At 40.0% G+C, this 46,923-nt stretch carries 40 protein-coding genes and 1 pseudogene; 22 read left to right on the forward strand and 19 right to left on the reverse strand.

Going from position 1 to position 46,923, the window contains the following annotated elements; genetic code table 11:
- Positions 1-1,650: pseudogene (locus tag CDG77_RS15835) on the forward strand (bifunctional DNA primase/helicase); the annotation flags it as partial.
- A gap of 3 nt (positions 1,651-1,653) precedes the next feature.
- On the opposite strand, the gene CDG77_RS38550 reads toward CDG77_RS15835, so the two are convergent.
- Together CDG77_RS38550 and CDG77_RS15840 are read right to left on the reverse strand one after the other, a co-directional pair.
- Positions 1,654-1,785 (reverse strand): hypothetical protein, encoded by a 132-nt coding sequence (locus CDG77_RS38550; protein WP_262985160.1) that lies wholly within the window; start codon positions 1,783-1,785, stop codon positions 1,654-1,656.
- Between the two features lie 37 nt (positions 1,786-1,822).
- Positions 1,823-2,473 (reverse strand): tyrosine-type recombinase/integrase, encoded by a 651-nt coding sequence (locus CDG77_RS15840; protein WP_094330310.1) that lies wholly within the window; start codon positions 2,471-2,473, stop codon positions 1,823-1,825.
- A gap of 632 nt (positions 2,474-3,105) precedes the next feature.
- Here CDG77_RS15840 and CDG77_RS35505 point away from each other — a divergent pair.
- Positions 3,106-3,342, forward strand: coding sequence for a hypothetical protein (locus tag CDG77_RS35505; RefSeq protein ID WP_143855489.1), 237 nt, complete (start codon positions 3,106-3,108; stop codon positions 3,340-3,342).
- A gap of 785 nt (positions 3,343-4,127) precedes the next feature.
- The gene (locus CDG77_RS36545) at positions 4,128-4,304 is read left to right on the forward strand and encodes a hypothetical protein (RefSeq protein WP_189525012.1); all 177 of its coding nucleotides are present in this window, start codon (positions 4,128-4,130) and stop codon (positions 4,302-4,304) included.
- A 29-nt stretch (positions 4,305-4,333) separates the two neighbouring features.
- Here CDG77_RS36545 and CDG77_RS15850 read toward each other — a convergent pair whose 3' ends face one another.
- Positions 4,334-5,011, reverse strand: a complete 678-nt coding sequence (locus tag CDG77_RS15850; protein WP_094330312.1) for a hypothetical protein — start codon at positions 5,009-5,011, stop codon at positions 4,334-4,336.
- Between the two features lie 741 nt (positions 5,012-5,752).
- Between CDG77_RS15850 and CDG77_RS15855 the strand changes: the two genes are divergently transcribed.
- The 13 genes from CDG77_RS15855 (at position 5,753) to CDG77_RS15915 (ending at position 22,204) form a co-directional block, all read left to right on the forward strand.
- Entirely contained in the window at positions 5,753-6,343 is a 591-nt protein-coding gene (locus tag CDG77_RS15855) for a hypothetical protein (RefSeq protein ID WP_094330313.1), read from the forward strand.
- A gap of 83 nt (positions 6,344-6,426) precedes the next feature.
- The gene (locus CDG77_RS15860; RefSeq protein WP_094330314.1) at positions 6,427-6,756 is read left to right on the forward strand and encodes a hypothetical protein; all 330 of its coding nucleotides are present in this window, start codon (positions 6,427-6,429) and stop codon (positions 6,754-6,756) included.
- 25 nt (positions 6,757-6,781) lie between these two features.
- On the forward strand, positions 6,782-9,601 hold the full coding sequence (locus CDG77_RS15865) for a hypothetical protein (RefSeq protein WP_094330315.1): 2,820 nt from the start codon (positions 6,782-6,784) through the stop codon (positions 9,599-9,601).
- Positions 9,602-10,312, forward strand: coding sequence for a hypothetical protein (locus CDG77_RS15870; protein WP_094330316.1), 711 nt, complete (start codon positions 9,602-9,604; stop codon positions 10,310-10,312).
- A 6-nt stretch (positions 10,313-10,318) separates the two neighbouring features.
- Positions 10,319-11,539: a hypothetical protein gene (locus CDG77_RS15875; RefSeq protein ID WP_223269825.1), complete on the forward strand. Its 1,221-nt coding sequence runs from the start codon at positions 10,319-10,321 to the stop codon at positions 11,537-11,539.
- A gap of 147 nt (positions 11,540-11,686) precedes the next feature.
- Positions 11,687-12,478, forward strand: a complete 792-nt coding sequence (locus CDG77_RS15880; RefSeq protein WP_094330317.1) for a hypothetical protein — start codon at positions 11,687-11,689, stop codon at positions 12,476-12,478.
- Positions 12,475-14,034: a TrbI/VirB10 family protein gene (locus tag CDG77_RS15885; RefSeq protein WP_094330318.1), complete on the forward strand. Its 1,560-nt coding sequence runs from the start codon at positions 12,475-12,477 to the stop codon at positions 14,032-14,034. Before CDG77_RS15880 ends, CDG77_RS15885 begins: the two co-directional genes overlap by 4 nt.
- A complete protein-coding gene (locus CDG77_RS15890) occupies positions 14,031-14,786 on the forward strand; it encodes a hypothetical protein (protein WP_094330319.1) in 756 nt (251 codons plus the stop codon). Before CDG77_RS15885 ends, CDG77_RS15890 begins: the two co-directional genes overlap by 4 nt.
- Positions 14,783-15,973 carry a hypothetical protein gene (locus CDG77_RS15895; RefSeq protein WP_094330320.1) on the forward strand — a complete coding sequence of 397 codons (1,191 nt, stop codon included), beginning with the start codon at positions 14,783-14,785 and terminating at the stop codon, positions 15,971-15,973. Before CDG77_RS15890 ends, CDG77_RS15895 begins: the two co-directional genes overlap by 4 nt.
- A 148-nt stretch (positions 15,974-16,121) precedes the next feature.
- Positions 16,122-17,159 carry a type IV secretory system conjugative DNA transfer family protein gene (locus CDG77_RS15900; protein ID WP_094330321.1) on the forward strand — a complete coding sequence of 346 codons (1,038 nt, stop codon included), beginning with the start codon at positions 16,122-16,124 and terminating at the stop codon, positions 17,157-17,159.
- A gap of 4 nt (positions 17,160-17,163) precedes the next feature.
- Positions 17,164-17,652: a relaxase/mobilization nuclease domain-containing protein gene (locus tag CDG77_RS15905; RefSeq protein ID WP_094330322.1), complete on the forward strand. Its 489-nt coding sequence runs from the start codon at positions 17,164-17,166 to the stop codon at positions 17,650-17,652.
- Between the two features lie 46 nt (positions 17,653-17,698).
- Positions 17,699-21,184: a DUF3854 domain-containing protein gene (locus tag CDG77_RS15910; RefSeq protein ID WP_094330323.1), complete on the forward strand. Its 3,486-nt coding sequence runs from the start codon at positions 17,699-17,701 to the stop codon at positions 21,182-21,184.
- Positions 21,185-21,427: 243 nt separating this feature from the next.
- Positions 21,428-22,204, forward strand: a complete 777-nt coding sequence (locus CDG77_RS15915; protein WP_094330324.1) for a hypothetical protein — start codon at positions 21,428-21,430, stop codon at positions 22,202-22,204.
- Here CDG77_RS15915 and CDG77_RS15920 read toward each other — a convergent pair.
- Both CDG77_RS15920 and CDG77_RS15925 read right to left on the reverse strand, forming a co-directional pair.
- On the reverse strand, positions 22,201-22,443 hold the full coding sequence (locus CDG77_RS15920) for a hypothetical protein (protein ID WP_094330325.1): 243 nt from the start codon (positions 22,441-22,443) through the stop codon (positions 22,201-22,203). The genes CDG77_RS15915 and CDG77_RS15920 overlap by 4 nt on opposite strands.
- A gap of 143 nt (positions 22,444-22,586) precedes the next feature.
- The gene (locus CDG77_RS15925; protein ID WP_094330326.1) at positions 22,587-23,372 is read right to left on the reverse strand and encodes a sensor histidine kinase; all 786 of its coding nucleotides are present in this window, start codon (positions 23,370-23,372) and stop codon (positions 22,587-22,589) included.
- 256 nt (positions 23,373-23,628) lie between these two features.
- On the opposite strand from CDG77_RS15925, the gene CDG77_RS15930 reads away from it, so the two are divergent.
- The gene (locus CDG77_RS15930; protein WP_094330327.1) at positions 23,629-24,282 is read left to right on the forward strand and encodes a response regulator transcription factor; all 654 of its coding nucleotides are present in this window, start codon (positions 23,629-23,631) and stop codon (positions 24,280-24,282) included.
- On the opposite strand, the gene CDG77_RS15935 is transcribed toward CDG77_RS15930, so the two are convergent.
- The 7 genes from CDG77_RS15935 to mobV form a co-directional block, all read right to left on the reverse strand.
- Positions 24,283-24,876, reverse strand: a complete 594-nt coding sequence (locus CDG77_RS15935) for a DUF6753 family protein (protein ID WP_094330328.1) — start codon at positions 24,874-24,876, stop codon at positions 24,283-24,285.
- The gene (locus CDG77_RS15940; RefSeq protein ID WP_223269826.1) at positions 24,876-25,583 is read right to left on the reverse strand and encodes an ATP-binding protein; all 708 of its coding nucleotides are present in this window, start codon (positions 25,581-25,583) and stop codon (positions 24,876-24,878) included. The genes CDG77_RS15935 and CDG77_RS15940 overlap by 1 nt, the downstream gene beginning before the upstream one ends.
- On the reverse strand, positions 25,567-26,553 hold the full coding sequence (locus CDG77_RS15945; RefSeq protein WP_094330329.1) for a nucleotide-binding protein: 987 nt from the start codon (positions 26,551-26,553) through the stop codon (positions 25,567-25,569). The genes CDG77_RS15940 and CDG77_RS15945 overlap by 17 nt, the downstream gene beginning before the upstream one ends.
- 38 nt (positions 26,554-26,591) lie before the next feature.
- Positions 26,592-26,918, reverse strand: coding sequence for a hypothetical protein (locus CDG77_RS15950; RefSeq protein WP_094330330.1), 327 nt, complete (start codon positions 26,916-26,918; stop codon positions 26,592-26,594).
- A 100-nt stretch (positions 26,919-27,018) separates the two neighbouring features.
- Entirely contained in the window at positions 27,019-27,588 is a 570-nt protein-coding gene (locus tag CDG77_RS15955) for a DUF192 domain-containing protein (RefSeq protein WP_094330331.1), read from the reverse strand.
- Positions 27,585-29,213 carry an ATP-binding protein gene (locus CDG77_RS15960; RefSeq protein ID WP_094330332.1) on the reverse strand — a complete coding sequence of 543 codons (1,629 nt, stop codon included), beginning with the start codon at positions 29,211-29,213 and terminating at the stop codon, positions 27,585-27,587. Before CDG77_RS15960 ends, CDG77_RS15955 begins: the two co-directional genes overlap by 4 nt.
- A gap of 107 nt (positions 29,214-29,320) precedes the next feature.
- A complete protein-coding gene (gene mobV, locus CDG77_RS15965) occupies positions 29,321-31,069 on the reverse strand; it encodes a MobV family relaxase (RefSeq protein ID WP_223269827.1) in 1,749 nt (582 codons plus the stop codon).
- 402 nt (positions 31,070-31,471) lie between these two features.
- Between mobV and CDG77_RS15970 the strand changes: the two genes are divergently transcribed.
- The 4 genes from CDG77_RS15970 to CDG77_RS15985 all read left to right on the forward strand — a co-directional run bounded on the left by CDG77_RS15970 (position 31,472) and on the right by CDG77_RS15985 (position 34,434).
- Positions 31,472-32,014, forward strand: coding sequence for a hypothetical protein (locus CDG77_RS15970; protein ID WP_094330334.1), 543 nt, complete (start codon positions 31,472-31,474; stop codon positions 32,012-32,014).
- The gene (locus CDG77_RS15975) at positions 32,011-33,207 is read left to right on the forward strand and encodes a ParM/StbA family protein (protein WP_094330335.1); all 1,197 of its coding nucleotides are present in this window, start codon (positions 32,011-32,013) and stop codon (positions 33,205-33,207) included. Before CDG77_RS15970 ends, CDG77_RS15975 begins: the two co-directional genes overlap by 4 nt.
- Positions 33,208-33,450: 243 nt before the next feature.
- Positions 33,451-33,861, forward strand: a complete 411-nt coding sequence (locus tag CDG77_RS15980) for a hypothetical protein (protein ID WP_094330336.1) — start codon at positions 33,451-33,453, stop codon at positions 33,859-33,861.
- Between the two features lie 198 nt (positions 33,862-34,059).
- The gene (locus CDG77_RS15985) at positions 34,060-34,434 is read left to right on the forward strand and encodes a hypothetical protein (RefSeq protein WP_094330337.1); all 375 of its coding nucleotides are present in this window, start codon (positions 34,060-34,062) and stop codon (positions 34,432-34,434) included.
- A 164-nt stretch (positions 34,435-34,598) separates the two neighbouring features.
- Here the strand turns inward: CDG77_RS15985 and CDG77_RS15990 are convergent, their stop codons facing one another.
- Positions 34,599-35,129, reverse strand: coding sequence for a hypothetical protein (locus CDG77_RS15990; protein ID WP_189525013.1), 531 nt, complete (start codon positions 35,127-35,129; stop codon positions 34,599-34,601).
- Between the two features lie 47 nt (positions 35,130-35,176).
- Between CDG77_RS15990 and CDG77_RS15995 the strand changes: the two genes are divergently transcribed.
- On the forward strand, positions 35,177-40,375 hold the full coding sequence (locus CDG77_RS15995) for a hypothetical protein (protein WP_094330339.1): 5,199 nt from the start codon (positions 35,177-35,179) through the stop codon (positions 40,373-40,375).
- A gap of 438 nt (positions 40,376-40,813) precedes the next feature.
- On the opposite strand, the gene CDG77_RS37635 is transcribed toward CDG77_RS15995, so the two are convergent.
- From CDG77_RS37635 to CDG77_RS16035, 6 genes are all read right to left on the reverse strand, one after another.
- A complete protein-coding gene (locus CDG77_RS37635; RefSeq protein WP_223269828.1) occupies positions 40,814-41,416 on the reverse strand; it encodes a hypothetical protein in 603 nt (200 codons plus the stop codon).
- A gap of 71 nt (positions 41,417-41,487) precedes the next feature.
- Positions 41,488-42,537 (reverse strand): J domain-containing protein, encoded by a 1,050-nt coding sequence (locus tag CDG77_RS16015; protein WP_094330340.1) that lies wholly within the window; start codon positions 42,535-42,537, stop codon positions 41,488-41,490.
- Between the two features lie 170 nt (positions 42,538-42,707).
- Positions 42,708-43,022 (reverse strand): hypothetical protein, encoded by a 315-nt coding sequence (locus CDG77_RS16020; protein WP_094330341.1) that lies wholly within the window; start codon positions 43,020-43,022, stop codon positions 42,708-42,710.
- Positions 43,023-43,304: 282 nt separating this feature from the next.
- Positions 43,305-46,004, reverse strand: a complete 2,700-nt coding sequence (locus CDG77_RS16025; protein ID WP_094330342.1) for a hypothetical protein — start codon at positions 46,002-46,004, stop codon at positions 43,305-43,307.
- Between the two features lie 14 nt (positions 46,005-46,018).
- A complete protein-coding gene (locus CDG77_RS16030; RefSeq protein WP_094330343.1) occupies positions 46,019-46,381 on the reverse strand; it encodes a hypothetical protein in 363 nt (120 codons plus the stop codon).
- A gap of 266 nt (positions 46,382-46,647) precedes the next feature.
- On the reverse strand, positions 46,648-46,923 hold a 276-nt coding region (locus CDG77_RS16035; protein ID WP_223269829.1), incomplete at its 5' end, for a hypothetical protein.

Here is a 46,923-nt window from a genome sequence, read left to right on the forward strand (position 1 = left end):
TCTAACTCTGACAAATCCCATACATCCCAAAAATGGCGCATCTGGTCGGTTCATTCCGATAATTCTGGCAGTGATGAAAATGTCGCTTTCATCAAAGATATCACCAACGCCGTCAAAAACTTTGATGCCTTGTTCACCTCTCCCAGTCTCGGTACTGGTCTAGATATTTCGGAATATCATTTTGATGTTGTATTTGGTGTGTTTCACGGCGTTTCCCAAACCGCTACTGAGTGCGCTCAACAACTGTACCGCTATCGTCCAAAAGTCCCGTTTCATATTTGGGTGGCCCCGCGTCCTCCCTTCGGCTACCAAGATACAAACGCATCCAAGATTAAAGAGCGCTTGCTCCAAACCAATGAAATGACCGCTTTTCTGTTGCGGATTGACCGTCAAACAGGCAAGCGGGGCGCAGAGAAAGATTGGGCGCTTGAGGCTTACTGCCAAATTATGGCTAACCGCCACTATTCTCTCAATAATCTGCGTGATGATTTGCGATCGCTCCTCACCGAAATGGGCAATACATTTATATATGTGGGCAGTGATTCAGATCCTCAATCCCTTGAAAGTCTTAAAGCAGCAGCACAAGCTTTGGATCGTGCCCACAATTCGGCTGTTGCCAAGGCTAACAATATTACTTTGAGCGAGTACCGTGCCCGTCAGAGCAAAGATTACCTTGACCCTAATGAAATTTTTGAATGCGAAAAGTTCCGCATTTCTGATTCTTACGGCATCGAAGTAACCGAATCACTCGTAGAAATGGATAAAGGTGGTCGATTAATTAGAGCGATCGCTGGACTTGAGGCCATTTTAGCCCCACCCGAAGAATCGTTTACTGACCCCAAAACTGGGCAAACTTATCCTACCCCACCAACAATTGTCACCCAAAAAGACCGCACCGAGCGCGACAATCTACCTTTGTGCATCGACTGGGGCAATTATTCCGCACGGTGGCTGGCTAGATTTAACCTGGGACTGCATCAAATTCTCACTTCTTTAATGAAGGGTGATGAAGTTACCGCCGATGACCCCACTTTGCTCAAGATGACGGAGATCGCTATACATTGTGCTGCTCACGTCAAAGCAATTCTTGGGTTTACTATTCCCAGTGACTGTAAACCTATTTGGTTGCTGGCGACTTTACTAGAGCAGCTGGGGCTAAAGTTGACTTTCCGCAAGCAGGGCAAGCGCGGTCAACAGGTGAAACTTTTTTCTTTATCTAAAGAGGAATTAGAATTTGCTCAAGAGGTAATTGCTCATCGCGTGAAAAAGCGTAATCAAAAAGAAAATCGAACCTATTCTGCTGCTCAAACCCCTGCTGCGTATAGTGTAAACCCCAATCAGCAGGCCGTATCCACACCCCCCCCTGATGCTATAGGGAACTCCCATTGCCAGGGGGAGGATACTACCGAATTTGAGTTGCCTCCGACCGATCGCACTACCTTACTCCATTGTGTGGAAATGCTACGCTCTGGTATCAAGCAGGGGGTGGAGGCGATTAAGGGCATCCTTAAGCGATGGGTTGAGGATTTGCGCTGGGATACCGTGCTGGAACTTGAGGCGATCGCTCCTGATGAACTGCGACTTGTCGAGGCAGCAGTACCGGAATTTTACGCCTTGTTGAATGAAGAAGTGTTGCCAATGGAGGGATAAAGCCTACGCCGGGACTGAGCTACGTAAACCTAGAGCAATCTGTGCCTCATTTTTATCAGTGGCTATCGCTTGAAGTGTTACCGATGGAATTGTAAATGGCTTTTTGGGAAAATCCTTATAGTCTTTATCTGGCATAACTCCTGTCTAGATCGTCTTTGGTACATTTTCCGATCTAGAACTCTGTGAATAACTCTGTATGATTCTCATCTACCAAGTCATTTTTATTGCTGCTAACTGATGGCGGTGTCAGCATTGACAATGCCGCGATCGCACCCCGAACTTGCGACGCTTCCACGTCAAGATACTCTTGCAGTTGCTCCAAGCTTCGATGTCCGCTGATTTGCTGAATTACTCTCAGTGGAATTCGCGCATTGCTCATCAGCGTCAGTGCAGTTCTCCGGCAGCTGTGAGTACTTGCGCCTTCAATGTCTACTAGTTTGCACCCTCTCCGAAAAATCAGTGCCGCATAATCCTCATGCAAATGACCACGGCCCCAGCGTCCAGGAAAGAGATAACTATCACGAGAAACTTTGGGTTTATACAATTCCAGGTGATGCCGCAGTTCATCCAGCACAGGAATTGTACGAGTGGACAGCTTTCCCTTCGTGCTGCCTTTGCGAATATTCAGCTCTGGTCTGACTTTGTTTCTGCTGTCATAAACATCCTGAATTTTGAGGGTGACGCATTCGGAGACACGACAGGCAGTGTACAGCATCACTGCACCAAGTGTTCTATCCCGGACTGTGGTTAACCCCGAAGTAAACAAACGCCCGATTTCTTCCGGCGTTAGGACTTTTGCCTTCCCGTGACGGTCAATTTTCACCTTAGATGCACACTCCGCGATAGTTAATCATTATCGCCGATGCTCCCGTCTCAGGATTTATTTCGGTAAAAAAAAGTGTGGAACTAACTGTACTGCAATTGCAACAAGCCATCGACACGCCACTTGCGATCTGCTTTGCTGTTGCGCTCCGTGCAATCGCCGCAGCTTTCACCTGAAAGAGTAGTACGATCCAGATCCACGCCACACAACGAGCAATTAAGAACAAGGCTGGTATCTTTTTTTGTGGTTCCCCCTAAAAATCGGTGAAAAAATAAACTGAAAATTACTTTATAGTTAATAAGTAATACAACAGGTTAAAGAGCATACTCCTAAAAGTTAACTACACAAATATTACAGGTGTAGGTTTGGGTTAAAGAAAACGGGCAAAGGTGCTTATTTTAAGAAACTTGTACAAAATTTCCCCCTGCTTCAGTGCCAAATGAAGCCTTATCCGAATAGCCCGCTATTTAATCGCTATCACGCCATAAAACTATAGAGTCATTTTTAGTTTATTTTTTGAGAGTGTGTGACTTTAAGAAGATTTTGGACAGCTTTCGGAAGGAGAAGTTGGACAAGTTGTAAGCTGAAATACTTAAAACTCCGTTAAGGCATTAATCAAGCGATCGCTTTTTTTGGATAAAGAAAATGGACATAATAACAAAAATGGAAGAAGGAATTGGACACAAATCCACTTTAATACTACTCACAGGCCAACTTATCCCCCTAACTCGTGGGATTTCTTGCAAGCTTTGCGATCGCTTGCTGCCATCGGCATCACTATTACCAAAACCTTTATTTTACATACAGGCATAGAGTTTGAGCAGTTTAGTTTTTCTGTATGCTATTTTTTAGATGTTTTTGGAACGTAAACTTGGACATCCACTTTTGGAACGTAAACTTGGACAACCTGTCCAAAATCTTCTTCAAGTCACAGAGTGGTTTGATTCCTCTATAAAAAATTCTTCAAGAAATGGGTAAAACTTGCGTGCCAAAAACTCAAACTGTTCTGCAATTGATTCCGAACTTGTCCTGAATCAATTTTCAGGGTGAACGCCAAGATGCTCCCTGATGGCCGAAGGGACTTTAGCTGATTGCGAGTTAGTTTTTAATGTAATAAATTATACAATTAAAATAAAACTTTAACATCGAACGAAATCCCCATGCTGTATCATGATAATTGTCTAGGTAAATAAATATGTTATTGGCATCGCAAATTTTGCCTATTTACCTAGATGAGTATAATGCAGAAAGCTTTACTGCATAGCGATGCCTACAGTAATTATAATTGCGTAACACAAAGTGTTTTAGATTACAAAAAATACAGTAATACAGAGGGCATAAGGGAAGGCACAGACATCGTATGGCATGGTGTTCTGCAAATTCCCGCTCCTTTTAACACCCTCGATCTTGGCTCATATAAAGGATTAGTTTTTCAGAATCATAATTAAGTTTTTGCCGACCAATGGTCGGCAAATTGCGATTTTCATAGAGCGATCAGCTACGCTCTTGCGGTTACGCCATCCCTTAGTATAAGCATGAAGTAATCAATGACTGCAAAACTTAAGTATAAAAAACTACAAAATTTTGCTAAATAACTGATGTGCGTGAGCAAAACTATTTACTGGCTGAATTAACTTAGAAACGGCGATCGCTATTGACTGCGCTGCTCACATCAAAAATTTTGGGTTTCACTGTTCCCTCTGACCCCAAACCGATTTGGCTGGTGGTGCTGCAATGGGAAGCGATCGCTGCGCTGGACTATGCTGGACTATTTAGATATCTGTGGCTGGTGGTGCTGGAATGGGAAGTAATTGCGGAGGTTGAATTGTGATCTCTCTAACAACTAGTGCCTGATTTTTACTACGATTGCGTTTTCTTCCATTCGTCTACTGTTAAGCAAGTTTTCCCAGTGGGTATTAATCCTGTGGTTGCTGAGACACCGAAATTTTTCAGCGCATAATTTTCTACTTCTGCATCCTTAAAAGCCTGTTCCACTACCTTTTGCTTCTCTTCTTTTGACAAAACTTCAACTTTTACATTCTCTGGCGTAGGAGTAGTGCCTGTTTTCTTGAGCATGAAATTTTTCACATTGTACAAGCCTTCTTCTCGCGGCTTCCCTAAATTTAAGCACCCTCTTGATTTGACGAATAATCCTGTAGTCCAAAAATTTCTTACAAAGTCCTGTTTGTTAACAAATTGGACTCCATTCGCTCCCCACACATAGACAGGCTGGAAATACCCCTTAGTTCGAGGGATTTTGGTTTCGTTGCACCTTGTTCCGTTTTTGTACGGAGCGTTCCCGTCTCCGCATACCTTCCAAGTTATTCTATATAAGTTAGGTGTCTCTTCTACATATTGCCTTATTTGCTCCTGTACTTCCTTATCTTTTTGGCTTTGCTCATCATCACTTGCCGCCGCATAAGCCGGTTTTAAGTCATTCTCTGCCTGAGCAACCTTGTCCGCATTAGACTGGCAAGCTCCTAAGTATAGTCCTACACCTATTGAAACAAGTGCTGCAAATATTTTTCTTTTATTCATAAATACTCCAACAAATGATTATGAAAATTGTAAGAATTCAGCACCCAGAAGTCAGAAGCCAGAATTTAAAAGCAATGAGCGTATAACTATTCTATTGATTGAAAAGAATTCACTCTTCTGCAACATTCTGGCTCCTGACTCCTGAATTCTGACTCCTGACTGAAAATTAATTCCCAATTTCCTTGCTTGACCAAATATCTACTTCTAACAAATGCTGAAGTACAAGCTGCAAGTATTATACATATTTGTTCTATACATGCAATCAAGTTTTAACAGTTTTTAGTGATGATGCAAAACATGGTGAGGTATCGAAGGGAAAGTTCAATTTATGGAGAGCAGGGATACTTAAACAAGTCGGAAGTCGGAAGTCTGAAGTCGGAAGTACAGTTTTGTAACGAGGATTTTAATTAGGCTCTTAACTTAAACCCCCAAAGTTTGTTAAAGCTAATTTTGACGTTTTACATCATAAAAATAGTCAATAGTCAATCCCCCATATTTAGCACTTACTGAAGATGTTGCACAAAGATTTATACTAATTAATGATTAAGGATGTGAGTAGATCAAGCACAAAGACTGATAATACAAGAAAGAGATTTTTATCTACGTAGATTATTGCTGTTAGAAATGTTTATACAGTACTACAGTTCTGTTTTTTTCCGTACCAGGGTACGTGGATTTTGGGGTTGACTTATTTAAGAATGTGCCTATCCCTCAAGACATCGTTCAGGAGAACGAAAGCAGATGCGTACTGACTACGGATACCCAGATTTTGCTGCTTCAGCAACAGGAACACTTTTACCTGATTCTAAGAATGACAGGGCGAAAAAAGGCACACTCACACTGATGGGTGTGACTGGTGTGTTGATGATAGCAGAGATGTCCGTCCACAATATATTGATGGGTGGATTTATGATTGCGTCTGCCGTCGTAATTGCCTTGCCGAAACAGTCACAAGCATTATTTACTAACTTCGATAAACTACAAAGGAAGTATGGAATTAATCTCTATGCAGTGTTATTTGCGCTGTTAGCAGTAATTTGCCTAATTGATTTTGCGGCGGCTCCAGCTAATGCTCAGTTCTTCAATAATGCTCAAACTTGGATGACCACCACTTTTGGTAATGCCGGCAATGGACAAACAGCAGCAGTTATCGCGCTTTTTTTCAATGTATTAAGAGCTTTATTCCTATTATATGTTGGGATCAGTCTAGTTCGGATTATTCAATCTGCCCGGAATGATGAAGACTGGCAGACGCTAGCAAGAACTCCATTAATCATAGTTATGGCAGTTTTTGTTGGAGATTTAATTACTGGTTTGATTGTTCAGGTTTAGTAAGAAAGCTTTTTAAGTTATCAGTTATTGATAAATACGTATTTGAATTAATAGCTGATAACTCTTGATTAAATTCAGTAAATATGTCAAATAAACATGATTTTCGGACAGTAAATCGGATTTTAGGAGAAAGACCAAGACTAGGGCCATTCCCTGCCGATCAAATATTTGCCTGGACATTAATAGCAGTAGTCAATGTATTTATCTTTAATTATCTACTGAAAACAAGTTGGTTAGGTACTAGCTTAAGTATTGCTTGGGGATGGGCAACATGGTGGACAATTTCTACAAATAAAGACTTTTTCGGTAAATTCGTCAGCGTCCCTCGAATTAGTAGGGGATATATGAGATTTCAATCAATACAACAAAAACAGAAGTCGGAAGTCGTCAGAAAAATAAGTTCTAAGTTCTAGTTAAATTTCAGTTATTGGTAAAGTTATGCCAAATTCTTCTAAGAAAGTTAAAGATAAATTAGGTAAAGTCGCATTAGAAAAGGAGCAGATTAGTGTTGTGAAAATGCTCACTCCCTTTGAAGATATTATCCATTTAGCGGGGATTTGCGACCTCAACTTAGGAGGTAGGCAGGGCGTAGGCGCATTAATTCTTAAAAAAGGTGAAAATATTCAAATTAAATTCTGCTTTGATTGTTTAGGGATTCATCCGAATTTAGAATCATCGCAAATGCTGCCGATCTTTGAGGGGATAGAAGCGGGGCTAAAAGAAATTCCCGAAGGGGAAAACTTAACAATACATTTAGGTTCTTTTACGTCTGATTATCACCGACAAGAAGAACTGTCCAAGCTAGAGAGTAATTGTCAGATTGACCAATTAAAATTGTTAATACGTAGTGAAAGATTAAGGACTAAAAAACTAACCCAAAGTGGAGCTAGGAAGAATAAGTTTTTGAGACTATGGTGTACTTACACTGTTATTGATGACGATGAACGGTCTAAGGATTTTATAGAATCTCTGATTAGAAAATTAGAAAAGGGCTGGTTTCGCTTTACAGGTGAAATTCACGCCCATAACAATACTAGAATTGAAAATATTCTGCAAAATTCATTTAACGATGGATTTTTACAGTGGTCAGCTATCCTGGGCAACAAGATGAAGTTGGGGATTAGTGTTTTAAGTGCTGAAGAAATTTGGTCAACAATTTGGCAACAGCTTAATTACTCTACTCCTCCGGCAATCCCTAATCCATTAAAAATTGACCCAATAGATGGAATAGTAGAAACTCAGACGAGCGATTTTCACATCCGCCACCAGATGTTAGAGAATGAGGAGTCTGTGCCATTTTTCGATAGAAAATGGGTAAAACTACAAAATAAATATATTGGGGCGCTCAACTTCAGCCAAAAGCCAGGGGGGTGGTATGACGAGCAAGCTCAATTGCGATATCTGTGGGAGTTAATTTCTAGAGATAGTATTTCTGATACCGAGGTTATTTGTCAGGTAACAAAGGCAAATCAAACTATCTCTAAAACTAACTTACAAAGGATCACCAAGCAATCAATTACCAGCACTTCTTTATCTACAGAGAAAGGAAATATTGATGTCAAGTCAGGCATGAATATTGAAGAAGCGGTAGAGGCGCAGAAGACAATATATAAAGGTAGTGTAGTAGTGCATACCGCAGTTGCTTTTCTCGTCCACCGCCCAACCCCACGGGAATTAGACGAAGCTTGCCGATATCTTGCCAGCTATTTCTTGCGTCCGGCGGTAGTTGACCGGGAGATTGAATACGCCTGGAAGACATGGTTGCAGTGTTGCCCATTTGTTTGGGAGCCGTTGTTAACCAAGCCTTTTAACCGCCGACTGCCATATTTTAGTTCGGAAGCACCAGGGCTGATGCCATTGATTAGGACTGCCACAGGCGATCGCACTGGCTTTGAGCTAATCGCAGAAGAAGGCGGCACACCAGTACATCTAGACTTGTACCAGAATCATAAGAATTTGGCAGTCTTCGGCGCAACTCGTTCAGGTAAATCAGTGCTGGTGGCAGGTATTCTTACGCCGGCGCTTGCACAAGATATTCCGGTAGTGGCACTAGACTATCCCAAACCAGATGGTACATCCACTTTCACCGACTACACCAATCTGCTGGGTGAAAATGGGGCATACTTTGACATCTCCAAAGAATCAAACAATCTTTTTGAACTTCCTGATTTGCGCTCTCTGGATGCAGAACTGAGAAATGAGCGATTGAACGATTTTAAGGAATTTCTCAAATCAGTGCTGATGACAATGGTGATGGGGACGAGCATGATTGGTGTCAGTCCAACGATTACCACCAATATTGAGTCAATCATTGCTTTAGCTTTAAAAACATTTTTTAATGATGATGAAATTAAATCACGCTACAAGTCAGCAATACAAAATGGATTTGGGACTCAATATTGGAACGAGACTCCGACACTCAAAGATTTTTATAATTTTTGTTCTCCAGCTTTCATACAATTAGATTCTATTGCTAGTAAGAGTCAAGAGATTTCCGAAGCCTTAGAGCAAATCAGGCTGAGAATAAATTATTGGTTGAGTACCAGGGTAGGACAATCAATCTCACGCCCATCCAGTTTTAGAACTAATGCCAAATTGTTAGTATTCGCTTTACGTAATTTATCGAGTGAAGCTGATGCTGCCATACTCGCTCTTAGTGCATACTCTGCGGCATTACGTCGTGCATTATCATCAAAAGCTTCGATCTTCTTCCTTGATGAAGCGCCAATCTTATTCCAATTTGATGCGATAGCTTCGTTAATTGGGCGATTGTGTGCCAATGGTGCGAAGTCTGGTATCCGCGTCATCATCTCTGCCCAAGAACCAGAGACTATATATCAGAGCGCATCTGCACAAAAGATATTTGCCAATATCACCACACGTTTAGTAGGCAGGATTCAATCATCAGCTGTTGACCCGTTTATTGTTCGCTTTAAATATCCTATTGAAATCATCAGGGTCAATAGTACAGAAGCTTTTTATCCAAAAAAGTCGGGGATTTACTCTCAGTGGTTGCTTGATGATAACGGCAAGCTAACTTTCTGTCGCTATTATCCTGCCTACTGTTTATTAGCCTCAGTTGCTAATAATCCAAACGAGCAAGAATTACGCACTTTATTTCTCAAATACTATCAAGATAATCCTCTGCTTGGGTTAGTCAAATTTAGTGAGGATTATATCAGAATGATTCGGGGGGAAGAGTTATCAGAGTTAGCGAAGAATTTACTTTCAAAATCACATACAAGACAGGTAGCTTAAATGAAAAAGCGGACAATTGGGGTAATACTTTCTGCTACAGTTGGCAGTTTATTGATAGCAGCACCTAGCTATGGCATCAGCATCAACGATTTTTTTAGTTCTATCGGATCGGATCTTCAAGGAGAAGTTTCGGAAATTCAAGCATGGGCCAAGGGTGAGATTAACAGTGCTTGGGGTGACATCAAAGAAAATGCTAATGCGGCAATTGATAGTTCTATTGGACAATTGGGTGCGCCTGACCCAATTGCTTCGGCTGAACAATTGAAAAATACGCTCAAGGATGATTATTCTTATCCTGTCGCCCAAGAAAAAGCACAGAAGCTAGAGCGTGAATTGACGCTTGGCTCGATTGCCAGCGTGATTGGAAAAAAAGGACAGCAGCAAACTCAAGAAAAAATTGATACTACTGCACAAATCGCTAAACTTGCAAAAGGTATTGCTGATGAGGCGCAGAATATGGACGCTTCTCAGAATGTTCTCAAAGCGATGGCTGCTCAGAACGGCTTAATTGTGTCAATGTTGGCACAGCAGCGTACTGATTCTTTATTAGCCCGACAGGACAATGCTTATTCTAACTTGATGCTAACGCAAGTAGCGGAGCATCTTGATTCCCAAAGGCAAAAGGAGAACTCCCAAGAAGATGGCAGATTGTCTCTAGTACATGAAGTCGTACTTAATGCACGGTTAAATGCGACATCTGCTGACGACTAAAGGTTTATGAAGAAGAATTCAGAACTCAGGAGCGGAGCAGGAGTTGCTCCGCCTCCGATCAGAATTGCTGCATTAATTCTGTACGAGTGGTTGATAAATATTGGTCAAAAAAGGATATTAACTATGTACTATTTATTAGCCAAACTAGATGGTGGCGATTTAGCTGATTTAGCAAAAGAAAATTCAGCTTCAGTAGCGAAAGGATTTGACGAATTGTGGGTTAATACTCTTGATGGAGGCGTATACTGGGCAGTTTGTGACGTTGGTGCTTTATTCGCTATAGCAACACTAACTTTCTTTGTCGTTGAATGGACAAAAAAAATGATGGCGGGGGAAGAACAAAGAGCTTATACAGATTTTATTTGGCCGTTAATAGTAATTCTTTTGCTATCTAATAACGGAAAAATTTTAGGTAATTCAACATTAGGAATTAGGAACTATATTAATAATGTAAACAATATAGTTCTTAGTAAGGCGGCGGCAGGAATTGATCTCAAGAAAGCATACGAAAGTGCATTAGGGACTGAAGCTGCACGTAGCGCTATCGGACTAGCTGTTAGTAAGTGCAAAAATTCATCCTTAAGTCAACAAGAGCAGATAAACTGTTTAACAAAAGCGAAGGAAGATTTAACGAAGACATATCCCGATAAATTTAATAAAAATAATGGGGTATTTTCTTGGTTTATCGATGCGATTGATGGCGCTATCGATTCTTACAAGGACGTAGCTCAAGGAAAAGCTACAGTTACAGATGTAATTATGTCTCCGATTAATGCCTTTGTCGGGTCGGCGATAACAGACGTAATTACTATCATTCTAGTCGGGATGAATGGGGCTTATCAATGGGGAATTGAACTGACTATGCTCGTAACAGCACTGCTGGGGCCTGTAGCTGTTGGTGGTTCTCTGCTCCCTTACGGAGCTAAATCAATCTACAGTTGGTTAGTAGGATATTTCAGTATAGGTTTTGGCAAGCTCTGCTTCAATATCATTGTTGGCTTCGCTGGGCAATTAGTCGCTGATTCTAAATCTTATCAGCCAATGTTCTTCCTATTTACAATTGGTATAATTGCGCCATTCTTAGCTACAGGTTTAGCGGCTGGTGGTGGCATTTCTGTTTTAGTTCAAATTAATAAAGCTGCTGAAACTTATAGTTCAATTGCCATTGAGGTTGCTAAAGGTGTTGCTACTAAAGGTGGTAGTTTAGTCGGAAAATTAGCTAAATAAAACGTAAGAATTCAGCACTCAGGATTCAGAAGCCAGAATTTAAAAGTAATGAGTGCATAAATCTTCTATTGATTGAAAAGAATTCACTCTTCTTCTCTAATATTCTGACTCCTGGATTCTGACTCCTGAATTCTGACAATAAAACCTATGCTGAATCAAAAAAGTAAAACTCAACCCAGAGAACCATTACAACTACTTAGTTACAACAAATACGTGACAACACGAGTAGGAATAATCTCTTTAGTTGGGTTTTCAATGGCGGGATTTTCCCTCTTATTACAATTTCTCAATTATGGGGCAATCAGCATACTAAATCAAAAGCAATTAGCCCTGGTACAATTATCATCAGGTGAGACGATTTCCGCTAGGGCAGTAGACCCAGGGCAACGCTCTGATGAAGTGATTAGAAAGTTTATTTCTGATACCTTCATTAAGATGTTTAATTGGGATGGGATAGTACAAGTTTTCAATGAAAAAGGCGAACCTATTACTAAACAAGATACTGGGGTAGAAGTAGGCAAGATTAATAATAAATCTAATAGCCGAGTCACAAGTAAAGCTTATGATGCTGCCTTTGCTTTGAGTGAAAATGGAGGATTTAGAGCCGCATTTCTGAAAAAATTAGCCTCAATTACTCCCACGGGCATATTCAATGGTGATACGCAAGTATCTTTAATCCCTAGATTTATTTCACAGCCACGGCAACTCAGAGATGGAAAATGGGAAATAGATTTTATTGGAACGCTGGTAACTTTTGAACGTAGTGATAATTCCGGCAAAGGGATTACTTTTAATAAAACCATTACACTTTCATCAATTTCTAATCCAGAGTATATCCCAGCTAATACTAGCGAATTAGCTAAGAAAATCTATGCCACCCGGAGAGCCGGATTAGAAATTACCGAAATTGTCGATTTAAATTTGGGCAAAAGAAAATGAGTAAAGAGAATAATAAAAATGGGTCTGTATCGACTTTAGAGGATTTGCTGAATCTAGATGATGCTAATAAAACTAATGGTAAAAAAGCACCAGAACCGGAAAGTTTATTAGTAGCGACTAAGCACACAATTGTCACTTCTCCTTGGTCAAGACTAGCAATAATTGCTGTCCCTTTTGGAGTTGGATTTTTAGCAATATTTTTGATGCTCAATGGTGTTTTCAATCCCGCACCAGCACCAAAGATTGGTCTGAAAACGCAGGAAATACCGACCACTGAACAAGCCCAAGAAAGTGATGAGGGAGACGGTGATGCGCGTGCAAAACTCGCTCTATCGGATCAAGAAGATGAGTTAGGTCGCATTAACAAAAATAAATTTGACCAACCAGCGCCAGTACCAGTTTCAGTAAACCAAAAGGTCGTGCCATCTAGCCCACTATCTCCACAACCAGCGCCACGGACTGTTCAAAATACACAACCACGTCGCGTAACTCAGACTGCACCACAACCGATTAGAACCTACACTCCGCCACCAACACGCACGAGTTTTTCTCCAAGACCATCTATATCTGCACGGACACTCACGCCCCAAGATCCCCTTGAGCAATTGAACAAACTTCGTAGCATTGGTTCTTATGGCAAAATCGCCTACACCGAAACTAGCACCAGTAAACAATCTTCATTAGATCCATATCTTGCTCAAGCTCAAGCAATTCAAAATCAACCGAATGAACAAACAGATACAAACAATTTTGACCAAACCACGCCGCAAAACTCAAGCGAGTCGATTGAAAAGATCCGCCCCAGGTGGCAAGCAACTTCTAAAGTTAACAAGATTACTTTAGCTAACAATTATTTACCTCAAGAAAGCCAAATTCTCCAAGGTAAACAAACTCGCTACCTTACCGTTGGCACTTTTGCTAGTGGTGTCCTTGTTACATCTTTAGTTCAAGCCACAGTTAATAATTCAGGGCAGACACAGACAGAAACACTAACCTCTAAGAACACTAGGTCTGTTGCTAGACTGCAAGAGGATTTACGCGATAACTATGGGCAAGTGGCAATCCCAAAAGGAACAATGTTTGCAGTCGAGTTAGGTTCGGTTGATGGCGGCAGTTACGCTGTCGCTTATGTCAGAGCGATCATCAAAGATAATACAGAATATCCTATTTCTGCGGGTGCGATTTCCGTGACAGGAGTTGGTGGTAGACCCCTAATAGCTCGAAGATTTCAGGACAGGGGTGGCGATATTGCACGAAATGACTTGTTTGGCGGTGCTGTGTCTGCATTAGGGAAGGTTGGGGAGATTATGAACCAACCGGATAGTGAAGAAGAAATTTCTGATGAATTCACAGGCAGGATTCGCAAACGTAGTAGTGGCAATCAGCGCAATCTCACAGGTGCGTTAATGTCAGGGTTTTTTGGTCAAGTTAGCCAAAACATCAGCCAACGTAATCAACGTAATACTCAAGAAATTACTTCTCGCCCTAATACTTGGTTTATTCCACAGGGAACCAAAGTCACTTTTAATGTAAATCGTTCTTTGGAGTTGCCATGAAAAGCGTAATTAACACAGTTATAAGCGGCACTCTAGCGTTGGCGATTGCGCTGACTCCAATATCCACAATTGCCGCCCCAGTCGTGCGTACCATCTTTCAATCAATGGCTAGTGGGAGGCAGGCCAAACTACAAACTATCAACGTCTGGAATGGTCACGGTGTAGCAATTTCTTTCTATGAAATTGGCGAGACAATTAAAAAAGTCTGGTTAGATGATCCGTCGCAAATTCTGCTTGACACAGATGGTTGTTTAGAGGGACTGGATCAGAATTGCTCTAGCCCCGGTGCTGGGCTGATTCATCTGCGACGGATCTTGAGAGTAAACATTCCCGGAATACCGCAAACATCTACCACTTTGTTAACAGTAATTACGCAGTCATCCTCTGGTGAACGCAAGACTTACAGTTTTCGACTAGCAACAAGTAATGGCACTCCTAAATATAGTCAGGTGGCGATCAAGGCTGATGTGGCACGAGAACAAACAACCCCAAAACCTCAATTGCAATCATTAGTTAAAACACAGCAAACAATTAACCAAATTCGAGGCGGTATTGTTGTCGCTATTAAAAGTGGATGGATTCTTCAGCAAGATGAACTACACCAGCGCTTGCAAAAGTTAATCGGTTATTTACAAGCAGGTGATGACATTTCTACTGCTGCTAATAAGGCTTCTATCTCTCAAGAGTTAGTTAACAAATTAATTGCTTTGAGTAAGAGTTCTGATAATTTAACGCAAGGTAATGGCTTATGAAATCATCTTTACGACCCAATAAAAACGCCTTACGTTACTTCATTTTTTTTGGTTTAGTAGGTAGCTTATTGATTCATAGTTTCATAAGATATGGGCTATTGAATCAAGTTGTAGGCTTTTTGCTGCCCAAGGCTTCAGCACAAGTACCCGTTATCAATTCTCCTAATGGGTTTACTCCTGATTGGTCGCGTTTCAAATTCAGTGACATGATTATTTCTCTTAGCGGCAGTGTTACCTACCCAGGCACAAGAGGTACAGAAACTAGAACCTGGACGGCAGGACAAAGCATTAGCGAGTTTATGGAACTGGGAGATTTTCAAACACCTCAATTAGCAATAGAAAATTTAAATCTTTCAACCATAGCTTCAGTACAAGGAATCAATTTAAGTAGGTTAACATTAGATGATTTTCAATTAACAAGATGGCAGACTTTACCATCTTTAACCGAAGCGATCCCTGGCTTAGGTAATAGAAATGTCACAAGTGTTAAACCTGTCAACGATTTTTTGAGAAGATTTGGAATTACTGGGGGCACAATAGGTAACGCCAGCCAAAATTCTCGTTTACGTGACGTTCCATTAGGAAGAGTAATAAATTTAAAAAATTACTCACTAACATCTATTTCCGACATTCAAAACACATCTATTAATAGATTTGAGAATTGGCAAGACTCCAAAATTAATGGAGTACCTGGACTATCAACTTTGACATGGGATAACCTACCAGGACTGGGAACACTTGACCTTTCATTTGTTGCCAAAGTTGATCTGCCATTGGGAGATATTGAGGCTAACCGTACCCGCTCTATATCTGGTAGCTATCAAGATGGCTTTAACGTTCCCTGTCTACAAAACAATTGCGCTCATACAGAAATGTCCGGCATTGGTGAGACTACTGGAACACAGTGGATATCCGGGAAATTCCAAAAGGTTAATGGTGGATTTGGCATTTTAAAAGCTCTTAATGATGGTAAAGAGCCTACTGGTCGAAACCCCTTTGGCTCCAGCTTTAAGCAAGTTGTTTGGAATATTTATGAAGGCAGTGGAAAGGTGGAGACTACTATGTTTTTCCGCATCTGTAAAACTATACCCTTCATTGGTCGCACTTGCAGCCCCTACTTCATTGGGCCTGTACCTTTTATTGAGTACCAAGAGAAAGACCCTATCGTTCTTGGTCAACCAGAATAGGGTGTTGGGGGTAGGGTGTTGGGTGTAGGGAAGACGGTATTGGTGGGGGCAAGTGACCCACTGGTTATTGAGGCTAATTCTTCCCCTATACCCCACACCCTACACCCTGCCCCTTCGGGGCTTGGTCAACCCAATTCTCTACCTTAAAATGAGCAAATCTTTCAAAATAAATAACGCTAATCCTCAAGGATTTCGATTTGAGCAATTACAAAATCATAATGACGCAATTGGCAAGTATACTCACTCTCTTTTCACCCCCAATGGACTAACAGTTTTGTCTTTACTTGGTGCTTATATTTTGATGAGGGTATTTTTTGGCGATGGTAACAAGAAGAAAATTGCTACCTCTTATTGGGGTGGAGCTAAAGAAACTGCTACTGCTCAGAAAAAAGCCATCTTGCAAATTGCCAATCCCCAATGTGAGAGTGCGGCACTTTACATTGGTAAGCATCAAAGAAAAGGTGGTGGCACTACTTTTTATATTCCTGATGTGCAACGGGGTACGGCAGTCATCGGCGCTCCCGGTAGTGGTAAAACATTCAGCGCGATCAACCCGATGATTTACTCGGCTATCGATCAGGAATTTCCATGTATAGTTTATGACTTTAAATACCCTTCTCAAGCGAAAGTTGCTGCCTACGCCAAATACAAGGGCTATGATGTTCACATTTTTGCACCGGGATTCCCTGAATCTGAAGTCTGCAATCCTTTAGATTTTCTCCGGGATAGTAGTGATGAAGAGATTAAGTACAAGCAAAAAAGCCGTTCTACTGGTAGTAAAAATAATAGCACGAGCATCAGCGACCAAGAGAAAACGAGAAAGCTTTTTGAACCGGCTCAATTTCTGAAGTTAATTGCTGGTAAATGCGTTTTCATTAACCCTACTTATGCTAATAAAAAGGAAGGTTCAGTTCCACTGTTGAAAACTATTAAAATTTCTCAGACTCTCAAAAATATTGAGAAATACAATCAACTAAAATGGGCGAGAATTGTTAGTTTACTAGCTAGGAGAAGTACGCAGAAATTTCCCTCTGAGCAAGATTTAGCTTTGCGAGTTAAGCAAGTTGAGTTACGCTTTCCCATTCCCCAAAATCCTCAAGCTGTTTCTAATAATCCCGGTCTGACATCAAAAAACGTTGGCAGCATGGTTAATCAAGACCAAGTTCCTTCTGATATCGGGTTTTAATATTATGAAAATGACTATTGAAGAATTGAAGATTGATAATTTTGACTTAATTAAAACTTTATCTCAACAGTATATTCTCGCTAATGGTAGTTTCATTGACATTAATATTCCTCCAACTCAAATCATTGAGAATTTTAATACCTTGTCTGGGACTAGACCAAGACTTAAGAGTTTGGGAATCTATATTGTCATCAGTTTGAAAAATATTTATATTCACCTAAGTCAACAATTATGTATTCAAATTGTTAATCAATATATTCATGGTATTGGCTGGTATGATTTGCAATACATTTGTTTTTTTGATATTAATCCAAGTAACGTTTACATTCATATTATTTTTAATCGGGTTACTCCCCAAGGTAAGCTCATTGATATCAAATACTTGGGGGCTAACTGGCAACAATATGAGGTTTTACGTCAATCTTGTTCTCGGATCTTAGAAAACCCTGCTAATAATAAATATTTACATAAACGCTGCAACTGTTGTCCATAAGTAAGAGTACATCACAATGCACAGTATATAAATAACTAACAAAAATATGTTTGATGAACGACATTTGCAACTTACTTCTGCCTACGCTAGAGCTAGTCAGCATTTTATTAGAGCTTTTATTTATCCTTTAGGAGAGTTTATTTACAAATCAATAGAATCAGCTATTGATTTAAAATGTCGAATTGAAATAGGGGAAGAAACTTATTTTCTTACTCCTGATGAGGATGGTGGCTGGAAATGGTCTTCCTGTAACTTTGAAGGTGTAACAGATGAGGAAATAGAACAAGTAGAAGAGATAATGGCATATTTATTGCCTAAACTTCTTCCCGGCAGTAATGATATAACACCGTCGAATTTTCCTCCTGAGCCTGATTTACCTCCAGTTTTACCTAACCCCAATTCCCCCTTAATTCTTCCGCCTTCTGCCACATCTGTTGAGTTTTTAACTATACAGATGTGGCAAAACACCCAGGAATATCTACCTATTCAAGACCAAGATAATCTAGGTTTAAATGCTTCCATCCATAGAAATGTTTTTTTTACAGTTGAAAGCGCCAACAATGGCATAAGTAGTAAAAAACTTGAGCGACAAAATACTCAAGATATCCCGCCTCACCCAGAACATATTGATCCGCAACATTGGCACGAACTCGTAGTAGGCAGCGCGATCGCACCAGAAATTGCACATCTCAACTTCTCTAGTCTTCATTTTAGCTATGTCGGTGGCGAACATGAAGCTTGGGAACGGCTGATGATCAGCGACAAACTCTCACGTACAAATACAGGTAGCCTCTCTATTAGGCTTTTAGAACTCTATTCTCACCTAGATGCAGGTGGCTGGTGGTGTAATTCAGGGGTAGACCCGCGCACATTTGCTAATCTTACCCCTGGTGAGCAACCTCAAATTAAAGAATGGGGATGTTATAAGCCAAACCGCCCCAGACCCAAAACCGTGAAAAAAGATGGGTTCACTGTTGCGGTTGAAGGCAAGTTCATTAAATATGAGCATCCACCATCAGTTGATTTGAGTATTTTCTTGCTAGATGTCCCAGGCATGATTGCCCAAAATATTTACTCAAAAGCTGGAGTAAACCCCAGCGATAGCGATCGCTTGAGTGGTTTTTGGTATTGTGTGTATAAACACAATATTCCACTCGTCATTACAGAGGGGGCGAAGAAGGCGGCTAGTCTGTTAAGCCAAGGTCACGCAGCCATCGGGCTACCGGGAATTTCCTCCGGCTATCGCTCACCGAAAAACGAGTGGGGCAAGAAAATTGGTGATTCCTATCTGGCTGATGAGTTAGCTGTTTTCGCAACTTCTGGTAGAGTTTTCAAAATCTGCTTTGATTATGAAACGAAGCCTGAAACTAAGCTCAATATCCAAAGAGATATTTGGAAAACAGGAAGCTTATTACAAGAATTTGGTGCTGTCGTGAAAGTAGTAACGCTGCCAGGGCCGGATAAAGGTGTAGATGATTTTATAGTTTCACAAGGAAAAGAAGCTTTTGAAAAGTTATCTGCCGGGGCTATATCTCTAGAGGAGTGGCATCAAAATCAACTTGATAATTTACGTTTTACTATCAAGCTCAAGGATGGCACAGTCAAAAAAATTGATCAACAAAAAGGAGACTCTACTATGATAGATGATCCCGAATTAGAAGCAAACATTGGTGTATTTAAAAAAAGTCGTGCTAAATCACCTATTGACCCTGGTTCACAGATTATAGATATAAAAGTTATTGATTCAGACATTATCCATATAGATGTTGCCCCGGAGCTAGCCCAACCAACTGAAACTCCTGTAACTAGTTCTTCTTGGGCTAAAAAAGAAAATGTTACAGTTTATGAGCCTAATTTTTTTAGAAAGCGCCTAGAAGCTAGCGAGAATAAACAAATAGCTTTTGCTGCTTATACTTTGTTAAAAAAGTATGGTGTTGAGGCTAAAGATGAACAACAGCAGACTAGTGGCAAAATCTACCATGCTGATGCTTTTGTAATCAAGAATCATGGTGCTGATAAATACAGTATCTATCGTCGTCATGATGATATAGAGTTAATGACTTTTCAAGCTGATAAATGGGGACACGTAGGCAAGATTAAACTTTCTTACACAGAAATAGAGTCTGAGCCAAAAATTTGGGGAGAAAAACAAATTAACATTCTGCCTATTGAAAGGCAGGAGTTTTTGTTAGTGGCTGACTACCTGAAAGCTGGTAAAGAATTGCCCTCTGTTGATGAAGACCCTCGCAAAATAGCTTCTGTCGTTGGTTCAGTCTCTCCTAAAGGCACACACAATATTTTAGAAAGTTTCAAAGAAAACGAGGTATTAAAAATACTCACACAAAGTATTACTAGCTTCGAGAAAGACGACTTAACCTTGGGCAATTACCGGATTATTTTTCGGCAAACTAGTGACAATACATCTACTCTGCAATTACTCAAAACTGAACACAATGGTACAAATCGGGAAGCTGTTCGCTTTCAGTTTGAGAAAACTGACACTGGTATGACTCATCAAGTCCAAGCGATGGCTATCACTGAAGCTGATTTGGAGAAGTTAAGACTGTTGGCTCAAAAACTGCATATTAATTACAAAGCATTATTTGGCAACCCGACAGACACCCGTGACATCGACTTGCCCGTTCACCCCGAAATTAACCGTAATTTAAACGATGATCAGTCACACCAATCTACTCAATCTACGCCCAACGCACCAGATCGCAAGACACAATCAAACCCACAAGGAGTAAGCTCTAATTCTCCAAAACAACAGAACGCTGTATCACACTCAACTACACCTAATAGCACAACACCATCACAACCAACAAAACGACCCAATTTTTCTTCTAACTTAGATAACGCTGTGCTACCACTACATCCAGTTTTAAAACAATATTGGGAGCAGTTAGAAAAAGATGGTTCAAGTCATGAGACTGTAGCGCAAGGACATTTAGAATTTCAATCTAAAATTCAGCAAACTGGAAAATTAACTGTTGGTGAACAGCGTGAACTCTACCAGCAGATTCAAAATCTTGCCTGGAGTGAAATCAATCACTTTCGGCGTACTGATATTGTGCTTCCACCATTAGCCCACATTGTTAATGATTTGCGATCGCACGTTCAAAAAGAAGCACAACCACAGTTTGATTCTGACCCAAAGCGTGATACACCCGTGTCTCTCCATCCTGACATCGCCTCTCATTGGCACGATTTAGAAACTAATAAAACTTGGTCTAGTGTTGCCAATCAGTACAACAACCCTTTACGGGAAAAACTTGTCACTACTGGCAAGCTGACTATTGGGGAGCAACGTGAACTTTACCAAAAAATTCTTCTTCAAAGTCAATTCGAGCAGCAGAACATTGGGCAAACGAATATCTCACTTCCTCCTTTGAGTGATGTGATTCAGGATTTGCTCAATACTCGTAGCCAGGTTATTAACAATACCTATACGCCCAAGGTTGAAGTACATTCTCAAAAATCTCACACTCCACCACAACCTACTACTAATTCACAGGAATTAGAATTATGAAAAGGAGTCAGAATTCAGGAGTCAGGAGTCAGAATACTCCATGTCTGTTCGCGCAGAGTCTCCAAGAGTTTGTCGGGGGCTTTAGACCATGATTCAGACGCTATCTAAGAGACGCTAAAAGCGTAGCAAGATCCCCGTAGGGGTACACGCACTCGCTTGCCGCCGGCACTATCTACTAAATCGATTCAGAATTCAGAATTGAATTCTGGCTCCTGACTCCTGAATTCTTCTTTGGTAATACCTATGCAATCTAGCTCAGTAGCCGAAACCATCACTATCATCAACTGCAACAGTGGCTTTTCTGACAACCAAATGGCGTACAGACTGGCACTGATGATGGAGAAATACTCACCCTCACCGTCAATAACCCCCGCACTAGACCCCACACAGCGCGAAAATCTTATTGGTGAGGTAAGAAATACTCTAGACCTGTCCCGAAATGCTCAAACTACTGAAGATTACAGGCAATCCCTTAAGGAAAAATACTACCAAGAGTACGCTCAAAAATTTGGTTTAAATAAATCCGAGGAAACACCTGATATAGATAATTCAACAAGAGTTGAAGATTTGATCAATGAAAAGAAAAAGACATTCTTGCAGCAGATATTAGAAACTAAAGGGCGCAAACTGCCTTTTGTTGACAGCCAACAGTCAAAATCGGTTGAGAGTGAAAATGATGAGGTTGTTAAAAAGTCTCTTATTCCTGCACTAATGAATATTATCGTTACAAAGGGACAAGATACTATTGGCGGTCGGGTCTATGAAGGTATGGCTTATCAATTAAATTTGTTGATGAGAGAAGGTATGCAGCGTCTGACTGTTTGGCGCAAAAGTGATAATCAATCGGCTTTTAGTGCTTATAAAGTAGAAGAAGAGGAAGAATACAAGGTCATACACAATCACCTTTCACCACAAGAAACACAAAAGCTGATCAACTTTGATATAAGAGTGCAACAACAACAGCCACCGCCACAGCAACAGCAAAACGAGCGTTCTCCTGACGGACCAGAGTTAGATTAAGTAAAATATCCGACAAACAACCCAAGAATGTACGCACTTACTAAAACATATCGCTTAGTCACCCGCTCGAATTGTGACCAGGGCGAGATGATGACAGCTAATACTATGTAAAACAATGCTTGTAGAAAATCGTTGTGCCCCAGTTTGATGATTGCCGCTATCATCAAAGCCACAAAAATTAGAAATTCCACTCCTGTTTCAATCCTGTCCCAAAGTTTCACATCATATAGGTAACGCATCTTGTAACCTCTTTTAGAAGTCGGAAGTCAGAAGTCGGAAGTCAGAAATTAAACTCAAAACTTCCGACTTTCGATCTCACACTTCATACTTCTTCTTGTCTCACCATAATTCTGATCTTTCTCCATGATTAAAATTAGGAGCTTCAAACCTTTTTAAACTCAAAACTTCCGACTTCCGAACTCCGACTTCCGACTTGTTTTGGTGATTTTGGCAACATCCTACCATCAACCCCATAAACCCCGTTATCTTTGTAAGGAAATATTATGGTGAATTTGGTTCCTTGTCTAACTACCGAGTTTACGCTTATCCTCAAACCATGAGTATGAGCCACACATAAGGCGATGTACAGTCCTAGTCCCATCCCTGATTGATGTAATAAATTGCTATTTGGCGCTCGCCATAATGGGATAAATATATTGGAAATTTGTTCTGCGGCAATCCCACAGCCGGTATCTTCAATCTCAATAATTAAATCATCTTCTTGATTGAGCAGCCTTAAAAAGATATCTCCGGTAAGAGTGTACTTAATAGCATTTGTCACCAGATTACACAGCATTCGGTCAATACTTATGCTATCACCCCGTACTTGCGTTCCATGCTTGTATGTTAGTTGTGTTTCATAGTGGAGATTCAAGGAATGATACTGCGCTATTGGTTTGAATCGAGAATAAGTTGTTTGTAAAAAACTTAACATATCAAACTGCTCCATTGTCGCTGGATTTAGTTCAAAAAAAGCATTTTTTTCAGATTGAATCAAACTCACCCCTCGCTCATTCGTTTGTTGTAAAGCGATCAGCAACGGTTTGATCTCTTCTAAAGACTGTCCATAAGCACCATCAATTATTTGATTCAAAACTAACGATGCTCCTTGATAGTTGTTTGAAACATCGTGTAACAAACCTAATATGCTTAAAACTTCCTGTTGCATAACTATGTTTCCAACGACAGATGGTATTTTGGCTACTTTTATGAATAAGTGCTAATTATGTCTACAAAATTTGAGAATACTTTTGTTTTAGTTATAAAAAAAAATTATCCAATCAAACTTTAGTACTAAAGTTTCTTTCATTTATCTGGAAAGATTTTTGATTACTTATATTTTATATGACAGATACAAAAAGTAAAAGGCTTAACACCAATAACTATGTTATAAATATTGAGTCATCTTATAATCGAAGTGATCTATGATTCGATTAACGCTCATTGAGGATGAAGAACTCATTAGGTTGGGGATCACTACTGCTATCAATCAACAACCAGATATGGAAATGGTCGGCGTTGCGCGTACTGGTATTGAAGGTATTAATTTAGTTAAGGAATTAAATCCCGATGTGATTTTGGTGGATATTGGTTTACCGGACATATCTGGGCTAGAAGTGATTAAAGAGGTCAAACTCAATAGCAAGACTAAAATTGTTGTTCTTTCTTCTCATTCTTCTCAAGGCACTGTTCAATCAGCTTTAAATGTCGGCGCTGATTCTTACATTCTCAAAAAGAATAATGTTCCTCTGATTTTAGAAGCCATTAAAACCACATTCTACGATAGCAAGTCTTTTTTTGACCCTGATATTAGCCGACGTAATTTTTGTTACCAACAGAAAATCAAGGGTAAGACTTATCAAGATAATCTCACTAATACTGAAATCCAAATTGTTTCTTTGATGGCAGCTGGTTTTTCTAATAAGCTGATTGCCGAGCAGTTATTCATTACTGAAAGTACTGTAAAAGGGCATATTAACAAGATTTTTGCGAAGTTGGATGTCAGCGATCGCGTCAATGCTTTGATTGAAGCTAGTAAACTTGGGTACATCGAACAAGATTACCTTCAGGTAGGTTAGCTACTTACCTACTTGAATTAAACAATAGCCTTGGGTTTTACTCTGCTGTGTTTGACAAGCTTCAATTGCTGCTTGATTTTTTAAGATAATTTGGTACATCTGTTTACCCTCCTGGGATTTTGCCCATTGGAGAATCTTTATCTCGTTACGTGAGACTACTACTGACTGATTCGTTCCTACATTCTGCACCAGATTCCACGTTGTCAGCGAACCCAACAAGGTACTGCCAGCCGCTACTAATCCACACACTAGAGATACTGTTCCCAATCCCCAGCCGGACTGCACTTTCATGCCTGTGCTGATGGGCTTATTTTTTTTCATCTCATCACGCACGGCACTAGAGACAACTGTATAATGCATTGACTCGGCGGATTTACTTGTCTTCTCCAGTTTTTGGTCTATTAATGCTGCCCATGCTTCTATCATTGCCTCCATTCTTGCCTGGAGGTCTATCATCGTTTCTTCATATCGACCCAGCGTTGCCATCATCCTAAATGTTGGGTCATCTGGTGTGATTCCTAATTGGTACGCCCCTTCAACTATGCGCCTTTGTTCTGATGGAGAATAACCTTGTAATATATCTTGTGATGTCATCAATCAAGTCCTAAATATTTAATAGCCAATTTGTTATTTATCACTGAATTGCGGAAATTTTTAATCCACTGAAAAATGAAGCTTCTCCAAAATAAAATTATCGATATATCCTGGCAAACTTGTGAATATGGCTTGACAGCTTTCTCCATCGCTTGATAGTGATTTCGATGTAAAGCCATCAAATTTATTTCTGTTCCTCCTATTGTTAACAGAGTTTTCTGCATTTTTTCGTCATATTCCCTAAACTCTGGCGCAAAATGATAATTCTTCACTATCACATAGTTGGCATTGTTAGTAGCAGTTTGGATGATTTGAGTTAAGTAGTCTATGCAGTCCGTTCTATGTGATATCGGTTGCAGGAACGTTAGCTTCCATCCATATTCAGCTAAAGCTTCTAATAGTTCAGACTCAACAATATACTGACAAATTTTGTCTATGTGCTGCCCCGGCATATCCACTAAAATGATATCTATATCAGCAGCTACCAGATCAATAAACATCCTGTCCGTTTGTTTATTGAAAAAATCTATCTTTTCAATACACACTAAATCTTTGTAAGCCAAAAGTCTATCACGATTATCATGGTCATAAACTTTCAATCTTTTACCTTGAATTTGATAAATTTCCAGCAACAGTTTCATAACTGTAGACTTGCCTACACGAGAGTCACCTACAGTCATTACCATTCTTTTAGAAGATTTCAACATTTATACTCTCCAGCCCTAAGAGATGCTTAACTGGACAAATTTGCTGTTTAAAAGTTTTTAGCCAACTCTTCACCCGCATTTTCACTCCTGGTAGTTCTTTTTGCTTTATTCCTTCAGAAAAACTTAGTGACTTTTCATCTAAATAATCATAGGCATATTCAAGCAAATTCGGCATTGTAATATCAAATAAAGGGATTCCTGCTTTTAATAGCTCTTGCTTTATCTCTTGAACTATTGATGAGTTGCTATATCTAGAAAATTCTGACTCCTCACCATAAAATAAATTTCTAACGACTATGTAATCTACTTTATTTCCGCAAAAGCTGTATAAATCTATTAATTGCTTTACCGAATCTGATACTCGACTAATTACCACGACCATTGTTACTCTAATGTCATAATCATTGGCGGCTGTTTCCAAGAACTCTTGTTCTATAAATCTTTTAAATATTTGTCTTGATTGCGGTGGCAATTCTAATAAAAACAGCGATTCTGGTGGTGGCAGTTGATTATATGTATCTGGCTCTGGCTCCATCATTCTCTTTATCTGATCAAAAAATCTATCTATACTTCCATCTTTAAAAATATTTAACTGCTGTATTTGACAATGCTCACCATTCTCACCATAATATCTCAACAAATCTGGATTAGAATTATCTGCATCTACTGCCACAATTCTCCTTTTCTCATCTATACAAGTTTGTAAAAACCCTCTCGTCCACATCGATTTACCAACTCCACCTTTCCCCCCGTCTACTATTACTAATCTTCTTGGGGGAGTTTTAGTTACTTCATCTGCCTCTTTATCTGCATCTGAGGCCATATCCAGGTCTAACTTTAGTTTCTCTAACTCTAACTGCTGCTCTGGTGCTAAATCATTTAGCTTTATTTCTTCTGCTGCTTCAATTGCCGAGATATCAGCTTTGCTATTAATATTTCCATTTTGATTGTTATTGATAGTTTGTGTCATTTTTCTTTTCCTCATAATTCAGATTTGTTCTCAATTTTCTAAAAAACATCTTTTTGAAATATCGGTAAGACATTACTCCTTATCCATTGCGTAAAATTATTAATCATTTGTTTTTTAACCATGCATTTTAAATTATAAATAGCTCCCGAATTTAAAGTTTTTACTATTGTTATTTGCTCCCCAATAATCACATGACGTTCTCGACTTTGGATATGCAGAGGCACTATTTTTTCATTATTTAATTCTGGTGCAATAATCTGAAATACATCTTCAGCAAATATCTCTAGCCCTAATGGGGTTGATATTACTCGCACCGTACTACCCAAAGGGTGATCAAATTCCCAATATGTCCATACTCTTCCCATAAATAGATTGCCATATTTGATTCAACACACGAAGCTATTTAGGTACTATTTTTTTCAGTACTATGGTTTCTTGATTTTAAAAAAATACGTTATACAATTACTAGCGATTATTTTTGGTTCTCAAAGAACTGCCTCTGTCAACACTGATATTATTCTTAGGCAAAACTGATGAGGGTTGGATGTTAAGCCTATCGCCAACCTTGATATTGGCAGCGCCTGTTGCTAGCTCTAGCACTTGATTGGCAACTTTCCCTTTGTAGATAGAGCAAGGGTTTTTGTAACACGGTTGGGCATTGTAAACCGCAGTTGTCACCACATTGTCCTTAAGATAAAAGATGTCTAATGGAAAATTTACCTTGTACATCCAGAAAGGCACATTATAAATTTCTCCTCCCAAATTGAATAACATTCCGCCATCGCCGTTTAAGGATGCTCGAAATTTCAGCCCTTTCTCTAATTGCTCTGGTGTAGAAGCGGCTTCCAAGTTAAATGTGCGACCGCCTTTGGTGAGAATGTGCGTAACTGGTAAATCCTGGGGACGAGTTTGGACGTAACCAAGCGCCACAGTGCCGATGATAATTGATACTCCAGCGACAGGGCCTAGTATGTTCAGTAACTTGAAAGCAGCAACGTATAAATCCTTTTCAGAATTAATTTTTAAAGTTTTCATGTTTCACCAAAAATATCAACATTGCCGAGACTATATATAGATGAATCAATTGGACTAGATGGAAGGCCATGCAAAGCCGCAATGTTACGCATACTTTCAACTCGGTCAGCTTCGCGGATTGCCAGAGGATTCATACTCTGCCTTGCAGCCAGCAATGCCGACAATGTAATTCCTAGTGGTGGTAGTTCTTGAAGGGGAGAAACATCGTCGCCAAACATTTGACAGAAACTAGAGACGGCGGCACGTTCAACAATGGCTTGAATCTCCGCACCGACACATCGCTGCGTGGCTTTGAGTAACCTTTTCCATTCTTCTTCGCTGTACCCATCGCCCCGATCGCGGAAACGAGGATCGAAACGGGCTAAGTGAATCTTGAATATTTCGTGCCGTTCGCCGTAATTTGGGAGATCCACCTTGAAAATCTCGTCAAAGCGTCCACTTCTGGTTAGCTCTGGTGGTAGCCATTGAATATTGTTAGCCGAAGCGATAATTAAAACCTCACTAGTACGTTCTTGCATCCAGGTCAAAAGCATACCAGCTAGGCGTTTGGATAAATCATCATCCCCAGCGAATCCCTTATCAAAGTCATCTAAGTATAAAATTACACGATTGATTCGGTCTACCAGTGCGAGTAAGCTTTTTAGCTTGTACTCAGCCAAATTACCGTAACTGCGGAAACTACCCCACTCCAAGATAATCAGAGGTAGCCCCAATTGTGCAGAACTTGCTTTAGCCGAGTAAGATTTTCCTGTTCCCGGTGGGCCGATTAGTAAAATCCCCTTGGGTAAACGAAGATTGTACGCTTTTGCCAGTGTTGTTAATAACCGCTTGTAGGTTTTAAATGCCGACTGCATCAGTTCTAAACCACCGATAGGGGTAGCTGGGGGCTGAAGGAATTGAATACTATAAATTCGCTTAAACAGTTCGATTTTGTAAGCGGACAGTTGAGACACTAACTCATCCGGTGTAATTTCATGATTTGCAATCGCCTGTCTGATTCCATAGCCAATGTCTGCCAAGTACATCCCTATTGAGGCGTTCGCCGTCGCATGAATATCGCTATGACTGTAATCCGGTAATACTTGGGATAAATAACTGTTTATTTCCAGGGTAGCTGGCAGTTGTTGAATGACTGTCGGAACTTCGGGGGCAATGTCAGATGAGAGACTAGCGTTTGAGCCTAGCAAAATCGCTGTTTTGTTAGCATTGCAATTGTACAGCTTCAGATTAATGAGGGCAGACTTAATCCACTCCGCCGTCAGAAAGAAATCGGGGTCAGTGGTAGCTGACCCCAGCCAAGGGAATATACCTTCTAGTATCAAGATTCCTTCTAAATCGGTGGTTTTCCAAAACCGCAGAATTTCAAAGTAATGTTCGCGTCTGCTTTTGGCGCTCGCCTGATACTGGTTAACAGTTTTTAAACTTAATCCCTCCTCATTAGTAGATAACTGCTGTAGCGCATCATCCTCCAGCGTCCACAGGTAACAGTTAATGTCCAGGCGCTGGCATTCACTGGCTAGATTAATAAGCAGCCTGACCCTCTCTTGCAATGGAGACTCGACAGCAATCAGCTTATTGTTAAGCTTAATTAATCCAAATATTTGCTTTGTTAACTCATTATTCATCAGGATTTTAGCTAATTTTCACCCCAATATTATTGATAGCTAAAACTCTTTACTAGCTACTTTAGTACTGAAAAAATCGGTACTAGAGTAGCTTGACTTTTTTGCAACTATAGCTCTAATTCCTCGTGGTTTTGTTGTGAATAACGTTGTTGCAATTGATGGGAGAAATTGATTAACTGCGTATTCCAATCCCGACTTTCGCACTTGAGTTGAGTCGAGTGTGGCAGTAGCTCTTTAACAGCCCGTGCCACTGTTGATTGACTAAAAGCTACCTGTACATGAGCAACATTACGTAATCTTTCAACAGGTAAACTTGAAGTGTCATCTACTGCCATGTAAACTGTTCTGTTTTCTGGTATTCCTTTGACCTGATATTCCAGCATGGCTACTGAAATGGCATCAATGGGAGAAAAAGACAGTACAGCAGTGCTAGCTTTATCACTAAGCTTTTTCCCTAAAGTAAAGTAAAACCAGCTATTACGGCGAACTGTACCTAATTCATAACCAGAGAATTTATTGGTTGTACCTTCTAAAAAAGCCCCTTTGGTATTCCCTTCCAAGTCCCGCATCACAAACACAACATTTGCTTTTGAGTCGGCATAAACTAGCCCCTGATTATGTAACATTTGTATGCAATCAGAAGGTATGCCTCGTTTCTGGGTTAGGTAATGTTCAACGCCTGACCAGTTAGCTTTATCCTCAATGGGTGGGGTGAATTGGGGTGCTGGTTGAGTTTGGATAATAAGAGCCGTAACTTTTTGAGCATGAGCGATCGCTGCACGTTTTGCGCCGACTTCACCAAATCTTTCCCCCAGCCATGCGATCGCAGTTGTTTGGTTGCATTGATTAACGTGTTTCACCAAACCAATTGCATCATTACCTTCAAAATGAGAACCGGGAGCAAGGTCGCTAAATTTAGAGCCATCTATATTAATGATGTGGTTTCCTCCTACCCATTCATTCCCTTTACGCCACAGCCCCAACTCAATAGCAACATCATCTAAAGCTAAATCAGTTGACCATTCGGTAAGTTTTCTTATTGATTGATTATCTTGTTCTAATTGCTCTATCCGCCGCCGTAATTGGTCATTCTCAAGTGAGAGAGCTTTGGCTGTAGCTTCCATCTCTTGCTTACGCTGATTCGCCCTGTCTCGGTCGGCAGCTTTGGCTAAAAGATGTTCTGCACTTAGCTCATTAACTTCTAAATCGCGCCCCTCCTCCACAATGCGGTAAAAATCCTTGATGTCTTGGTGCTTTGCTCTGCTTCCCTTAATACCGCGCTCCAACCCAATTAACCGCATCATGTCGTAGTAAGAATCTTGAAATTGTTGGATTTTCTGCCGCCCGTCAAAGAAATGATTGCACCGTAGCTGCCCGTCATCATCAAGGGGGACAAAATAAGCGTGAATATGGGGGGTGGCTTCGTCCAGGTGTAACTCGGCGCGGACAATGCGAGATCCATATCCATCCGCTAACCACTGGTGAGTCGCTTCTACCCAGTTATCCAACTTTTGTGGTTCATAGTAACCGGCTTGGGTGGGGCAGTCGGGACGGAAATAACTGGGCGATGCACTCAACAGTAACTCCACGCAGTACACCGCATCAGTGCGAATCTTCCGCTTCTGCTCCGAGTCCCCTATCTTAGCTAAGACTAAATCCTCTAGTCGTTCCTCTGGGTCGAGGCTACCGATGAACCGAATATTTTTTTGAGTGGGATCTGCGTTTGGCGTTTCTCTTTCTCGTGCAGTGTGAGATGCACTCCCTGATATGTTACCCCGCTTTAATTTTTTTAATCGCGCGATCGCGTAGCTCATGGCTTCACATCTTGGATAAACTTGGTATGATTTTGTTATCACGCTGATTTACCCAAAATCGGAGCAATTGCGACTAGTCGCCAAAATAGCTAAATTGCTCAAATGCGAAAAAGTGAAGATAGTCGTAGTAAGTACGATTATTTTAGCGGCTTGAAAGACTTTTTGAAGGAACTCTAATACCTAACTAGCTCAAGTGCTTACATAGCAAAGACCCCAGGCATTTAGTCGCCTGATTCTAAGCAGTGAATAATTTGGGTACGAATTACGCACGAATACTCATAAATGAGGGAAAAAGCGCAACGCAGTGAAAACACAGTGGAAACGCAATTGAGAGAAAAAGGGGGATTTCTCCGCCTAAATACTCATTTAGACTACCCGCAATACTCATTTTTGTATCAAGTATTGCAAATGTAAACAATAAGACAACTGTACTGGTTTTTAAAAATGGACAAACAGGGAAGCAAAGACGTTGAACTGCCAAGAGTAAAACGGAGACATGATTCTTGGGATGGAAGAACTATTGAATACTTGGTGAATCATCGATCAAAAAAGTCGGCAGGTGAACTGACAATGGAAGCAGTGACAAGTTACTGGCTAATAGAAGCATTAGTGGGAAAGGTAAGTAAAGAGGAATTTATTGAAGCTTGCTTGTCGAGTATTGGGGAATTGGAAGGAAAGCTAGTAAAGATTAGAATTTTAATGCAAAAGGTTTCTAATTCTTTTGAAGTAGATAGTAGTGCGATTTTGCCACCACAACAAATAGAGCAGAACAAATCACCGATTTTAGAAAAAAGCTTGCCAATCTCAACAAATGTGATTCGCAAAGAGAAAGAAGAACAAGAGGAACTAGAGCAAACAAGTCAGCAGGAAGAATCCTTACTATCTGATGATGATTTGGGATTAATGGACTTGAAAATGACACCAGACTTATTAATGGCTACTCAATTGTTGGGATTTGACGAAACAAACGGTAATAAAAATTTATGACAACTACAAATACTAATCAGGACAAATCAAGCCAAGTCGTGCAGTTTATACTGACGGCAGACTTGGGGGGTAGTTCAACCAAGGCGATCGCTCAGATTTATCCGGCGGGAGTGCCATTTGCATTGTGGATGAGTCCAGAAGTTGCCGATGTAGGAGAGGGTTCAACCAAACATTTAACTGTAGATGCGCTGCCTGATGATAGCGCTTGGGTGAGAATTGGTCAGGAATATTCTGTATTAGGGAGTATTGCAAAAAGAGAGTTTGCTGGAACTGCGGCACTGCAAGATTTGAAGTCTGAATATGCCTTATCAAAGGTTGCTGGTTTGTTGTGGCTAGCTAAACGTCAAATAAATCTAGATATTCACGAAATGTTTCTCCAGATTTTGCTACCACCTGGAGAAGAGAAGAATGTACAAGATTTGGCTAAAAAGTTTGTCTTGAACTATAGGCAAGGAGTAATAACGCCAACGGGAAGAATGAAAATTAAGGTCAATAGCTTCAAAAATCTTCCTGAAGGAACAGGTATTATTTCTTACAGAAATCGCGCTCTAGGGAATGTATTTTCTCAAAAAAATATAGGATTGTTAATGCTGGGTCATCGTAATGCCAGTTTTACCCTTTCAGAAAAAGGGAAAGTAGCAAAGAAAGAATCGACAGACTTGGGGATGAATTGGGTGTTACAAAAGTTTGTCGAACGTACTAGCGTAGGACTATCGAAAGATGATCCGTGTATAGCGGCGGCTTTAGTGGAAGCAAGTAAAGGTAATTTCACTGCATTACGAAATTTGTCACGTAGGAATACACCATCAGGAATTAACTCGGATTTAGAGTTGTTTAAATCAGTTTTAGAAGTGATTCGGGATGAATACTGTCGAGCATTGCTGCGGTGGGTGAAAAACCATGTACCATTAGACGAAGTTCTCATCTGTGGTGGTACTGGTGAGTTTGTGCGTCGAGAACTGACACAATATTTTCAAACAGAAAGCATCCCTATCGTTTGGAATGGTGGAGTAGTTATTCCCAAATCATTAGATACCGTTGGCTTGGGTGAGCGACTGGCTGATGTTTGGGCAACTCATATTAGTTATGTGAGAATGCTGGATGAAAATTTTTGCTATGAGCGCAAACAGAAATTAGTACCAGATTCTTATTCTCCAGCAGTTAATCATCTCACTTCTATCAATAGAGTGTAGCTCTCAAAAAACACATTTTGGATTTGAGATTTTAAATTGAATGTGTTTATTTCATATTTTGCTAGTAGCGATCGCCGCTAGTCCAAGGCTCATATTTTGCACTTGATGTTAGACAGAATATCTGTCTAACATCGTAAAAGCCTCTCTTGGTAAGAGATATGCTTCAACTTGCACCTTTCCTCATCTGAAAGTGCGATCGCTCTAACAGTAACAAGCGCGAACAATTAACATTGGCAAATTAAGATGGCTGAAATGACACATTTGCAGGTACAAGAATTATCACGATTTGCCCAAGAGCAAGACTTCAATCAGCAATATCGACAGTATTTTGGGGATGTCTGGGACGAAGTTGGAGTTAAGGATATCTCCAAAATGACCATCCAAGATGCCGAGCAAACCTTGAAGGTACTAGCTGATAGTGAGGCATCTCCCCAATTCATCAAATCCCTACTAGCACAAGCAGCAATTGATGGTGCTACACCGCAGGTTTTGGAGTATTTCTTGAGTAGTGACATTGACGGCGATGGCCGGACTCTGGCACAAGAATTATTCCAGGATGGGACGAACCCGTTGGAGTCGGATACACCCCAACCACCATCGAAAGCACAGATTCTATCCCCATCTCTACAACCAGATTTGGAATGGGAAATATAGCATAAACTCACTAACTTTACTAGCTACTCCAGTACCGATTTTTTCAGTACTAACGTAGCTAGTTCTTTTTAGAGGGCGTATATAAACTTCTTAAGTTAGGTATGAGTTCCATTTTTCAAAAAGCACAGTAGGGTGTAATTGACTTGTTGATTACACCTGTTCCCTCAACTAACCCAACAATTAAATGAGGACATATTTATGACTTTATTAGGTATTGATAGACCTTTAGATGCAACCCAAGTAAAACTGTGGGACGAGCGCGATTTATCTACAAGCGATCGCCGCCAAGAGCATTTAGAAATTCTCCTGTGTCAAAAAGTCCAAAAAGGTGAAGACCCCGCCTTGTGTAAACAAGTGTTGAATTATTTGTATTTCTCGGCATTTCAACAGAATCTGAATCGTATTACTGTCCAAAAGGAGAAAGAAAAGTCGGTCTTTGCATCTGTACAGCAAGTAATTATTACGTCCTTTGCCATTCTAGGAATGTTTGCGTTCCTTGCCGCCGCTTCCAACAAATCAGTTGTGCGATCGCCTGGGGTAATCCCTCCAGCTATAGAACGGCAAGCTAATTAACCAAACAATCCGCTTTTTCACCCAGTCGTAATACAACTCTTGGAGAGGCTACGCTCAGTACAAGGGGAGCAATTGCAGATGTAAAAGGATGCCGTTAAAAAGCTGAGAGCCTTGTCTGATAATGCTTTCAGCTTATATTATCACTCGCTCTGCATAGCTCCCGCTTAATATGCTGTGTTCTTGTCGAAAGGCAAGCTGTCAACATCCTCAAAGTTACGCAGGTCTTGCTCCATCTGCTGCCGACGTTGGACGTATGTTCTGCTATCTTCAATCCTTCCTCTCATCAACCATGCACCAAAGTTGATGCCTTGTTCTACATAATCGGCAGACACTTTATTGTAATTATCAACCTCCATTTTCTTGCGCCACTCAAGCTGTTCTAGCGCACTTTCACTGATGCCAATTTTCTGAGCATATTCTACATATTCAGGTCTGAGAGAACCATCTGGGTTAAACTCCTTTTTTTCTTGTTCAGTGAAGAAATCGTAGGCTGTGTAGATTGGCCACGATTCTGGATCAGTCTCGTCCAGGTGTTTCCACTCGTCATACTCTTCTTTTGCTCTACGAGCATAACTATCAATTGCTCCTGGATCTTCACCTTTGGATAACATTTCTTGCCGAGCTTCACTTTTCAAACTTCCATCTGGGTTGAATTCTTCATTATTCATATTTATCCAACGCTTAATCCTTGACATAAAAACCTCTCAAAAATTTAATTAATATTCATCAAATTTCAAATCTTATGACTTTGGAATTAAAGCATTTTGACCCTCGTTTAAATCAGTGGATCTATATAGACGATAGCAGAACCGACTCTCAATCAATTTTAACTGAAAAGCTCAGTAATACTTTACTAGAATTTTACTTTCCTGACAAAGAATTCTCATTTGGACATTCAGATGAATACAGCACTGCTGAAGAATTAAAGAATCATCCAGATGGACAAATTTTATTACTGTCTTCTAAGACTCGCTTACTTTATGGAGATAAAGAATGTTTAGAAACGATTCAAAAAATTTGTCCAGATAGTAAAGACCGGGGTGCTTATGGTTCTATCTTCCTTGGGGCTTGTAAAAATGCGATTCACAAAAAGCTAAACATTTTAGTAGTAGATGATTCTACTGATAACAGGGGTGAAAATGGAGGGATATTATCGAATGATTTGGCATATAAATTAGTTGGCGATTGTTATGGGCAGATTTCAACACAACTTTATGACAAGCTAACCTTAAGGGAATCCCAAACAGATAAAAGCTATCGTGTAATTCAACATCGATTTGGTTGGGTAGATGGAGTTGGAGAAGATACGACTGAATATCGCTTTGGCAAAGGAACACTGCGACCATACAGACTAGATAGAATAAAATATGCAAATTCTAAAAATGAACCAAAAATCGATATAATTCTTCCCGTAAGCAGTTTTAAGGGAACAGACAAGGATAGACCCAAAGGTCCTACTAAACCTCAAATTCAACCAGGATTATATCAGCAAAATATTTGGTTAGCTGAAAAAGCACAATCTCAACAAGGTCAGATGTCTATCTCCCAACTGCTGGCATCTTTCCCCCAAGGAATTAAAGATTTTGCTGAAGAACTAGAGGTACAAGCTCAAAGATTAGCCTCTATTGAAGATGACCCAAGAATTGTTGCTGCTTACTATTGTGAAAGATATGAAAAACGTAAAGAATCATTGAACCAAAATAAATTAAAAACATCAGACATTATCAATCAAGAAACAGATATTAAAAACTTAGGGACAAATGATGACTTAGATGTAGATCAGGAGTTGGGTGATGAGAGTGCTAAAGATGACTTGTTCATGTACAAACTCATTAAAGCCGATTTACTAGGGCATCAGCAGTTATTAGAGACTGAGAAGGTCAAACAGGAATTAAGTCGGTTTGTACAAAGTGAGTGGCGAGATATTGCTGTTGGGAAAACGCTTACTTTTGACAGAGGGATGATTATTCCTTCCAAGGAACTCAAAAATGGTGAAATTTGTGTCTCTTGGCTTGATGAGCAAGAAAAAATTCTTAACTTCCGTTCTCCTTTTCTCAACTCTAATGGTTTGTGTGTTTCTAATAATAAATATGTTAAGGATCAGTTAGGGCCAGATGGTGAACCCTTAGAAGGCATAATTGTAGTTAATGACGAAGACCACAAGCGCATACAGCAAAGAATTATAGAGTTAGAAGCGCTAGGGGTCGATGTTGATTTTATCGACCCAGCAGAAACCGAATCGGAACGCCAAGCACGAGACTACGATGGTGATTGCATTGGTGTGGCAAGAGCTAGCTTATACCCTAATTTAACAGCAGAGGCAGAGCGAAGAAACCTTCCTCAAAACGCCTATTCGCCCACGGTTAAGCTCAAAAAACAATCATTTTATGATCCTAGCGATGGAACCCAGCCCCCATTTGAAGAAATTGCTATCCACATGAGCGATAGCATCAGCGTGGGTATAATCAACAATCAAGTGACAGCACTGGAGGCATTAGAATCGGAAATTGAAGTACTTAAAACTTATGGGACTATCGAACAACAATCAACTTATTTAGACCAAGTTTCTAGTCATTATAAAGCCCTATTTGAGCAAGAACACCAGAAAGAGCCAAAGTTAATCCGAGAAGAATATAAATCTTATATGCAAGGGTTTGTTGAACTTGCTTTGGGTCAAAGAACTCCAGAGATTATTCAGCAGGCAATGGATGTTAACCGCCTGATGTACCGAGAAATGATTGGTGAGGGATGTTATCAAAACCAAATAGCGGTTGATTTATTCAAAAGTGCAAAAAAACCTGAGATGGATTTAATCAGGGAGAACAGCCGCTACTTATATCGTGATGTTAATTATATTAAAGATAAGAAATCTTCGTCAGTTTATTTAAGCACAGGGATAACACCAAAGGGCTACTCACCAGTAGAATTATTAATTAGCCAAACCAATAAATATTTCCAAGAATCACAGTTAGAATCGCGTCCCATCGTCCAGTTTAAAGACTTGTTCAAAGGAGTAGAATTTACACCACAGCAAAAATTTGCAGCGATCGCCGCGAAGTACGAGTTCGATCAGAAATTCAACGCTGCGGTTCGGATGTCCCAACGGCGTGAAACTGAGAAAGGGCCATCTGCAATTATCCAAACTCCACAGGGGGCGAAACTAGAAATCACCAATCTCACCCGTTACGGACACCCCTTAATCTGGAAAGCCCAGACGTTGAACATTCGCCTAGACGAAATACCAGAGAAATGGCGAACTAAAGAACGCCCCCACAAATTACTAGCAGTTGCACAGATAGATGGCGAGGTTGGGAAAGATGGAAAACCCGCTTACCGCAACCTGGGGACAGTTAGCCAACAATCTGTGACTGACCACAACCTCAAGGTGGGGATGGCCATGCAGGGAGCTAAACTCCTAGAACTAAAACCAGAACTTACTAGAAGCCAAACTAAATTACTTTTCGACAAGGCACAAGAGGCGGCTCTCGCATTTTACGCTTCTATCCCAGAGTCAGAAAAACTTGCTCTATCCGCCGCCGCTTGGAGCATCTGTGCATCCCGCCAAGATGAACTTGAAGTTGCAAGAAAAGAAAACGCAAACCCCCAAGCGATCGCTAAAAAAGTCTCTAATTTTGCTTTCGCTGCTTTCCCCAATGAAATTATCTCCCGCCTGGAGCAACTGCAATTTACCGAACCGAAGTTAGTCACACTTTTGAATGAGGCAAATCAATTTTTGGGTAGAAAGTGGAACCCAGACGAAAAGCACCCGATAGAAATCAGAGCTTCTCACCATCCACCAGGACATGAACGCCACGTTTCCAGACTAATGTTTGTCCAGGATGCTGACGGCGAATATAAGGAATTCGCCATGCTCGAAACCAGGGCTGGAATGTTACCAATTGGCACAAAGGCGCAAGCTAATTTCATTGGGATAGAACCTGCTACTGCCAAAGCAACTATTGGACTGCCAGGAAACGAGCCGATTGAAATTACTATCCGTGAACTCAAGAACTTCTCTTATGCAGGACTTGTTTTTAACGCCGAACCGGTCAACTTAGAATTTGGCACTGTGCCGATTCCTGATAAAACAGTAAAAATCAAAATTGATGGCAAAACTCTGGGGGAGTTAGACAGTGATTCTGCCCAACAGTTAAAAGAAATTAATTATCTCAAAAATGGTAATCACCTAAAATTAAAGCTCACGTCAATCTCTGAGACAGGAGATCAAGCTTTTGTCCTGGGTGAGTCTCCCAATGGAAATCTCCTCAAAATTAATAAAATTAACTTCTATGATTTTTCTGGTCAGACATTCAATGATCAAGATTACCGAAAACTGACTATCGAAACCTCAGCTTCTAAAACTAGGGATGCTGTATTTTTGAATGGTAAACCCTTGGGAGTGTTGCACTTTAAAAAAGACAAAGACGCGCTCAGACAACTTGGATTGCTCAAAACCGGAAAACTTACACTTGCGCCTGCAATCGTTGAAAGTAATTTTTCTGTTATTTGCGCTCAAATTGATCCTAATACCGTTGAATATCCCCAGATATGGACGAAGGAATTTCAGGGTTTTGGGACTCAATCGGTTAATTCTGAACAACAAGAGATGATTGAGAGTAGTGCGAACATTCTACATCAGATTAAAGAGCGTCCTACTTTCTTATTTTCGACAGAATCAAACAAAAAACTTGGAGTCATGGGCTTGGCTGTTGACAACTATAAAGCTGAGACTGTGACTAAATGGTTAACTGCTCAAAAAGTTGAATGGAAACAAGTACCAATAGAAGATGTTATCAGGGAAACTAAAAAAGGTCTAGCGGTGTTTAACTTGGTTGATAGCTCCATCCCTGCCAAAACTTTGGAGAACATGACCAAGAAATTTGGGTCAATTATTGAAACGGATAGTGACTATCAACAAAGAGTTAATTCCCTCGCCACACGACCGCAATTCTTGAAACCTCCATCTCAATCAGCACAATCCCCGCCTCAACAAAGCGCTCAATTCCACCCAAACCAAGATATTCAAAATGTCGCCCCAATAGCCATCAAAAGCAAACCGATTCCGATGAACTACCCTTTAATGATGCATGGTGAGCCGAACCCACTACCTGTAAACACTTGTATTGATGCGATGAGAGGATATGGTCGAACTCATACCACCAGAGCTAAAGAGCCATACAAACAGTATGGGTTTAAGGAAGGGGATATTGCTCTGGCGACAGGCATTGATAAGCAAGTCGCCTTTCGAGTCGGTAAGCAGTATCAAATCACACCTGATATGATTGCTGACCCCGTTTATCAACAGCAGTGGGCTGATATGGAAAAGCACTCACCCAAGGCATTACCAGAACTGTTCACAGGCAAAGGGCAGGTCTGGGGACTACATTTTGAACCCTTGGGAGATTATGTGGAGGGTTTTATAGTCCCGTTTCCTGAACCACAAAACAGAGCCGTACCCAATCAAGAAGTCCAACCTCAATCAGTCACTATTGATGACTTGAGAAGTTGGTACAATGCCGCAGATAAGTTAGGGAAGCCGGAAAATTACAAAAAACGCATTGTAGAAGTGGCAAATGGGTTTAAAGCTGGTGAGCAATTATCAGCCGAAGCATTGACAGTAATGAATAAAGATACATTTGAGCTTGAAGTCATCAGTCGGTTGACTCAAATTGCTCAAAGGATTGGCATGGTCTGGGGTCAACCTGCCCAAGATGGTTTTACTGTCGTCAGGGGCAAAGTCTACGATTTGGCTTACAAAAGTGAAAGTAGGGATTTAGCGATCGCTGACAAAGATGGTGAAGTGGTTTTGAGCCTACAATCGGGTAAAGTGCAAGTTAATAAAGTTACCCCCCAACTTTTAGAAACTTTTGAGAATGCTAACAATCAAGCTATGGCAGCTTTAGCTACTACTAAAAAGAAACAGATGGAAATGCAGGCATAAATATTGGCTATAAGCCTGTCAGCCAAAGGAAAAGCTTTAACAAAGTTTGGGGGTTTAAGTCCTAACCTTTTAAGGGCAGCACGAATTAAAGCCTAGAAACCCAAGAGCGAGAAAGGCTCTTAAGAGAAAGGTTTGAGAAGCAGAAATTAGAGCAAGAACTCCTAGAAGCAGAGCTGGCAGAACGGAAAAGGATACAGCGAGAGGCGGCTCAAGAGGAAGAACGCCTCTGGTATGAGCAGCATGGGAAGGATTATGCAGATTATGAATATGACGAGGATGATGAGGAGTACGAAGATGAAGGCGAGGAGGAATAAACTCAATTCTCCATTAAATTGTTAAAGTAGGGAATGTTCAAGCAGAAATAGAAAAGCTGTTCTTCACCACCATCAAGACGATACCGCCATAAATGCTGGGCAAATTTTGGTTGAATCGGGGATTTTAAAAGTCATTATCCGTAAAGGGAACTATGGATGGTAAAAACCTTTGAAAAGATGGGTAAAATTGTAATCTTGCTTCATAGTCATCTGTTTGTGACACTGACAGTTCAATTATTTGCTGATTTTTTTCATCAAAGAGCAACTGGATTTGATAATTAGTCCAGAATTGGTCGCCTAGTTCATCTTCTAAATCAAAAAGTTTTTCTTCATCACCCCATATATTTGACCAAAGTCCGATCCTATTAGCGCGAAAATGATTTTGACCATTTGCATCTCCAATGACAAAATATGCTTCGACATTTAAATCAAATCCCAAGTCATCGACCTCTACCTCTGCTATTTGACAGTTAACCACTATCAAGGTATCGGGGTTAACGTTTACTACCTGCTCTTGGCGCTTTAATAATTCTTGTAATACAAAATCAGGTAATAGCTGAGAACTTCCTTCAAGGGCTTGTTTTTGAGTTTCTGGGGAGTAACGAGTTTTTAACTCTTGCGTGATTAAAGTTAAAATATCTTCACTAGCTAAATTGACAACTATCTTTTTATCTGCGGTATTAAGAAAACTTCCAACATTCAGATTAATGTGTTTTTTAATTGGCATAGTTCTGTAAAATTATTTTAAGTTGAGCAGAGCATTCACAAATCAAGCGATTTTTTTTTCAGAAAAAACTACTATCTGATTAATTCTGACAACATCTGCTCAAGAATATCTTCCATAATTTCTTCGTCTAGGGAGTGCAGAGTTGGTGGGCCACCAATAAATTCTTTGATAGTGATATTCTGTTCTCTAAAGTCTTTGACAAAATCCCGAATCTGAGAAACAACCTTAATTTGATTTTCTATCGTTTCTAGCATAATAGCCATAGAGTCAATGCCTTTTTTAGCAGCTTTGCGAGAATCAGAAACCATTGTTCCTTCTGGAGTATTTTTTGCTAAACGCAGTTCCAGTTTCAAGTTTTCATATTGAGTCAGGAGAATTTGATTTTGCTGTTCTATAGTTCGACATTTACGAGTTAAATCATCTTCACTATTAAGATCAATAATTTCTCCCACTTGGTGAAGTCGCTCAATTTCGAGAAGTCTTGCCAAATCACCTTCTTGGTAGGCTTGATTGATTGATTTCATGATTTCTGTATTATATGTCTGTGTCTCGCTGTCTTTTACCTTGTCCGGGTGGAAGATTTCAGCTAACCTCAGAAATGTTTCACGAATTTTTCTCTTAGACTCTGTTCTACCTACAGACTGAGATTCTACAGATTCTTGTGTTTGCCAATGTTGATAGCGACCTTCAGCAGATTCTCTGAAAAAATCTGATTCGGGTTCGGGGTTGTCAAACAATTCCTCTAGCTCTGTTGAAAATTGTTTGCCATTGGTTTTTTGACTAATGATTCCTGTCAACTGGAGTTGAAGGTAAACTGCTTCTATATTTTTGAAGGTTTGTTTACCAAACTTTCTAGTAGTAAAGATTTCCTCAAAAAGAGTATGAATATCCTGGTCTAACTCAGCCATTTTTTGGAAGCTGGGACTAGCTTTATGAAAGATTTCTGTGGCGAAAATTCGCGTCTGTTCAACAAAGTTATTCAGTTCTGTCCGTTTTCTCTTAATCTGCTTGAGTAGTGATTGGTGTGATTTTTCTAGAAACTGTAAGCGGATATGTAATTGAGAGAGAGCCAGTGGAGTTGTAACAGTCGAGTGGGATAAAGGTGGGGTTTTTCTAGGCATAGAAGATTTATGCTTTTTTTATGTAAAAAACTTTAACGACAATTGACACCTCAGTGATGATACATGAATGCCTACTGAGACTAATTTTCTTGAGACAGCTGTGCCTGTAATTGCTGTACTTGTTCTACGGTTAACCCTGTTACTCGCACAATCACTTCAGCTGCTATACCCTAGCGCAATAAGTTTACCGCAACTTTTTCCAAAGCTTCCTGTTGCCAACTGGTTACAATCTCCATAATTTCCTCCTGTTCATCTAATCCCATTGTACTGATTGCCGCTTGAAACACCTGTTTCTCAGTATTGTCGAGCCTCAAATACGTATCAACAAACCCTGAAATCAATTGCATCCGTGCTGGGTCTAACTTTAACGTCGCCAGCAGCCGCAAACATTCTGCTTTCACCTGCGGACGTTCCTCACGGCGAATATTCATCTTCGACATTAATGCTGCTGCCACCGGATTTGACTGTGTTAAAAAATCTCGCATTCCTTAAACGATTCAACTGAATTGCTGCAAACTGAAATTCCAGCACCTTGAAGTCGCCAAATATGACCCGATAATTTTGAGGTTCGGCGCGTTTGGGTTCGTCAAACGAAAAAACTACAACTGGATATCCATTCCATAGAGCATGGTAGTATTTGGGGGTGTAAATCGAGGCATTTAAAATGGCAATAGAAGTGTTTCCATCATAATTTTATTCCGACTATGGACAGAAATCGTATTTCTTTGAGAATACCGTCTCTGAGATGGAAAAAACTTAGTATTTGGTTACATTTCGTCTGACAATGTAAAATCCCAGACATCATCCTCCCACCAAGCTTGAGAAATAATATTCTGAACATCGCAATCATTATCTTGATCTGAAGAAGGTTGATAAAGTCTTAAATTAAGTGCTTCGGCAAACCTAACATCGCATTCATAAAATATCTTTTTGATGATAGAATTGACTCCATTGGGATAGATATAAAAACAAACTAATTCTTCTCTTTCTGAAATTGCCACTAGTTGACGTGCTACGACTTTACCTTCTGAGTTTCGAGCGTAGAGAACCTGTTTATTAATATCTAGAAGAACCGCAACTGCTGAATAAGAACATAACCCTCCAAGTGCGAGACAACTCCCCACATAAGTACCCAGCTTTAATACCTCCAGTGGTTCGTTCTCTAACTTAATCTCAATCAAGCCAAACCCATCAACTTGGGATGTGTATTCAATTCCCTGCGTCCACATTTTGATATTGATACAACTATGCTTTTTTAACCAAGTTTGTGTCAGAGGATGATTAAGTAAATAATCTAAATTACCTCCCCAATAAGCCTTCAAAAACTTTCTAAAAGAACGAAAATTATCATCAATGATACCCAACATTGAAAGAGCATGTCTAATATTTTCCCGTTCGGGATTGACATCAAAATCGCGTTTCAATGTATTCAGGATTAAATGTTCAAAAATATCCAAGCGGGTAAGTTGAATTTGCTTACATATCTTCTGGAAACCACGATTGATTTGCTGTTCACTTAAAGATATTTTTCCTTGGACATAATCGCGGATTTTGCGTGGAATTGGGTTACTAAATTGGGAACCACATTGGCTATCAATAAATTCACAAGCATCCTTTATAGGGAGTAGAGTAATATTCTCAGTCATGATGGAATGTTGGCTGAATGCTTTGACCACTTTTTCACTTGTGGGAGTATTAAGAGTTCCCAATAACTTGGCAACCTTAAAGATTTTGTGAGGGAAGTCAATAAAGCATTGGATAATAAAATTATTCAATTGTTTGCTAATTGGTGCAATTCCCTCTGCAATTAACTTACTATTATTATCTAAATAACAAGCTTCTTCAAGACGTAAAAAACTAGCATCGGGTGCATTGAGAAATATAGATATATCTGCGGTTTGTAAATAAGTAATAAAAACCGCGATCGCTTTTACTGCATGACTCTTTTGACTAAAAGGAGACTGAGCTAAACGTTCCACTATTAAGTATGCATAAGGAATCAAATCGAGTTCGTAAGTTTCGATCCAAAACCAATAATAAAATTTTAAATCATCAATTGCTTTTTGCTGATATTTTTCTGTAATTCTACTTAGGAGATTTTCAATGTTATCAACTTGCCCTTTCAGAAAGTTCCACTTGTATTTTTGAATTTCAGCCTCCCGATTTGTTGCGGGATATAAAGAGATAGCCCAACGATAAAAATTGAGATATTCATAGGCAATCTCTTTTGGATATTTCGTCCAATCAATGCGTAAAATAATGTTACCGAACCCTGAAAGTTGTCCACATTTTTCCCAAATATCTAGGGGTAGGGAAAACCTATACTCACCAACATTTCCCAGATGAGCAATCAATTTTTCCACAGCTTCTTCTGGAAATAGGCAATCTCCATCTAATCTATCTAAATAGTCAAACCGATGATATTCTGATGGATACTTAGAAGCTAATTGAAATCCACCCAGCATATAATCTACAGAAATCCCTTGACTGAATGCAATAAATAAACAATAAAGTCGGTATTCATAGTCGATATCATCTGTTATTTGGTTGAATCGCTCAATATCATCTAGAGAGAGTGGATCAGTAGAATAAATCTGATTTTCAATCAAAATTGAAGTGAACGTAAGACGACGTGACTCAGGTTGTTGGGTAATAATGTGACACCATTTCAATGTCTTATTACCATTGTTGAGACTTAGCAAACGACCGAACGCGAGTAAAAGATTAAAATTGCTGTCTAGTCCAAGCCCCCAATAGATCGATAAATATTCATTTACATTTTGCCAATTCAAACCCTGTAATGAAAACCATAAATATCGATGAAAATTTATAGGTAGGGAAGGATAATCTACAGCAGCATGTAGATCATGGTGGAATGCATAATATGGATCGATAATTAATTTTTCCTTGGGTATCGATGACAAAGAGCGAATATCGTACCCCACTCTTTGAAGTTTTTTCAAAGCCTTTACCCAATGTTGGCTTAATCTTAAAAGTAGTTGGTTTTGAGATTTGCGCTCGCACAAATATAATCTCAAATCAACTTGAGTAAATATCTTATGTTTTGGTGGTTTATACTTAGTTCCTTTATATGCTCTAGGATTTGCTGCTGTTGCTTTAATTATCTGCTTTGGACTATTTATTGGTAAAATTGGCAACGTTGCCTCTGGTTCTAACGGTTCGGATACCGTTTCCAGCAAAATTACTAAAACATGAAAAAGAGTTTCCGCATCCAGTTCGTCAACACAACTAATAAAATTCCATGAAGCAATTAATTGCTCTTTATTGGGAACGAGCGATGTTGTCAATAATGAGAGAGGAGATTCGACAATTTCATATAGACCCTGTGTTGAATCTATACCCATTCTGGTTGGATTATCAGTTTTTGGCTCTAGTTGATGTCGAACTCGACTCACCCAACCCATCAGACCATTGGGTTTTCTAATTAAACTGAGCAAACAGTCCATAAACAGTGCTTAATTCATAAGCTAATTTTATCAAAAAAGGCAGAGGGCAGTTCTTGCTGCAAGCAGTAAGCTGTCGCATCTTTAATTTTCCAGAGTATTCTCGTTGCAATAAGGGTTCTAGACCATAAAAAGTGCAAGTTATAAGCACGACAGCTTATTCCCAACTGAGCCTCCAGCAAGAACCTCTTGCCCAAAGGAATAATTGTATTGCCCATCTCTTCTTTTGAGCGATGGCGCTTTTTTCTCTTCAGTGCTAACTGCTGAAGCCGCTCAATTTCAGTTAATACATCTTCCGGCTTGGTTTCCATTTCTAAATCAGCAAGCTCACTGTCTTCATCATTGTCAATCCCCATTTTGTCTTGAATCGCATCAAGCATTTGTAATACTCGTGTGACTTCATGCTCTGTCAGTAGCGCGCGCAATTTGTAAATTTAAGTTTGTTCGATATTCACTTTCTTCACTGAGGCGGTTTTGACTAATTAACACAAATGTCATTAACTCTTGCTTATTGCGAAATTTTTAGGCTATCGCTTTGGGGCTTAAAAAATAATTAAACGCGAAAGGAAAGATTTTTTCGTTGGTTCTCAACCTTCGTTGTGATCAAGAGTCATTTAGATGTGTTCACCCTACCAATACATTCCCGTTACAAATCAAAATCAAGGCTGAATGTTTCACCATCAGAATCTTCTTCCTCCTCTGTAAATGAAGTTGCAGTCCTTGAAGGGAGTTTGTTATCTTCAGTATTAATTGGCGTGAAAGCTACTTGTTGTGTGGGAAATGCACCCTTCCTGAAAGCAAAATAGCAATCAATGATAAAGTAGAGCGTCTCTAGGTAACTCTTGCCTAGTTGCTGTGATTCGGCAAATATCCGCTCTCGGTAGCTATCTTTGATCCGAACTTTTTCTGGGGTTAAGTCAAG

Source organism: Nostoc sp. 'Peltigera membranacea cyanobiont' 213 (assembly GCF_002245975.1).
Taxonomy (GTDB): Bacteria; Cyanobacteriota; Cyanobacteriia; order Cyanobacteriales; family Nostocaceae; genus Nostoc.

Excerpts from the sequence above, each read along its gene's own strand:
- CDG77_RS16015 (WP_094330340.1), bottom strand. The coding sequence starts at position 42,537 with ATGCCTAGAAAAACCCCACCTTTATCCCACTCGACTGTTACAACTCCA.
- CDG77_RS15870 (WP_094330316.1), top strand. The coding sequence starts at position 9,602 with ATGAAAAAGCGGACAATTGGGGTAATACTTTCTGCTACAGTTGGCAGT.
- CDG77_RS15920 (WP_094330325.1), bottom strand. The coding sequence starts at position 22,443 with ATGCGTTACCTATATGATGTGAAACTTTGGGACAGGATTGAAACAGGA.
- CDG77_RS15955 (WP_094330331.1), bottom strand. The coding sequence starts at position 27,588 with ATGAAAACTTTAAAAATTAATTCTGAAAAGGATTTATACGTTGCTGCT.
- CDG77_RS15885 (WP_094330318.1), top strand. The coding sequence starts at position 12,475 with ATGAGTAAAGAGAATAATAAAAATGGGTCTGTATCGACTTTAGAGGAT.
- CDG77_RS15960 (WP_094330332.1), bottom strand. The coding sequence starts at position 29,213 with ATGAATAATGAGTTAACAAAGCAAATATTTGGATTAATTAAGCTTAAC.
- CDG77_RS15935 (WP_094330328.1), bottom strand. The coding sequence starts at position 24,876 with ATGACATCACAAGATATATTACAAGGTTATTCTCCATCAGAACAAAGG.
- CDG77_RS16030 (WP_094330343.1), bottom strand. The coding sequence starts at position 46,381 with ATGCTTGATGCGATTCAAGACAAAATGGGGATTGACAATGATGAAGAC.
- CDG77_RS15855 (WP_094330313.1), top strand. The coding sequence starts at position 5,753 with ATGCGTACTGACTACGGATACCCAGATTTTGCTGCTTCAGCAACAGGA.
- CDG77_RS15925 (WP_094330326.1), bottom strand. The coding sequence starts at position 23,372 with ATGCAACAGGAAGTTTTAAGCATATTAGGTTTGTTACACGATGTTTCA.
- CDG77_RS15970 (WP_094330334.1), top strand. The coding sequence starts at position 31,472 with ATGGACAAACAGGGAAGCAAAGACGTTGAACTGCCAAGAGTAAAACGG.
- CDG77_RS16020 (WP_094330341.1), bottom strand. The coding sequence starts at position 43,022 with ATGCGAGATTTTTTAACACAGTCAAATCCGGTGGCAGCAGCATTAATG.
- CDG77_RS15990 (WP_189525013.1), bottom strand. The coding sequence starts at position 35,129 with ATGTCAAGGATTAAGCGTTGGATAAATATGAATAATGAAGAATTCAAC.
- CDG77_RS15900 (WP_094330321.1), top strand. The coding sequence starts at position 16,122 with ATGAGCAAATCTTTCAAAATAAATAACGCTAATCCTCAAGGATTTCGA.
- CDG77_RS15880 (WP_094330317.1), top strand. The coding sequence starts at position 11,687 with ATGCTGAATCAAAAAAGTAAAACTCAACCCAGAGAACCATTACAACTA.
- CDG77_RS38550 (WP_262985160.1), bottom strand. The coding sequence starts at position 1,785 with ATGCCAGATAAAGACTATAAGGATTTTCCCAAAAAGCCATTTACAATT.
- CDG77_RS15930 (WP_094330327.1), top strand. The coding sequence starts at position 23,629 with ATGATTCGATTAACGCTCATTGAGGATGAAGAACTCATTAGGTTGGGG.
- CDG77_RS15905 (WP_094330322.1), top strand. The coding sequence starts at position 17,164 with ATGAAAATGACTATTGAAGAATTGAAGATTGATAATTTTGACTTAATT.
- CDG77_RS15945 (WP_094330329.1), bottom strand. The coding sequence starts at position 26,553 with ATGACACAAACTATCAATAACAATCAAAATGGAAATATTAATAGCAAA.
- CDG77_RS37635 (WP_223269828.1), bottom strand. The coding sequence starts at position 41,416 with ATGCCAATTAAAAAACACATTAATCTGAATGTTGGAAGTTTTCTTAAT.
- CDG77_RS15915 (WP_094330324.1), top strand. The coding sequence starts at position 21,428 with ATGCAATCTAGCTCAGTAGCCGAAACCATCACTATCATCAACTGCAAC.
- CDG77_RS15875 (WP_223269825.1), top strand. The coding sequence starts at position 10,319 with ATGAAGAAGAATTCAGAACTCAGGAGCGGAGCAGGAGTTGCTCCGCCT.
- CDG77_RS16025 (WP_094330342.1), bottom strand. The coding sequence starts at position 46,004 with ATGGACTGTTTGCTCAGTTTAATTAGAAAACCCAATGGTCTGATGGGT.
- CDG77_RS15910 (WP_094330323.1), top strand. The coding sequence starts at position 17,699 with ATGTTTGATGAACGACATTTGCAACTTACTTCTGCCTACGCTAGAGCT.
- CDG77_RS15980 (WP_094330336.1), top strand. The coding sequence starts at position 33,451 with ATGGCTGAAATGACACATTTGCAGGTACAAGAATTATCACGATTTGCC.
- CDG77_RS15890 (WP_094330319.1), top strand. The coding sequence starts at position 14,031 with ATGAAAAGCGTAATTAACACAGTTATAAGCGGCACTCTAGCGTTGGCG.
- CDG77_RS15940 (WP_223269826.1), bottom strand. The coding sequence starts at position 25,583 with ATGTTGAAATCTTCTAAAAGAATGGTAATGACTGTAGGTGACTCTCGT.
- CDG77_RS15865 (WP_094330315.1), top strand. The coding sequence starts at position 6,782 with ATGCCAAATTCTTCTAAGAAAGTTAAAGATAAATTAGGTAAAGTCGCA.
- CDG77_RS15995 (WP_094330339.1), top strand. The coding sequence starts at position 35,177 with ATGACTTTGGAATTAAAGCATTTTGACCCTCGTTTAAATCAGTGGATC.
- CDG77_RS15860 (WP_094330314.1), top strand. The coding sequence starts at position 6,427 with ATGTCAAATAAACATGATTTTCGGACAGTAAATCGGATTTTAGGAGAA.
- CDG77_RS15850 (WP_094330312.1), bottom strand. The coding sequence starts at position 5,011 with ATGAATAAAAGAAAAATATTTGCAGCACTTGTTTCAATAGGTGTAGGA.
- CDG77_RS15975 (WP_094330335.1), top strand. The coding sequence starts at position 32,011 with ATGACAACTACAAATACTAATCAGGACAAATCAAGCCAAGTCGTGCAG.
- CDG77_RS15895 (WP_094330320.1), top strand. The coding sequence starts at position 14,783 with ATGAAATCATCTTTACGACCCAATAAAAACGCCTTACGTTACTTCATT.
- CDG77_RS15985 (WP_094330337.1), top strand. The coding sequence starts at position 34,060 with ATGACTTTATTAGGTATTGATAGACCTTTAGATGCAACCCAAGTAAAA.
- CDG77_RS15950 (WP_094330330.1), bottom strand. The coding sequence starts at position 26,918 with ATGGGAAGAGTATGGACATATTGGGAATTTGATCACCCTTTGGGTAGT.